Below are 57,022 nucleotides of genomic sequence, written 5' to 3'. Positions count from 1 at the left end.
GCAGGTCTGGACGCGCAGCTCCCCGCGCGCCGCGTAGTCGAAGAAGGGGGCGCCGTCCTCGTCGGGTACGGGCCGGAGCAGCTCCAGCGGTGGTTCGGTGGTCATGGGTCAACTCCTCAGCAGCAGGGCTGATGTGGGAACCCCTTCGCCCGCCGTGACCAGGCAGGTCCGGGCGTCGGGGACCTGGGCGGTGCTGGTTCCGCGCAGCTGTCTGACCCCCTCGGTGATGAGGTTGAAGCCGTGCACATACGCCTCGCTCAGCCCGCCGCCGCCCGTGTTGAGCGGCAGTCGCCCGCCGACCTCCAGTGCGCCGCCCTCCGTGAACGCGGCGCCCTCGCCGCGCCCGCAGAAGCCGTAGCCCTCCAGGGACAGCGGGATCAGCGGGGTGAACGCGTCGTAGATCTGCGCCACGTTCACGTCCTGCGGGCCGAAGTCGGCGGTTTTCCACAGGTGTCGGGCGGCGGTCCAGGCGGGCCCGGTCAGTGGGTCGTCGTTCCAGTAGTTGACCATCCCGTGGTGCTGGGCGGGCAGCCCCTGGGCGGCGGAGTGGACGTACACGGGCGGGCGGGCGCAGTCGCGGGCCCGCTCGGCGGAGACGACGACGCAGGCCAGCGCGCCGTCCGTCTCCAGGCAGTTGTCGAACAGGCACAGGGGTTCGCTGATCCAGCGGGCGGTCATGTACATCTCGCGGGTCAGCGGGCGTTCGTACATCATCGCGGCGGGGTTCTGGTTGGCGCGGTTGCGGCAGGCCAGCGCGACGTTGAAGAAGTGGTCGCGGGTGGCGCCGTACTCGTGCATATAGCGCCGCGCGAGCAGCCCGATCTCGTCGGCGGGCCGCAGCAGTCCGTACGGCCGGGTCCACTGGGCGGGGGTGGGCAGCTGGACGCGGGTGTTGGACCAGGGCCGGGGCCCGCTGCCGCGCTTACGGGAGCGCCAGGCCACCCCGACGCCCGCCTGCCCGGTGGCGATCGCGGCGGCCAGATGCGCGACGGTCGCGCAGGAACCGCCGCCTCCGTAGCCGACCTTGCTGAAGAACGTGACGTCGCCCGCGCCGATCGCCTTGGCGACCTCGACCTCGTCGGTCTCCTCCATGGTGTACGAGGCGAAGGCGTCCACCTCGGAGGGGGCGATTCCGGCGTCGTCGAGGGCGGCCAGGATCGCCCGGCAGGCGAGGGCCTTCTCGGATTCGGGGAGGCGTTTGGCGAACGGGGTCTGGCCGATACCGACGATCGCCGTCGCGTCCTTCAGGCCCATGGCCACCTCCGTACGTCGCGGTCACCGGTGCTGACAGCGGGGAAGGCTACCGCTAATCTGACGGACAGTCAGCTAGTGGGATCCGGGTGCGGAGGCGTCTCATGGCTCAGTGGCAGACCATCCCGGCGCTGATACGCGACGCGGCGCGGGCTTACGGCGAGGCGACGGAGGCCGTTGTCGAGGGCCGCGCGCGGATCTCGTACGCCGAACTCGGCGCCCGTATCGAACGCGCCGCGGCCGCCTGCGTCGCCTCCGGCGTCGAGCGCGGCGACCGGGTCGCGATCTGGGCGCCCAACACCACCGACTGGATCGTGGCGGCCCTCGGCGCGGTCACCGCGGGCGGCGTCCTCGTCCCGGTCAACACCCGCTTCAAGGGCGCCGAGGCGGCGTACGTCCTGCGGCGCACCCGGGCCACCCACCTGTTCATCACCGGCACCTTCCTGGGCGCCTCCTACGTGGCGGCGCTGCGGCGGGCGGCGGAGCAGGGGCCCGGCCAGGGGGTTCCGCTGCCGGGGCTGCCGTATCTGCGCGAGGTGATCGTCCTCGCCGGGGACGCGCCCGACGACTTCCGCACCTGGAAGGACTTCCTGGCGGCGGGCGAGTCCGTACCGCCGGACGCCGTACGGGCCCGGGCCGACTCCGTACGCCCGTCCGACCCCTCCGACATCACCTTCACCTCCGGCACCACGGGCGACCCCAAGGGCGTGGTCATCACGCATGGGCAGACGCTGCGGGTCTACGACACCTGGAGCGAGGTGACGGGGCTGGCGCACGGGGACCGCTATCTCATCGTCAACCCCTTCTTCCACACCTTCGGTTACAAGGCGGGCGTCCTCGCCTGTCTGACGCGCGGCGCGACGATGGTGCCGCAGCCGGTCTTCGACGCGGACACCGCGCTCGCCCGCATCGCCGCCGAGCGCGTCAGCGTGCTGCCCGGGCCGCCGACGCTGCACCAGGCGATCCTCGACCACCCGGCGCGCGACGCCCACGACCTGTCCACGCTGCGCCTGGTCGTCACCGGCGCCGCCGTCGTCCCGCTGGAGCTGGTGGAGCGGCTGCGCTCCGAACTGCGCGTCGCCACCGTGCTGACGGCGTACGGACTGACGGAGGCGTCCGGCACCGTCACCATGTGCCGCCGGGGCGATCCGCCGGAGACCATCGCCGCCACCTCCGGCCGCGCCATCCCGGACACCGAGGTCAAGGTGGTGAGCCCGCTGGGCGGCCCGCGCCCGCCGGGCACCCCCGGCGAGGTGCTGGTCCGTGGCTTCCATGTGATGCGCGGCTACTTCGAGGACCCGGTCGCCACCGCCCGCGCCATCACGCCGGACGGCTGGCTGCGGACAGGTGACATCGGTGTCCTCGACGCGGAGGGCAATCTGCGGATCACCGACCGGATCAAGGACATGTTCATCGTCGGGGGCTTCAACGCCTATCCCGCCGAGATCGAGCAACTCCTCGCCCGTCACCCGGACATCGCCGATGTCGCCGTCGTCGGCGTCCCGGACGCCCGCCTCGGCGAGGTCGCCAAGGCGTACGCGGTCCGCCGCCCGGACTCCGCCGTGACGGCCGACGGCCTGATCGCCTGGGCGCGCCGCGAGATGGCCAACTACAAGGTGCCGCGCCAGGTCGAGTTCCTGCCGGAACTGCCGCGCAACGCGAGCGGCAAGGTCCTCAAGCGCAGCCTGCGGGGGCGTGCGCGCTGAACACGGCGACGTGGGGCCGAGCCGCTATGGCTGGGCCCCACGTCGTGGTCCGTCCGGAACCGATCGTCAGCGACCGGCCTCGCTCGTCCCGAAGGCCGGAGCCAGCGGGGCGGGGCTGTCCGGGTGGTTCTCCTGAACGACCGGGTTCGCGCTGTCCGGGAAGTGGTCCTGAACGACCGTGCGCGCGTTGTCCGGGTGGTTCTCGGCCATCGCCGGGGCCGCCGTGCCCGCGGCGAGGGCGGCCGTAAAGGCTATGGCGAGGACAGCCTTGGTGGAGCGAGTCATGTCAGGACCTCCGTGACGAGCAAAAGGTGGTAATCGCTGGTTCATATCCCAGCCGGTGAAAAATGGTGCAATTGTTCGACGCTCTGTCTTGAAGCGATCGAAGATTGGCGCGACCAGAGGCATTGGCAGCTCGCTGATGCCGGAGACCGGCCGGCGGTGGCTTCCCCTCCGTGCCGCCGTGGCCGGTCCCCGTTCTCCCCGTTCTCCCCGTTCTCCCCGCGTCCCCCGTGGGGTTGTGACCGGGATGTGCTACGCGGTGGTGCTGTCCGGGTGGTTGTCCATGGTGGTCACCGGAGCCGGGCTGTCCGGGTGGTTGTCCGCCGTGACGGCCTTGGCCTTCTTGGTCGTGCTGTCCGGGTGGTTGTCCATGGTGGTCAGCGGCGACGGGCTGTCCGGATGGTTGTCCATCGTGGTGAGGGTCGCGCTGTCCGGATGGTTGTCGAGCGGCCGGAAGGCGTCAGACGTGGGCTTCTTGTCCTGGCTCAACAGGATCAACTCCATCGGGCTCGGTTCATTGGGGTGCACAACGCCCGTCCGGCGACTCCCCCGTGGGTCGCCGGACGGGCACGCAAGGCCGCTCACCCTAACGAGGCAAGAAGTGGCCTCTTCACCGACCCGTCTGCCCCCCGCGGGGACGGATCGACAGCAATAAGACTGCCGGTCCGTGATAAACGATTGATGAACGTCCTGAACCAGGACCGCTACGCCACCACCGAGGGCTTCAACAGCCCGCGCACCTCGTCCGCGTGGGTCGTGTCGCCCAGCTGTTCGTAGATGGTCAGGGCGTCCTGCCAGCAGGCCCGGGCCCGGTCCGTCTGGCCCATCAGGTCCAGGGCCTGGCCGAGGACCTTGAGCACCGTGCCGCGGCGGAACTCGCCGCCGACGAAGCGCAGCGCGAGGGCCTGTTCGGCGTGGAGGGCGGCTTCCCTCGGCCGGTGGGCGGACAGGTGGACCTCGGCGAGCCGTGCGTGGGTGGAGCCTTCCCACAGCCGCTGCCGGTTCTCGCGGAACAGTTCGAGGGCGCTGGTCAGCTGCTCCAGTGCCTCGGCGTGGCGGTCCGCGTGGTGGAGCGCGATGCCCAGGGCGAACTTGCCGTTCGCCACCCGCAGGGAGAGGCCCAGGCCGCTGTAGATCTCGATGCCCTGGGAGGCGAGGTCGATGGCGCTGTCGGTCAGGTCCATCGCGGCGTGCGCCCGGGAGACGTTGCACAGCGCCCCGGCGATCCCGGGGAGGTTGTCATCGGCCTGGAAGGCCGACAGCGCCCGGCGGAAGTGGTCCTCGGCGTCCTGGTAGCGACCCTGGTACAGCGCGATGATCCCGCGGTCGTTGGGCGCCTCACAGCCGGGGACGGGGTCGTCGTCGGCGAGGTCGATGGCCTGCCGTGCCTCCGCGTCGGCCCGGTCGAACTTGCTGGCCATCCGGTACATGTGGGTCAGCATCATGCGGGCACGGGCTTCCGCGTGGGTGTCCCGCGCGGCGACCGCGGCCTCGCACACGGTGCGGGCGGCGACTTCGTACTGGTACGAGTTGGCGCCCGACTCGCCGACATCCTTCGTGGCCAGCAGGAGATCGGCCGCGCGCCGCAGCGTGTCCCCCGTCGCCGACTGCTGGATGCAGGCCAGCAGGCAGTGCGCCTCGGTGAAGATCCAGTCGAGCGCGGCCGCCGGGTCCTGGAAGTCCAGCCCCGGGTAGCGTGTCGGCTCCAGGTGGTCGACCAGCCGGTCCCCGGGGCGGGCCAGGGCGAAGACGCGGGCCGCGGAGGCCAGGTAGAAGTCCAGCAGCCGGGACAGCGCCGCGTCGCGCTCGGCGGGCGGCATCTCGTCCCGTTCCGCGCAGGCGCGCGCGAAGAGCCGGACGAGGTCGTGGAAGCGGTAGCGGCCGGGGGAGGCGGACTCCAGGAGGCTGGTGTCGACCAGGCCCTCCAGCAGGTCCTCCGCGTCGTCGACGTCCATGTCGAGCACGGCCGTCGCCGCGGCGAGCGAGATGTCCGGCCCGTCGGCCAGGCCCAGCAGCCGGAACGCGCGGGCCTGCTGCGGCTCCAGCTGGCCGTAGCCGAGTTCGAACGTGGCCTTGACCGCGAGGTCACCCGCGCGCAGCTCGTCCAGCCGCCGCCGCTCGTCGCCGAGCTTGCCCGCCAGGGCGGAGACGGTCCAGGTGCGGCGGGAGGCCAGCCGGGAGGCGGCGATACGGATGGCCAGCGGCAGGAAGCCACAGGCCGCTACGACGTCCATGGCGGCGTCCCGCTCGGAGCCGACCCGCTCCTCGCCGACGATGCGGGTGAACAGGACGAGCGCCTCTTCGGGGCTCATCACGTCGAGGTCGACCAGGTGGGCGCTCTCCAGGTCGACCATCCGGTGGCGGCTGGTGATCAGTGCCGCGCAGCCCGGGGTGCCGGGCAGCAGGGGGCGCACCTGGGCGGCGTCGCGGGCGTTGTCCAGCAGCGTCAGGACGCGGCGGCCGTCCAGGAGGGAGCGGAAGAGCGCGGAGCGCTCCTCGACGCCGTCCGGGATGGCGTTGTCGGCGGTGCCCAGGGCGCGCAGGAAGGAGCCCAGCACCGCGCCGGGGTCGGCGACCAGGGGGCCGGAGCCCTGCAGGTCGACGTAGAGCTGGCCGTCCGGGAACTGGTGGCGCGCGGCGTGCGCGACGTGCACGGCCAGGGTGGTCTTGCCGACGCCGCCGATGCCCGCGACCGCTGACACGGCCATGACACGCCCTTCGGCGGTGGCGAGCTGGTCGCTCAGCTCCTTGATGAAGGGGGCCCGCCCGGTGAAGTCCGAGACCGTCGCGGGCAGCTGGGCGGGGCGTACGAAGCTCGCGGTGCCGCCGCTCGGCTCGTCGGCGGCGTGCGCGGCGACCGCCAGCTCCGCGTCGGCCTCCAGGATCCGCTGGTGCAGCGCGGACAGTTCGGGGCGCGGGTCCACGCCCAGCTCGTCGGCGAGCAGCCGCCGGGTGTCGGCGTAGACGGCCAGCGCCTCCGCCTGCCGCCCGCTGCGGTACAGCGCCAGCATCAGCAGCTCCCGCAGCCGCTCGCGCAGCGGGTACGAGGCGGTCAGCGCGGTCAGTTCGGAGACCGCCTCGGAGTGGTGGCCCAGCTCCAGGTCCAGGTCGAGCCGGGTCTCGATCAGGGAGCGGTGCCACTCGTCGAGGCGAGTGCGCTGGGTCTCCGCGTACGGGCCCGGCACTCCGGCCAGCGGTTCGCCGTCCCACAGGTCGAGGACCCGGTTGAACAGGTCGCGCGCCCGGGTGCGGTCCCCGGAGTGCTGCGCCTTCTCCGCCTCGGCCGTCAGCTGCTCGGCCACATCGGTGTCCAGGGCGGCCAGGCCGATCCGGATCGCGTAGCCCCCCGACTCGCTCACCAGGATCTCCGAGTCCGGCCCGAACGCCTTGCGCAGCCGCGAGGCGTACGTGCGCAGCGCGGCGATCGCGGCCTCCGGCGGCTCGGTGCCCCACAGGCCGTCGACCAGCTCGGGCGCGGTCGCGGTGCGCCCGCCGCGCAGCAGCAGCGCGGCGAGCAGGGCGCGCTGCTGCGGCGAACCGGTGCTGATCTGCTCGTCGCCCCGCCAGGCCCGGACAGGGCCCAGCACGGTGAAGTACAAGTGCTGTCCCGGCACTCGCTCCCTTTCGCCGTCCATGGTCTCCCCCTCGCCTGTCCTTCCCCGTCGCACGGGCCAGTTTGCCTTGTCAACGCCTTCCGCGTCAGTAGGGCCCCCGCGTCCTCCACAAGCCCGCCATAGTTGTCCGAAGTGCCCATGGTGTGTGGCGCGGTGTATGCGTTGCCACGGTGATCGCTGGGGCGCGGGAGAACGCGCGGCGACGATGCGGGGAAGCCGCGGCGAACCCGCTTCCGACAACAAGGCGAACCTGTCTCGCGATAACTGCCGTTCCCGATAACAGCCATCCCCGATAACAGCCCCGATAACTGACACTCCGTCAGATCGGCGCTACCGTGAACGGCATGGAGAGCTTCCCGAAGATCATCTCGGTGGACGACCACACGGTTGAGCCCCCTCACGTCTGGCGGGACCGCCTCCCGTCGAAGTACCACGACATCGGTCCGCGCATCGTCCGGGCGCCGGTGAAGGAGATGACCTTCATCGGCGGCAAGTTCGCCCCCAAGATGGGCGCGCCCGGCGACGACGGGCCGATCGCCGACTGGTGGGTGTACGAGGATCTGCACCGCCCGCTGACCCGGCTCGACACCGCCGTCGGCTACGCCCGCGACGAGGTCCGGCTGGAGGCCATCACGTACGAGCAGATGCGGCCCGGCTCCTACGCGGTGCCCGACCGGCTGGCCGACATGGACGTCAACCACGTCCAGTCCGCGCTCTGCTTCCCGACCTTCCCCCGCTTCTGCGGGCAGACCTTCACCGAGGCGTCCGACCGCGAGCTGGGGCTGCTCGGGGTGCGCGCGTACAACGACTGGATGGTGGAGGAGTGGTGCGGCCCCGAGGCGCGCGGCCGCCTCATACCGCTGATCATCATCCCGCTGTGGGACCCGGAGCTGGCCGCCGCCGAGGTGCGGCGCAACGCCGCGCGCGGGGTGCGCGCCGTCTGCTTCTCGGAGATCCCGCCGAACCTCGGGCTCCCCTCCATCCACACCGACGCCTGGGACCCCTTCTTCGCGGCGTGCGACGAGACCGGCACGGTCATCGCCATGCACATCGGCTCGTCGTCCAAGATGCCCTCGACCTCCGCCGACGCGCCCCCGGCGGTCGGTTCCACCATCACCTTCGCCAACTGCTGCTTCTCGATGGTCGACTGGCTGATGAGCGGCACGTTCGAGCGCTTCCCCAACCTCAAGATCATGTACGCGGAGGGCCAGATCGGCTGGATCCCGTACATCCTGGAGCGCGCCGACGTGGTCTGGGAGGAGAACCGGGGCTGGGGCGGCGTCGCGGACAAGGTGCTGCGCCCGCCGTCCGAGCTGTTCGCCGAGCACGTCTACGGCTGCTTCTTCGACGACGCGTTCGGGCTGCGGAACCTCGACGCGATCGGGGTGGGCAACGTCCTGTACGAGACGGACTACCCGCACTCCGACTCGACCTGGCCGAAGTCCCGCGAGGTCGGCGAGGCGCAGATGGGGCACCTGGCGCCGGACGTGGTGGAGCGGATCGTCCGGGGCAACGCGATCGAGCTGCTGGGGCTCACCGCCGAGGGGCTCTGGCCCGGACCGGGGGCCTGAGCCCCGGGTCGCCACACGGCGGGCGGTTCACTCAGGACCAAGGAAGAGGCCACTGTCGGTCAATGACACCCGTGCGGCACTACGGCACGCTGGAGGCACGGCGTCCCGCTCTGTCGGGGGGAGCGCGGGCCAGCTGCTGGCCTGCGGACGCTGTCCGTGTGTGCCGGACGTCACGGGGGTGCGTCCGGCACACACGGACCTAGGGGGTGTCATCGGATCAGGCCGGGAGCCCGGCCTGATCCGGAAGACACCCCCCGAGCGCCAGCTGCCGGTAGTCGCTCGGCGGCATGCCGTACGCGGCGCGGAAGGCGCGGCTGAAGACGGCGGCGTGGGCGAAGCCCTGGCGGGCGGCGATCTCGTGGAGCGGGGCGGTGGCCAGCCCGGGGTCGGCGAGGTCCCGCCGGGCGCGGTCCAGGCGCTGCTGCCGGATCCACCGGGAGACGGTGGTGTCCTGGGCGCGGAAGATCCGGTGCAGATAGCTGACGGAGATGTGGTGCGCGGCGGCGACATCGGCCGGGGTCAGCTCCGGGTCGTGCAGATTCCGCTGGATGAAGTTCTGCACCCGCAGGATCAGGGTGTGCCGGTGGGTTTCGGGCGCCAGGGCGCTCTCGGCCTCGATGGTGTGGGCGAGCAGGCTGGCCGCGAGGTCGATCAGCACGGTCCCCAGGCGCGGCCCGTCGGAGGGGCGGTACGTGCCGTTGTCCGAGGCCAGCCGGGTGAGGAAGCCGCCCAGCAGGGCGCCGATCCCCTCGTGTCCGGGGATGGGGCGGGCGAGCAGCGGGTCGATCCGGTCGCCGGGGAGGGGGATCAGCGCCTTCGGTATCTCCAGGCCCACCCCGATGGGGGCGTCGCCGTACGCCACGCATTCGTAGGGGCGTGAGGTGTCGACGACGTACAGGCCGTTCTGGCCGTACGCGGTCTCCTGGCGGGCCTGGGAGACCTGGAGGTTCCCCCGCTGGAGGAACGAGAAGTGGTACAGCTCGGGATCCGACTGCCGGATCAGCTTCGGCGTCCGCCGGAAGCGCATCGGGTGGAACTTCGTGGGCCACACATGGGCGGCGCCGAGTTCGAGGACGCGTGCCTCGCCCTGGAAGTCGCGGGTGTGGTCACTGCTCATTTCCATGGGCGCGATGAGGTTCGTCATCTGCTCGCGCCAGTAGTCGAACCGGTCCGCCTTGGGGAGGTCGTCGCACCGGAACACTGTCTCGATCATTTTTGCCCTCATGCGGGGAAGGACGCGCGCGGCCCTCGGCGGCCTTGGGGGGAGGCCTGGGGTTCGCGTCAGTCGTACGATAACACCGGCCTTGTCTGATGGACCGTCAGGTATGACGATGGCGGTCCACCGCGGTCCACCGACAAGGAGGCCCGGCATGCGCGTCCTGCCCCGGGGCCGGTTGAGCTACGGCATGCAGCTGCCCATCCAGTCACAGAGCACCCTCTACGCCGAACCGTGGGAGGAGGCCGCCGGTCCGGCCGACCTCGTGGCCATCGCCCGCGCCGCCGACCGGTACGGCTTCGCCTACGTCGCCGTCTGCGACCACGTCGCGATCCCGAGGCGGCTGGCCGATGCCATGGGCACCGTCTGGTACGACCCGGTCGCCACCCTCGGCTATCTGGCCGCCGCCACCGAGCGGGTGCGGCTGCTCAGCCATGTCGCCGTCGCCGCGCTCCGGCACCCCCTGCTCACCGCCAAGCAGTACGCGACGCTCGACCACCTCTCCGGCGGGCGGCTGATCCTCGGGGTCGGCGCCGGGCACGTACGCGAGGAGTTCGACGCGCTCGGCGTCGACTTCGACGCGCGCGGGCCGCTGCTCGACGAGACGGTCGACGCGCTGAAGGCGGCGCTGGGGCCGCAGGAGTACGCCGACTTCCACGGTGAGTACTTCGCGTATCGAGACCTCGGCCAGGCCCCGCGCCCCGCCCAGACGCCGCGCCCCCCGCTGTGGGTGGGCGGCTCGTCGCCCGCCGCGCTGCGCCGGGCGGCGGTGCGCGGCGACGGCTGGCTGCCGCAGGGCGATCCGCGCGACCGGCTCCCCGCCCAGATCGCCCGGCTGCGCGCGCTGCGCGAGGCGGCGGGTGTCGGGGAGCCCGCCGAGATCGGCGCCATCGCCGAGCCGCTGTACGTAGGCGACCCGTCCTGGCGCGTGGGGCGGCGCACGCTCACCGGGGAGCCGGAGCGACTGGCCGAGTCGCTGCGCGCGTACGCGGCCATGGGCGTGGACCAGATCCAGGTGCGGTTCCGCAGCCGCAGCCGCGCCGAACTGACCGATCAGATGGCCGCCTTCGCGGCCGGTGTCGCTCCCCATCTCAACCCTTGACCCGAACCGTTGACCCGAACCCTTGACTCCAACCCTTGAGGAGATCGCCATGGGCAAGCTGGACGGACGCGTCGTGATCGTCACGGGCGCGGCGCGCGGGCAGGGCGAGCAGGAGGCGCGGCTGTTCGCCGCCGAGGGCGCGAAGGTGGTGCTCGCGGACGTCCTCGACGAGCAGGGCGCGGCCGTCGCCAAGGAGCTGGGGGAGGAGTCCGCCGCGTACGTCCACCTGGATGTGAGCCGCGAGGACGACTGGGCGGCCGCCGTGGCGTTCGCGAAAGAGACCTTCGGCACGGTAAGCGGGCTGGTCAACAACGCGGGCATCCTCCGCTTCAACGAGCTGACCAGCACGCCGCTGGAGGAGTACCTGACCGTCGTCCAGGTCAACCAGGTCGGCGCGTTCCTCGGCATGCGCGCGGTCGCGCCCGAGCTGGCGGCGGCGGGCGGCGGCACGATCGTCAACACCGCCTCGTACGTCGCCCTCTCCGGTATGGCCCTGCTGACCTCGTACGCCGCCACCAAGGCGGCCATCGTCGGGATGACCCGGGTGGCCGCGATGGAGCTGGCGGGCAAGGGGATCCGGGTCAACGCGGTGTGCCCCGGCGCGGTCGACACCCCCATGAGCAACCCGGCCCGTCTCGACCCGGCGGCGGAGGCGACGGATGTCGCCGAGGCGTCGGACGCGGTGAACGGCCTCTACCGCAAGCTGATCCCGATGGGCCGCATCGGCCGCCCCGAGGAGGTCGCCCGGCTGGCGCTCTTCCTCACCTCGGACGACTCGTCGTACATCACCGGCCAGCCGATCGTCGCCGACGGCGGCTGGCTGAGCGGTGTCTCGGTCTTCTGAAAGCGTCTGTCTGAAGCGTCCTTCTGAGGCGTCGATCTGAAGCCTGGCCCTTGACGGTCCACCCTCCCGGTGCCATGGTTCGGAATCGAATCTGACGGTACGTCAGATTCTTGTGACTGGAGGCGGTGAACCCCTTGGAATTCGGACTGTTCGTACAGGGATACGTGCCGGAGCGCCGACGCCGCACCGACCCCGAGGCCGAGCACCACGCCCTCATCGAGGAGACCGAGTACGTCATCCAGGCCGACCGGTCCGGCTTCAAGTACGCGTGGGCCTCCGAGCACCACTTCCTGGAGGAGTACTCCCACCTCTCCGCGAACGACGTCTTCCTCGGCTACCTCGCCCACGCCACCGAGCGCATCCACCTCGGCTCCGGCATCTTCAACCCCCTCCCGCAGGTCAACCACCCCGTCAAGGTCGCCGAGAAGGTGGCCATGCTCGACCACCTCTCCGGCGGCCGGTTCGAGTTCGGGTCGGGGCGCGGGGCAGGCAGCCACGAGATCCTGGGGTTCATCCCGGGCGTCACCGACATGAACCACACCAAGGAGATCTGGGAAGAGACCATCGGCGAGTTCGCCAAGATGTGGCTCCAGGACGAGTACCCGGGCTTCCAGGGCAAGCACTGGTCGCTCCCGCCCCGCAAGGTGCTGCCCAAGCCGTACGGCACCGGCCACCCGGCCATGTGGTACGCGGCCGGGTCCCCGTCCTCGTACGCGATGGCGGGCCGCAAGGGCCTCGGTGTCCTCGGCTTCTCCGTCCAGAAGGTCTCCGACATGGAGTGGGTCCTCGACTCCTACAAGAACGCCGTCAAGGACGCCGAACCGGTCGGCGGCTTCGTCAACGACAACGTCATGGTGACCTCGACCGCGATCTGCGCCGAGACCCACGCCAAGGCGGTCGAGATCGCCCTCGGCGGCGGCCTCAACTACCTCCAGTCGCTCCTCTTCCGCTACCACGACACGTTCCCGCGCCCGGACGGCATCCCGGAGTGGCCCGAGCTCCTCCCCGACTACACCGAGGAGATCATCGAGCTGCTCATCGCCGAGGAGCTGATGATCTGCGGCGACCCGGACGAGGTCTTCCAGCAGTGCAAGCGGTGGGAACAGGCCGGGGCCGATCAGCTCTCCTTCGGGCTGCCGATCGGCATCGGCTACGAGGACACCCTGAACACCATCAAGCTCATCGGCGAGCACGTCATCCCGAAGATCGACACCGACCCGGTGCACCGCACGACCCGCTTCCGCCGGACAGCGAACAGCTGACGGATAGCAGCTGACAGATATCAGCTGACAGGTGACAGCGATCAGGTGACGGATAGCAGCTGACAGGTGGCAGCGAACAGCTGACAGATATCAGTTGTTGTCAGGCAGCTAACGGCAGGCGTCAGAAGGGACCCCACCCGTGCTCGACCACCTCATCAAGGGCGCGACCGTCGTGGACGGCACGGGCGCCCCCTCGTACACCGCCGACGTCGGCCTGCGGGACGGACGGATCGCGGCCATCGCCGAGCCGGGATCCGTCACCGAACCGGCCCGCACCAGCGAGGACGCGACCGGTCTCGTCCTGGCCCCCGGCTTCGTCGACCCGCACACCCACTACGACGCGCAGCTCTTCTGGGATCCGTACGCCACCCCCTCCATGAACCACGGCGTCACCACCATCGCGGGCGGCAACTGCGGCTTCACCCTCGCTCCGCTCAACCCCGAGCGCCCCGCCGACGCCGACTACACACGGCGCATGATGAGCCGGGTCGAGGGCATGTCGCTCGTCGCCCTGGAGGAGGGCGCGCCCTGGAACTGGCACAGCTTCGGCGAATACCTCGACGCCCTGGAGGGGCGCATCGCCGTCAACGCGGGCTTCATGGTGGGGCACTGCGCGCTGCGCCGCCACGTCATGGGCCCCGACGCGATCGGCGGCCGCCCCACCCCCGCCCAGCTGGAGCGGATGGTGCGGCTGCTGCGCGAGGCGATGGACGCGGGGGCGTGGGGGCTGTCCACCACCCAGTCCTCCACCCACGCCGACGGGGACGGGCAGCCGGTCGCCTCCCGGCACGCGGGGCCCGACGAACTCCTCGCCCTCTGCCGGGCCGTCGGCGAGCACGAGGGCACCCAGATCGAGGCCATCGTGGCGGGCTGCCTCGACCGGTTCGCGGACGAGGAGATCGACCTGCTGGTGGAGATGAGCGCCGCCGCCGGACGCCCCCTCAACTGGAACGTCCTGACCATCGACGCCGCCGTGCCGGAGCGCGTGCCGCGTCAGCTGGAGGCCAGCGAACGGGCCCGTAAGGCGGGCGCCCGCATCGTCGCCCTCACCATGCCGATCCTCACTCCCATGAACATGTCGCTCGGCACGTTCTGCGCGCTCAACCTCATCCCCGGCTGGGGCGACATCCTGGGCCTGCCCATCCCGGAGCGCATCGCCAAGCTCCGCGACGGCGCCGTACGTTCGGAGATGCTGCGCCGCGCGACCAGCCCCGAGGCCGGGGTCTTCCGCCGCCTCGCCGACTTCGAGCGGTACGTCATCGGCGATACGTACAGCGAGGCCAACGCCGGGCTCACCGGCCGCGTCGTCCGCGACATCGCCGCCGAGCGCGGACAGGACGCCTTCCACACCCTGGTGGAGATCTGCGCGGCCGACGAGATGCGTACGGTCCTGTGGCCGATGCCGACCGACAACGACCCGGCCAGCTGGGAGCTGCGGCGGCAGACCTGGGAGCACGAGGACGTCATGCTGGGCGGCTCCGACGCGGGCGCCCATCTGGACCGCATGTGCGGCGCCCCGTACACCACGCGCTTCCTCGGCGACTGTCTGCGCGGCCGGAAGCTGCTCCCCCTGGAGCGGGCCGTCCGGATGCTCACCGACGACCCGGCCCGGCTGTTCGGGCTGCGCGACCGGGGCCGTATCACCGAGAGCTACCACGCCGACCTCGTCCTCTTCGACCCCGAACGGATCGACGCGGGACAGGCGAAGCTCGTCCACGACCTCCCCGGCGACAGCCCCCGCCTGGACTCCCGGGCGACGGGCGTGGTGAGCGTCCGGGTCGGCGGCGTCGAGACGATCCGCGACGACGAGATCACCGGCGCGATCCCGGGCCGGGTGCTGCGCTCGGGCCGCGACACCCGCAGCGTGTCGACGCGTGGCTGAACCGGTGCGGCGCGCCGCCCTGGTCACGGGCGCCTCGCGCGGCATCGGCCTGGCCGTGGCGGCGGCGCTGGCGGCGGACGGGGTGGCGGTGTGCCTGACGGCACGGGACGCGGACGGCCTCACCGAGGCCGTCCGCGCCCTGGGCCCGCACGCGATCGCCTGCCAGGGGGACGTGGCGGACGCGTCGCACGTCGAGGCGGCCGTGGGGCGCACGGTCGCCGCCTTCGGCCGCCTCGACATCCTCGTCAACAACGCCGCCACCAACGCCCCGCTGGGGCCGCTGATCGACGCCGACCCGCTCGCCTGGCGCCGGGCCTTCACGGTCAACGTGGAGGCCCCGCTGCGGCTGACCCAGGCTGCCTGGCACGCCTGGATGCGTGACCACGGCGGTGCGGTGGTCAACATCTGCACCGAGGGCACCCATGGCGTGGGCCCGGGCGTCGGTGCCTACGGCGCCAGCAAGACCGCCCTGCTGCGCCTCACCCGCCAGCTCGCCGCCGAACTCGCCCCGTCCGTCCGCGTCAACGCGGTCTCCCCGGGGCTGACCCGTACCGAGATGGCCCGCTTCGTCTGGGAGCCCGACGAACCGTCGATCGCCGCCACCCTCCCGCTGGGCCGCATCGGCGAACCGGAGGACGTGGCCCGCGCGGTGCGCTGGCTCGTCTCCGACGAGGCGTCCTGGATCACCGGCACGGACCTGGTGGTGGACGGCGGTCGCCGCGTCCGGGCGGCCTACCGCCCGCCCGGTGCTACCAGATGATGGCGTCGTCCAGGTTCTGCTGCCAGTAGGTGACCTTGAGGGAGTCGTCGATCCAGACGCCCTTGGCGGGCAGCGCCGGGCGGGCGGCCGAGGGGACGTCCTCGTCGGCGGTGCGGCCCTGGAACCAGACGGTGAGGGACTTCTCGGTGTGGCCGTTCCCGCCGCTGCCGTCGGCGGCCGACAGGTTCACCGAGGCGTAGCCGGACTCCTTCGGCGCGAGCGTGACGACGGCCTGCGGCTTCGACTCCTCGATGACCGGCGGCACCGACTGGGCCTCGCCGAACTGGACGGCCGGGTACTGGTACAGGTTGCAGGGGACCTTGCCGGTGTTGGTGACCGTCAGCAGCATGTGGTTGATGGGGCGGTTCAGGAGCGTCGCGACCGTCTTGGTGTTGGACCCCTGGCAGGTGACGGTTGCCTTGGCCTTCGCCGCCCCCGCGGCCCGCGCGCCCTCGGCGTGGGCCATCGCTCCGCTGCCGAACGCGGCCAGGGAGAACGCGGCGACCGCGACGGACGCGGCGGCGGTCCGGACACGGGTGCGGGAGTTGCGGATGCTCGACATATGGGTGAGCCCTTTCGGCGGTGCGGTGCGTGTGGTGCTTGGATGACCGGAGCTTGTGGGGTGATCCGTCCCAGCCGCAACGAAATCCGGGCAGTTGGGGACAGTGGAACGCGAAAACGGGCTGTGACCAGGGGGAACGTCAGCGGCTTGGGACGCGGAAATGGGACGCGCCGGGCCGCACAGGGATGGGGAGGAACGGGTGTCAGGGGCAACAGGGGCCACCGGGGCGGACGCGGGGGCGTTCGCGGAGCTGCTGCGGGGGCTCAAGGAACGCTCGGGGCTGAGCTACGGGGCGCTCGCCAAGCGGTTACATATGAGCACGTCCACGCTGCATCGTTACTGCAACGGCAGCGCGGTTCCGCCCGATTACGCACCGGCCGAACGGATCGCCCGGGTGTGCCGGGCGACGCCGGACGAACTGGTCGAGCTGCACCGGCGGTGGATCCTGGCGGACGAGGCACGGAAGCGTAAGAGCGCGGGGCCCGAAGAACCGGCGCCCGCCGCCGCCCCGGATGACGGCCCGCCCGAGCCGCCGTCCGTGGACGCTGAACGGGCCGAACTCGCCGAACCCGGCGGGCGCGAACCGGCCAGCGAGGAACCGGCCAGCGAGGAACCCGTCGTCGGCGACACCGCTCCGCCCGCTCCCGCGCGGCGCCCCGAGCCCGTACGGCTCGGTCGGCGCCGTACCGCGCTCATCGCCTCCGTCGCGACGGCCGCCGTGCTGGGCGCCCTCGTGGTCGCCGTGAATCTGCCGTCCTCCGGGGACGACGGCGAGGACCGGAGGGCGGGCGATGTCACCGTCCCGACCACCGCACCCGAAACCACCGACCGGGCGGACGGCAAGCGCCGGTCCGCGTCGCCCTCTTCGTCCTCCTCCCCGTCCTCCTCCCGGAGCGCGAAGCCCGGCGAACCCTCCGCACCGGCGTCGAAGCCCGCCGCGCGCGACGGCGGGGGCGCCCGTGGCGGTGGGGGCGGGGGCGCCGCCAAGCGTCCCCGCGGCGTACCGCTCAACGTCGCCACCCGCCCGTACACCTACGAGAGCCCGTGCAGCCAGACCTTCCTCGTGAACGCCGAGCCCGAACAGGTCGGCCCGCCCGCCCCTGAGCAGGACGCCCCCCGCTGGGCGGCCGCCAACAACGCGGTCTCCTCGGACCAGCAGCGCGTCGCGCTCACCGTGCAGGGCACCGGCGAGGACACCGTCGTCCTGGAGGCGCTGCACATCCGCGTCGTCGCGAAGGGCGCCCCGCTCCCCTGGAACGACTACTCGATGGGCGTCGGCTGCGGCGGAGGCGTCGGCACCAAGTCGTTCGACGTCGACCTCGACAACGGCAGCCCCACCGTCACCGTCAAGAACGGACAGCGCGACTTCCCCTACAAGGTCAGCGAGTCCGACCCGGAGGTCTTCTACGTCACCGCCCGCACCAAGGCGCACGACGTCCGCTGGGACCTCGCCCTGAAATGGTCCAGCGGCGACCGCCACGGCACCGTGCACATCGACAACAACGGCACCCCCTTCCGCACCAGCGCCAACACCGGCCGCCCCGGCTACGACTACCCGCTGGGCGGCAGCGAGTGGATCGAACGCGCGCAGTAGCCGCTCACATCGGGGGACGGGTCGGCCGGTGCGCCCTTGAGTTCGTGGAAACCGGGGGCGCCCGCGACCAGCAAGGTGGCGTCCCAGAGCCGACCGGCGTCCTCGCCGCGCGGGACCTGGGACAGCACCGGCCCGAAGAAGGCGATCCGCGCGCCGTCGTCACCGCCCGGGGCCGGGACGGCGACGACCGGCGTGCCGACGTGTGGGCCGAGGAGCGCGATGCCCTCGGCGTGCGAGGCGCGCACCGCGTCGTCGTAGCCGCCGCGGAACCGGGCGGCCTCGGCAAGCTCCGGAGGCAGCCCGACATCGGCCAGCGCCACCGAGGGATCGTTCATCCACCGCTTGGCGCCGCCGCCGTCACCGTCGCCGCCGCGATCGGCCCAGAGGGCGGCGTAGAACGCGCCCAGCGCTTCCTGCCCGTACCGCCGCAGCACGGCGGCGCAGATACGTACGGGAATCCACAGGTAGCCCTCGGGGTCACCCTCAGGATCGTCATCGCGCCCCTCGTTGAGCACCGCCAAGCTCATGATCCGCCACCGCACCTCCAGGGGCCGGACCTTGGCCGCCTCCACCACCCACCGCGAGGTGAGCCAGCTGTAGGGGCAGGCGGGATCGAACCAGAAGTCCACGGTCACTGTCGCCGTCACGGCGTGCTCCTATCCGTTAAGATTCGCGGCGGAAACGTCGTCCGTCGCATCGCCTTCCGTCGCGCCTTCCATGACCTGATTCGCACCAGCGTCATACCCGCGCCCCGGACCGCACGCCCGACGACGTGGGTGCGCCGCATCCTCAGGAGGGGATTCATGAGCACGCCCCAGACCGACAACGCACCTGGCTGGTACGTAGACGGCCGCTGCCTGAACTGCAACCTCGCCCGCCAGTCCGCCCCCGGCCTCATCGGCTACACGCCCGGCGGCGACTACGGTGGCCTGTCGGTCGTTCTGCGCCAGCCCGAGAACGACGACGAGGTCCGCCAGCTCTACCTGGCCGCCCACGCCTGCCCGACCCGTTCCGTGCACCCGCCCGCCAACGACTGGGCGCCGGGCTCGGACCCGTACCCCCTGCCCCTGGACGAGGACGGCACCGTCCTGCTGTGCGGGCACGCCTCGCCGAAGACCTACGGCGCCGCCTCCTATCTGCTGCGCCGCCCCGACGCCACCGCGATGATGATCGACACCCCGCACTGGCGGCCCGCGCTCGCCCGCCGCTACGAGGAGAGGGCGGGGAAGATCACCGACGTGCTGCTCACCCACCTCGACCATGTGGCCCACGGCCGCCAGTATGCCGACGCGTTCGGCGCCCGGCTGTGGATCCACGAGGGCGACCTCCACTCCCGGCCCGACGCCGACTCGGTCATCCGCGGTCAGGACCCGGTAGAGATCGGCCCAGGAGTGATCGCGCACCCGTTTCCCGGCCACACGGCGGGCAGCACGGTCTTCGTCGCGGACGACACGTTCTGCTTCACCGGCGACGCCTTCTTCTGGTCGCACTCCCAACAGGACCTGGAGGTGGCCGACAGCGTCGTCTACGACTCGATCACGACCCTGGCCGCGTCCGTGGCGCGCGGCGCGGAGGAGCTGACCTTCGCATGGGTCCTCCCCGGCCACGGCAGCTACCACCACCTCCCCGCCGACGAGATGAGGGCCCGGATGCGAGCCCTCGCCCGCCGGGCCGCCACGTATCCCGAGCAGCCGGTCGACTACGGCAAGGTCCGCTACTGAAACGCCGCGTGGAGCGTGACGACCGGCCCGGCCAGCTGAACCGCCGCTCGTAGCCTGGTGCCGTGACCGATGCCGAGGCACTACGAACCCTCCTGCCCGCGGACCGTGGCGGGTGGGAGCCCGTCACCTCCGGCGAGTCCGGGGCCGCGGTCTTCCGCTCCGATGACGGCGCGCGGTACGCGAAATGCGTGCCCCCGCGCCAGGTGGCCGCGCTGGAGGCGGAGCGGGACCGTGTCGGATGGCTTCACGCCCAGGGCGCGCCCGGCGCCCGGGCACTCGACTGGCGCGCCACCGCTGCGGGCAGCTGCCTGGTGACGAGCGCCGTCCCGGGCGTCCCCGCGGACCGCGTCCCGGCCGCCACGCTCCACGCGGCGTGGGAGCCGATCGCCGACGCCGTACGACGGCTGCACGATCTCCCGCCCCAGCACTGCCCCTTCAGCCGCGACCTCCGCCAGATGTACGCCACCGCCCGCGAGGTCGTGGCGCGCGGCGCGGTCAACCCGGACTTCCTCCCCGTCGACCAACAGCACACCCCACCCGGCGAACTCCTCGCCCGCCTCGCCCCGCAGCTCGAAGCCCGCCTGGCCCAGGAAGCGGCCGAAATGGTCGTCTGCCACGGGGACTTGTGTCTGCCCAACATCGTCCTCGACCCGGTGACCCTGACCGTGACGGGCTTCATCGACGTGGGCCGCCTGGGCCGCGCCGACCCCTACGCCGACATCGCCCTCCTCCTGGCCACCGCCCGCGAAACCTGGCCCGACGCACACCAGGCGGCCACGGCGGAAGCCCGGTTCGCCACCCACTACGGCACTCCTCTGGACCGCACCCGGGAACGCTTCTACCTCCACCTCGACCCCCTCACCTGGGGATAACCCCCGCTGCCCTCAAGGGAAGGGCGGGTCAGGTGTCGAGGGCGGCGGCCATGCGGTCGAGGTCGGTGAGGAGGTCGGCCAGGCGGTGTTCGGGGATGGTGGCGATCATCCGTCGCTCGATGGCGTAGACGGCGGACCGGACCGCGTCGAGCCGGGCGCGGCCGTCGGGGGTGAGGTGGGTGGGCAGGGCGCGGCCGTGTTCGGTGGTGGCGGGGCGGGAGACGAGTCCCGCGTCCTGGAGGTTGCGCAGGACGACGTTCACGGACTGCCGGGTGACGAACGTGCTGCGGGCGAGTTCGGCGTTGGACAGGCCGGGCCGCTGGTCCAGGAGTTCGAGGCAGGCGTACTGCGGCACGGTCAGCTGGTGCTCGCGCAGCGCCGTGTCCATGGCGCCGCGCAAGGCCGCGGCGGCGCGTTTGAGGCGGTATCCCACGTGTTCCGTGACGTCATCGGCGGGGTGGGGCGGTGGGGTGGGCTTCTGGTCTTCCATGTCAGGAGTTTGACATAGGGGTGGGGCGAGTTTACGTTTCTGGATGTCAAAGTCCTGACATCCAAACCGCGTGACCGATCGCTGGAGGCACCAGCCATGAGCACCCCCACCACGACGATCTCCGTAGACTCCGACGTGATCACTATGGTCAACGTCTTCACCGTCGCCCCGGAACGGCAGATCGAACTCGCCGACGCTCTCGACCGGGCGACCAGCGAGGTGTTCCTGACCGTGCCCGGCTTCGTCTCCGCGAACCTGCACGTCAGCCTGGACGGCAACCGCGTCGTCAACTACGCGCAGTGGGCCAGTGAGCAGCAGTACAAGGAAGCGATGCGGCGCCCCGACGTCCGCGAGCACATCGCCGAGGCGGCGGCGATCGCGGAGGCGTACGACCCGACCTTCGCGCGGGTCCGTTCGATCCACCACCCCCGCGGGTAGCGGGCATACCCCCACGGTCACCGTCACGTTCCTCAGTCACCGAAAAGTGCGTTCTTCCAGGTCAGTGCGCACTCTCCTACAGTTTCCGAGTAACTACAGGAGAGCACGCCAGAAGGGCGATCACCCTTGACCACCATCGATGTCTTCAACCACAACGTGCCCGCCGAAAGCGACTTCGGCTACTCGCAGGCGATCAAGTCCGGCGAGCTGATCCACGTCTCCGGACAGCTCGCGCTCGACGAGGCGGGCGAGTTCGTCCACGCGGACGACTTCGCCGCCCAGCTCAAGCAGACCTACGCCAACCTGGACAAGGTCCTGGACCACTACGGTGTCACCCGGAGCCAGGTCGTCTCGCAGACCCTGTACGTGGTGAACCTGCTGCAGAACGCCTCGGCGGCGGCGGAGGGCAATCGGGCGTACTTCGGCGACCACCGCCCGGTCAGCACGGTCGTGGGCGTCACCGAACTGACCTTCCCCGGCCAGGTCGTCGAGATCAGCTGCGTCGTCGACGCGGACGGCGGCGCCTAGCGCGTGCCAGCGGGTGGGTCGGCGTAGGTGCCGTGCATCATGCCGGTGGCCTGCCCGACTTCGATGAGGTAGCCGTCCGGGTCGCGCAGGTAGCACCGCACCTCGGCCTTGCGGTCGATGGGTGGCGTGAGGAATTCGGCGCCCTTCGCGCTCCACTCCCGGTGGCATGCCTCGATGTCGGCGACGCGGAGGTTGAGGAAGCTGCTGACCGTGCTCGGGTCGGTGGGCGGGCGCAGGGTGATGTCCGGCTTGTCCGGGGTGGGGCCACCGCCCGGGTTCATGATGATCCACCCGTTCGCGAGCTTGATGGTGCAGGGGTTCTCCTCGAGCACCACCTCGCCGCCGAGGACGTCGGTGTAGAAGGCGCGCGATCGGGCCACGTCGGCCACCGTCAGAAAGTGGGTGAGGAGGAGTCCGGAATCCGGGGCAGGGAAACCGTCACGGTGCATGCGAGACCTCCAGGCAAAACGGATGTTTCCACTCATAGTGGCGGATGGATGTCCGTCGAGCCACGAAGGAACACGGCCGGGAACGATCTCGGTCCGAGGGGTTCCGGCCCGTATCTAGACTCCGGCCATGGAGACCCCTGACACCACCGCGCTCGCCCGCGACCTCGCCCCCGCCGGAGTGCTCCGCGCCTCCGTCAACCTCGGCAACCCCGTCCTCGCCCAGGGCACCCCGGACGCGCCCCGCGGCGTCACCGTCGATCTCGCCGGTGAGATCGCCCGACGGCTCGGCCTGCCTGTGGAGTTCCTCTGCTTCGACGCGGCCCGCAAGTCCTTTGAGGCGATGACCACCGGCCGTGCCGACCTCTGCTTCCTCGCCGTCGACCCGGCCCGTGCGGCGGAGGTCGCGTTCACCGCTCCGTACGTGCACATCGAGGGCGTGTACGCCGTTCCGGCCGAGTCCACGCTGCGGACGGCCGAAGACGTGGATCGCGCGGGCGTCCGTATCGGGGTGAAGCAGGGCTCCGCCTACGACCTGTACCTGACGCGCACCCTGCGCCACGCCACCGTGGTCCGGGGGCCGGAGGGGGTGGACGTGTTCCACGCCGAGGAACTGGAGGTCGCGGCGGGAATCCGGCAGCCGCTGACCGCGCATCTCGCCGAGCGGCCCGAACTGCGCTTGGTCGAGCCCGCGTTCATGACCATCCGGCAGGCCGTCGGGACGACGAAGGCGCGGCAGCCGGAGACGGTGCGGTTCCTGAGCGAGACGGTGGCTGACTTGGCGGCGTCCGGATTTGTCGCCGAGGCGCTGAGCCGGTCGGGGCAGGATCCGGCACTGGCCGCCTGCCGCTGATCTGCGCGTCCGGTCAGTGCTCCCGTCAGCGCTCGCGCTTGCCGAGCCAGATCGGGTTCGTCAGGGCGGCCATCGGGCCCGGTATGCCCGACGCTCCGCCGTCCGCCGTCGGGTGGCGGCCGCGGCCGTCCACCGCCCGATTCGCCCCGGTACCAGGCCCGGCCGCGTCCCCGCACCGCGTGCGGCCCGAATTCCCGCGCGGCAGGGGGAGAAGCTGGATGGCTCAGGGCACCTGTCGGTGACTGGTGGCATGCGGGCGGGGGGCGTGGGCGTAGGGGACGCGCGGGTCGGTGAAGGGCTGCGCGGCCGGCTCGGCGGCGGGGAAGACGGGGCGGCGTATGCGGATGGTGTCGTCCAGGCGCTCGGCGAACCGGATGCGCATCGTGTCCTCGAAGGAGGGGAAGGCCGGGGTCGGTGCCGGGACGGGGGGTGTCGCGGTCGGCTGCTGGGCGGTGCGGCGGCGCCAGGTGAGGGAGCGCGGGGTGCGCCAGCCATGGTGGAGGGCGAGGAGGCGGACCCCGATGGCGAGTACGGCCGCGCCGGCGGCGCTGGGGACGGTCAGCCACTTCGCCATGTGCAGTAGGGACGTGGCGCCCGCGCCCAGAAGGGCGGGCAGGGAGTACAGATCCTGGTCCCAGCGCAGCACCGGCGGGACCTCGCGAGCCACTAGGTGTGCCATGATGCCGCCGCCGATCGCTGTGGCCAGACCCAGGGCGGCGGCGGGGGCCGGGTCGAAGCCGTGGACGAGGCCCTTGGTCGTCCCGGTCACGCTGAGCAGGCCCAGGGCGATCGCGTCGAAGACGTCGACCGCCTTCTCGTGCTGCTGGAGCGTGGTGCTGAAGTACACGATGACCGCCGCCCCGACCGGGGTGAGGTAGTAGGCGGGGTCGGTGAAGGAGATCGGCTTGACGCCGATCACCAGGTCGCGGAACAGCCCGCCCCCCAGGGTGGCGACCTCGGCGAGGAGCACGGTCGCGATGAGGTCGAAATCCTTGCGTACGGCGAGGAACGCTCCGCAGATCGCGCAGGCGAAGACGGCGAAGAGGTCCATCGGGTACTGGATGGAACTGAGTAACTGGGAGAGCTGCATGGGCGGTTGACTCCACGAGGGGCTGTGCGAGTGGGGGTGGCGCGATGTCAGGGCAGGTACGCGCACTCATGGTTGCCCCCCAGAGACGTGTCATACGGGCCTTGCATGCACGGCGCCGCATCAGATCGCGCGGTACGTGCGATCACCCGGCGTGATCGCACAGCGTGATCATCAGGCGGGCACGGGCCTTGTCCTTCTCCGCGTCGCACAAGGCCCGCTGGGCGTTTCCCAGGCACTGTCGGGCCCGCCCCGTAACGAGGTGGTCAAGGTCAAACCGAGGATGGCTCCGGACCTGCGGTTCCAGCCAGGCCGGCGCCCCGAAGGTTCGCGCGATGGTGAAGGTGGTGCACTCACAGGCAACTCCCGTAAAGCTGCGAGTATGTGACGCTCGCATGTCACTGCCTCTACGGCTTGTCCGCCGGTTTGGTTCATCGGGAGCTGACACACATGCGGAAGGCGCCGCCATGAGCGATCTCGGATCAGCCTGTGCGGACCCGGGGCAGGGCCTCTGCCCCGTCGGTTCGCCGCCGTGCCCTCGGCTCCAGCGACAGCCCTGACAGCGGGGTCGAGTAGGAAGCATGCAGAGAGTGCAGTTTGGTGTCACATGATTTGACACTCCGCCCCTGTGCTGCCGCGGCGGTGATCGTCTGGACGCCCGTCGAATGACGGACGGGAGGCGGAATCGGTCGATTGCGCCCCCTCGCGCCGATCCAATGACCGGGACCTGGTATAGCGGGGCAAATCAGCATGTCGATCCAATCGGGGCTCGCTCCTTATTTGCGCCTCCCCATTTAGCCCCCTTACGGTCATGATCTGGCGCCCCGCCGGACGAGCGAAGAGTTCGTCACGATGCTCGCCGGGGCTCTGGAGTTCCAGCGCGACATGATCTCGGAGAACACCAAGGAAGGCGCCGCCGCCGAGGCCGCAGGCAAGACGTTGGGGCGTCCGGCCGGGCTCGCCGAGAGCAAGGCGGCCGACGTCGTCGGCGCGTATGCCAAGGGCGCCGCGGTGAAGGCGCTCGCCAGGCAGTATGGCGACGCGCCCAGAACCGTCCGCCGGGTTCTCGACGCGGCCGGCGCCCGCGGCGTCCCGGAGGAACTCGGCGGCGTGGCCTGCGAGGTCCAAGACCAGGAGCAGGCGCCCGAGCAGCCGCACACCATCGACGTGCCCGGCCTGCTCGCCGACCACCTTCAAGACACCCGGGACGCCACCGTCCACGAGGCGCTGCGCTGCGGCCGGACCATTCGCCGCGGGCAAGGGCTACTCGGTGCGCGTCACCGCTTCGCTCACGCTCCACCAGGCCGCGCTGGAGCAGTGCGGCGCTCTTGCCGACGACGACTCCACCCCGGCCGGACGCAAGGCGTACCGCGCGTATGCCGACCGGATCGCTGCGGCGATGAGGTAGAAGTGACGGCCGGTTTTGTCCGCGACCGGGATGTCAGGCCAGGATCGGGATCAGAAGCTGTTGTGCTTCCTCGGCTGATCGTGACCTGGCGTAAGCGGGGCTGTGGTTCCACGGATGCAGGTCCGTGGTGCTTGAACGGAAGGCGGCAATAGCCGTTGGTCTGGATCGTGGTCTCGTCGGCTTGTGAACCGTTCGGGCAGGCGACGCGTTTCTGTGGACAGAGAGTGTCGTCCTACCTGAGGAGATGGAACTCGTGCCGGAGACCGATGATGTCAGCCGTTTCCCGAGGAGGCTTGAGGAGCTTTCTGCCGTGCAGCGGATGGCGCTGGAAGAGGACTGTCCCTGGGGCGAGCTGATGCAGGAGACGCCGCCTACGCTTCGGGGGCATGATCAGCACCTGCAGTGGCTGTGGAGGGAGGCCATGGCGGCCAGAAATCGCGGTGGCGGGTTGTCGTCGGATAACGCCCGGATGGAACACGAGGCTTTTGAGCGTACGAGACTACGACACGCATGGCGGGTGGGTGTTGAGCGCTACGATGCTGATCGCAGGAGCGGACGCCCCTGGCTTAATCACGACGCGTATTACGAGAATCTTGGCATCGTGAAGGCGGTGTGTTCGAAAGCGGAAGACTTTGCCAGCCAGGTGCAGGAGCGGAACAACGATTCGAATGCTGTTTTGCAGGATCGACTGGGCGCTGCCCACATCATGGCCTCGATGTCCAGGCGGTACGTTCCTGGGGCGGCTGCGGAGCATCTGCCGTCAGGGACGGCTTCGCGGAGCGGCGGGGATTCTGTGACGTCGCCTTATCGGGGGCGTTCGGGTTCGCCGGACCTGAACTCGTCGTCTAGGCGTTCCTCCAGTCGTGGCGGCAAGTGAGAGCCGCGGCTGGGAGGTGACGCGGCATGAGCGGGTTCTCGCTACGCTACGCGGGCTGGTGACCGCCGTCAGCACCGAGCTGACCCGGTTCCGTCCCTGCCGATCAGGTGACTTCAGGTGAGCGCCGTCACAGCAAGAGGGGGCGGGACGGGTGGTGTTCCTGACCGACGAACAGCGCCGCAACTACGGAACGTTCACGCAGGTGCCGGACGACGGGCAGCTGGCCGGCTACTTCCTGCTGGACCGCGACGCGCGGCGCCGGGCGATGGCCTGCCGGGGCGCGAGATCGCAGCTCGGCTACGCCGTCCAGCTGGGCACCGTACGGTTCCTAGGCACCTTCCTGGACAGCCCCGAGGACGCGCCCGCCGAAGTCATCGCATACGTCGCCGAGCAGCTCGGCCACCCTGCGTCGGTGCTCGCCGGGTACGGGGCCGAGCGCACCCGCTGGGACCACAGAGATGCCATCAAGGACGCCTACGGCTACCGGGATCTGAAGGGCGACGCCTGGTGGAAGCTGGCCCGCTGGCTGTGGGACCGCTGCTGGTCGGGCAACGAGCGCCCCATCGCATTGTTCGACCTCGCCACGCTGCACCTGGTCGAGAACGAGGTGCTGCTGCCCGGCGCCACCGTCCTCGAACGCATGGTCACTTCCGTCCGCGAGCACACCAACCGCAAGACCTGGCGCACCCTGGCCACCCACCCGGACGGCGCCCAGCGCGCCGCCCTGACCGCGCTGCTGCCGGTCGAGGACTGCCGCCGCACCTCCAAACTCGACCGGCTGCGCCGCTCCCCGCGCGACATCACTGGCCCCGGCGCGGGCAAGGCCATCGATCGGGTCATCGAGCTCAACAAGCTCGGCGCTGCCGCCTGGGATCTGGCCGCCATCCCGGCCGGCCGCCTGCACGCGCTGTCCCGTTACGCCTCCTCGGTCCGCGCCCGCGCGGTCGCCGACCTCGCCGAGCCACGCAGGATGGCCACCCTGGTGGCGTTCGCCGCCGCGATGCACACCCGCTCCGCGGACGAAGCGATCGAGGTCTTCGACATGCTGATGTCCGACCTCGCCCGCACCTCCGCGAACCTGGCCGCCAAGCAGCGCATGCGCACCCTGTGCGACCTGGACTCCGCCGCCCTGATGCCGCGCGAGGCGTGGATCACCCTCAGCCACGCCGCCGCCGACCCCGAACAGGACGTCCGGTCCGGCCTCGACCTGCTCGACATCACCGCCATGCACCAGGCCGCCCGTACCGTCAGCCAACTGGCCCGGCCCGAGGCCGAGACCATCGCCGCAGAACTCACCGTCCGCTACCGCACCATCAACCAGCCGCTGCGGCGCCTGGCCAAGCACCTCGGCCTGGAGGGCGTCGAAGAGGCCGGCCCCCTGATGAAGGCGTTGACGTTCCTGCCGAAACTGGAGCGGACCCTGGCCAAGAGCCGCCAGAGCGAGCTGTTCCCCTCCGTCCCCGTCAAGCACCTCGGGCCTACCTGGCAGACGAAGGTTTTCCCCACCGAGGGCGAGCACGCCGGCGGCGTCCCAAGGCCGCCTCCAACTCACTCATCAACTTGGTCGCGTTGGCCCCAGCCAGATCGGGTTGGTCAGGGCGACCATCGGACCCGGTGTGCCCGCCGCGCCGCCGTCCGATGCCGGGTGGCGGACCTCGGCGCGGACGTAGGCGGCGTAGGAGGGGGTGGTTTTCCACTCCACGGTGGCCGAGCCGGAGACCGGCAGGGTGGTGGTGTAGAGGGGGCCCTGGTCGGTGATGAAGCGGACCTGGCGGCCGGGGCCCGCGCCGGAGACCTTGAGGCGGACCGTCACCTCGGCGTCGGGGGCGGCGGGGAGGCGGTCGGCGATGCCCGCGTGGCGGCCGCGGCCGTCCACCGCCTCGAAGGTGAGGTCGACCTCGGAGGACTCGGCGATCCAGCAGCGGCCGGAGCGGATGCCGTCCTGGAGGGCGGTGCGGGACAGGTCGTCGGCGAGGACGACGGTCTGGGGGAGGCCGACGGGCTGCGGCTCGCGGTGGGAGTCGCTGTTGCCGACGGCGGGGAGCCAGCGGCCGTCGCCTCGGGCGGCGGCGACCAGGGTGTTGTCCCACTCCAGGACGGTCGCCTCGTCGTCCGGGCCGAAGTCGGCGTTCCACACCTCGACCGCGTCGGCCTCGTTGAAGCCGAACTTCCAGTTGCAGCCGACGCAGGTGCCGTGCGGGTGGGCCGGGATGACCAGGCCGCCCGCCTGCCGGATCTTGCGGGCGAACTGGCCGAAGCGGTTGTCCCGGGCGCGGTAGCGCCAGTCGATGAAGGTGCCGGGGGCGATGCCGAGGGCGACCACATGGCCGTTCCGGGTGGTGACCTCCTCACCGGTGATGATCAGCAGGTCGTCGCCCCACAGGCCCTCGAACGCGCCGTGGGCGGAGGTGGTGTTGTGCTCGGTGGTGGTGATGAAGTCGAGCCCGGCGGCGCGGGCGGCGGCGACCAGTTCGGCCGGGGTGCGCTTGCCGTCGGAGTGCACGGTGTGCAGATGGGAGTCCCCCCGGTACCAGGCCCTGCCCCGCCCCTTGGCCCGCTGCGGCGGGTAAACGGCCCGAGGGGTGCTGCCGGGGGCGCCGAACCGCAGCGTGACGGTGACCTTGTAGTCCAGGCCCTGCGGGGCGACCGTGTAGGGGCCGAGGACGATATGCCAGGTGCCCGCCCGCACCGGGCCCGCCAGATAGCCGGGGGTCGCCTCCGCGGCGCTGATCGCGAACTCCGTACGGGCACCGCCCGACCAGCCGCGGAAGCCGCGCCCGCCCAGCTCCGTACCGCGCTCGTCGAAGATGCCGATGTCGCACGCGTTCCCCTGCGTGCCGGAGGGCACGGTCGGTTTGTCGTACGAGTACGAGACGGCGATCTCGCGGACCCCGGACGGGACCTCGACCGGTACGTAGACGAAGTCCGGGGAGCCGGTGGGGAGATGGCCGGTGATCGTACGGAACCGATCCTGGTCGGGGCCCGCCTCGTCGGCCTGCGCGAAGGACACCGGGTCGAGCGTGAGCACCCCCGCCGCGCCCGCGACCGCGGAGAGTCGGAGTACGTCCCGTCGCTGCATGCCTGCCCCCACCCGGTCGAGTCCGTGTCACCCGCGTCCCACTGTTGTACGCGTCGATGACATCCGCGGAAAGGCCTGTGGATAACTCCGTATCGGTGCGGAAACAGCGGGAAGATGGGCGAGTCACACCGGCCAACCCGGAGGAGCGGCCCCTTCATGCGCATCGCCACCACCGTGTTCCTCACCGACGAGACCCTCCGCCCCGCCTGGCTCGCGCGCGAGCTGGAGCAGCGCGGATTCGCCGGGCTGTATCTGCCCGAGCACACCCACATCCCGGTCAGCCGTGACACCCCCGCCCCCATGGGCGAGCCGCTGCCGCGCCCGTACGGCCGCACCCTCGACCCGTTCGTGGCGCTAGGCCAGGCGGCCGCCGTCACCGAGCGGCTGGCGCTGGGCACCGGCATCTGCCTGGTCGCCCAGCACGATCCGGTCGTCCTCGCGAAGAGCGTCGCCACCCTCGACTTCCTGTCCGGCGGGCGCTTCACCTTCGGCATCGGCTACGGCTGGAACGTCGAGGAGGCCGCCGACCACGGCACCGTCTGGGCGGACCGCCGCGAGCTGGTCCGCGACCGGATGGCGCTGATGCGCGCGCTGTGGGCGGAGGAGCCGACGGCCCATCAGGGCCCGTTCGCGTCAGTACGGGCGAGCCTCGCGTACCCCAAACCGGTGATCCGGGAGCGCCCGCCCGGCGATCCCCTCACCGCCCCCCTCACCGGGCCGCGCACCCTGATCGGTGGGGCGGCCGGGCCGCGGCTGTTCGCGCACATCGCCGCGTACGCGGACGGCTGGCTGCCGATCGGCGGCGGTGGGCTGACGGAAGCCATCCCGGAGCTGCGCCGCGTCTGGGCGGCGGCGGGGCGGGATCCGGCGGCGCTGGAGGTGGTGCCGTACGCGGTGCGCCCCTCGCCCGGCAAGCTCGCCCATTACGCCGGGCTCGGCGTCGAGGAGGTCGTCGTCCAGCTCCCCTCCGGAGACGAGACGGAGATCCTGCACAGCCTGGACGCTTACGCGCAGTACTTGTAGCGCGCATCCGTATTCCCGGCGTCCGCGCCGAATTGTCGTGATCAGACCCACAAAACCGCAGGCCCGGCCAGTCTGGCGGTGTCGGACACCACTCGTATCCTCGGAGGATGACCACGAGCGCGCAGGGAAATGAACCGAGTGCCCCCACCGCCAACGCGATGCGCCGTGCGCTCAAGCGGGCCCGCGAGGGCGTGGCGCTGGACACCGCCGAGGCGGCGGTGCTGCTCCAGGCGCGCGGGGACGACCTGAAGGACCTGGCCGCTTCCGCCGCGCGCGTGCGGGATGCCGGGCTGGAGGCCGCGGGCCGTCCCGGGATCATCACCTACTCGCGCAGCGTCTTCATCCCGCTCACCCGGCTGTGTCGCGACCGGTGTCACTACTGCACGTTCGCCACCGTGCCGGGCAAGCTGCGCCGCGAGGGCCACGGCATGTTCATGTCGCCGGACGAGGTGCTGGACATCGCCCGCCGCGGCGCCGAGATGGGCTGCAAGGAAGCGCTGATCACGCTCGGCGACCGCCCCGAGGACCGGTGGCCCGAGGCGCGCGAGTGGCTGGAGGCCGAGGGGTACGACGACACCATCGCGTACGTACGGGCCATGGCGATCCGCATCCTTGAGGAGACGGGGCTGCTGCCGCACCTCAACCCCGGCGTCATGAGCTGGACGGACTTCCAGCGGCTGAAGCCCGTCGCGCCCTCCATGGGGATGATGCTGGAGACCACGTCGGAGCGGCTGTGGAGCGAGCCCGGCGGCCCGCACTACGGCTCGCCGGACAAGGAACCGGCCGTCCGGCTGCGCGTCCTGGAGGACGCGGGCCGCAGCTCCGTCCCGTTCACCAGCGGGCTGCTGATCGGCATCGGGGAGACGTACGAGGAGCGCGCCGATTCGCTGTTCGCGCTGCGCCGCGTATCCCGCTCGTACCACGGCGTCCAGGAAGTCATCGTGCAGAACTTCCGCGCCAAGCCGGACACGGCGATGCGCGGGATGCCGGACGCGGAGCTGGAGGACCTGCTCGCCACCGTCGCCGTCGCGCGGCACATCCTGGGCCCCTCCGGCTGCATCCAGGCGCCGCCGAACCTGGTCGACGCGGAGTACGAGCGGCTCATCGGTGCTGGGATCGACGACTGGGGCGGCGTCTCCCCGCTCACCCCGGACCACGTCAACCCCGAGCGCCCCTGGCCCCAGGTGGACGAGCTGGCCGAGCGGTCCGCCGCCGCCGGGTTCGAACTGCGCGAACGGCTCGCGGTCTACCCCGAGTTCGTGACGCGCGGCGAGCCGTGGCTGGACCCGCGGCTGCTGCCGCACGTGCGTGCGCTGGCCGACCCGGAGACGGGCCTCGCCCGCCCGGATGCCCGGCCCGCCGGGCTGCCCTGGCAGGAGCCGGACGAGGCGTTCAGCGGCTCCGGCCGCACCGATCTGCACCATACGATCGACACCGAGGGCCGCAGCGGCGACCGGCGCGACGACTTCGACGAGGTGTACGGCGACTGGGAGGCGCTGCGCGAGGCCGCGGCGCCCGGCATGGTGCCCTCCCGGATCGACGCGGACGTGAAGGCCGCCCTGTCGCAGGCCGCCGAGGACCCCACCCGGCTCACCGACCCCGAGGCGCTGGCCCTCCTGCACGCCGACGGGCCCGCGCTGGACGCCCTCACCCGCATCGCCGACGACCTGCGGCGGTCGGCGGTCGGCGACGACGTCACGTACATCGTCACCCGCAACATCAACTTCACCAACGTCTGCTACACCGGCTGCCGCTTCTGCGCCTTCGCGCAGCGCCGCACCGACGCCGACGCCTACACCCTCTCCATGAACCAGGTCGCCGACCGCGCCCAGCAGGCGTGGGACGTGGGCGCGGTGGAGGTGTGCATGCAGGGCGGCATCCATCCGGACCTGCCCGGTACGGCGTACTTCGACGTCGCCCGGACGGTGAAGGAGCGCGTCCCCGGGATGCACGTCCACGCGTTCTCCCCGATGGAGGTCGTCAACGGCGCCAGCCGCACCGGGATGTCCATCCGCGAATGGCTGACCGCGGCGCGCGAGGCGGGCCTCGACACCATCCCCGGCACCGCCGCCGAGATCCTGGACGACGAGGTGCGCTGGATCCTCACCAAGGGCAAGCTGCCGACGGCGACCTGGGTGGAGGTCGTCAAGACCGCGCACGAGCTGGGCATCCGCTCGTCCTCGACGATGATGTACGGCCATGTCGACCAGCCGCGCCACTGGCTGGGCCATCTGCGGCTGCTGGCGGAGATCCAGCAGGAGACGGGCGGCTTCACCGAGTTCGTCACCCTCCCCTTCATCCACACCAACGCCCCCGTCTACCTCGCCGGTATCGCCCGCCCCGGGCCCACCACCCGCGACAACCGCGCGGTGACGGCCATGGCGCGGATCCTCCTCCACCCCCACATCCCCAACATCCAGACCAGCTGGGTCAAGCTCGGCACCGAGGGCGCGGCCGAGATGCTGCGCTCCGGCGCCAACGACCTGGGCGGCACCCTCATGGAGGAGACCATCTCCCGCATGGCGGGCTCCTCGTACGGTTCGTACCGCTCCATCCAGGACCTCATCGGCATCGCCGACCTGGCGGGCCGCCCCGCCCGTCCCCGGACGACGACGTACGGGGACGTATCGGAGGAGCGGCAGAAGGCGGCCCTCGCCTCGGACGGCCACCTTCCGGAGCTGCTACCGGTGCTCGGCGACTGAACCCTTTCGCGCGCTCGTCCAGGCGGATTCGCGCAGCAGCCGCAGCCCGTTGAGGCCGACGAGGACGGTGGAGCCCTCGTGCCCGGCGACGCCGAGCGGCAGCGGCAGCTGCCCGGCCAGGTCCCAGACGACCAGCGCGGTGATGCAGACACCGGCGATGGCCAGGTTCTGGACGACCAGCCGCCGGGCGGTGCGGGAGAGCCGTACGACGGCGGGGAGGGCGGCGAGTTCGTCCCGTACGACGACCGCGTCGGCCGTCTCCAGCGCCAGGTCGGAGCCCGCCCGGCCCATGGCGACGCCGGTGTGGGCGGCCGCCAGGGCGGGGGCGTCGTTGACGCCGTCCCCGACAACCATGACGTGGCGCCCCGCCTCGGCCCACTCCCGTACGGCGGCCACCTTGTCCTGCGGCAGCAGTCCGGCGCGTACGTCGTCGATGCCGGTCTCTGCGGCGAGGCGGTCGGCCGCGCGCCGGTTGTCGCCGGTGAGCAGCACCGGCGCGGTGCCGGTCAGCGCGGTGAGGCCGCCGACCGCCTCCGCCGCGCCGGGGCGGAGCCGGTCGGCGAGGCCGAGCACCCCGGCCGGGCTGCCGTCCGCGAGGACGGCGACGGCGGTACGGCCCTCCGCCTCCACCTCTTCGTACGCCGCCGAGTCGTCCCCCAGGAGCCGGGCGGGCGCCCCCACCCGCACCTCGCGCCCCTCCACCGTCGCGGTGACGCCGAGCCCCGGCGCGGAGGAGAACCCCTCGGCGTCCGGCAGCGACAGCCCCCGGGCGCGCGCGGCGTCCACGACGGCGCGGGCCAGGGGGTGTTCGCTCGGCCGCTCCGCCGCGGCCGCGAGCCGCAGCAGCGCGTCCTCGTCCAGCCCCGAACCGGGCAGCGGACGCACCTCGGTCACCCGGGGCGTGCCCTCGGTGAGGGTGCCGGTCTTGTCCAGCGCGACGGCGTCCACCTGCCCCAGCCGCTCCATCACGACGGCCGACTTCACCAGCACGCCGTGGCGTCCGGCGTTCGCGATCGCCGACAGCAGCGGCGGCATGGTGGCCAGCACGACCGCGCACGGGGACGCGACGATCATGAAGGTCATCGCGCGCAGCAGCGTCGGCTGGAGCGCCGCACCGAACGCGAGCGGGACCGCGAACAGGGCGAGCGTGGCGGCCACCATCACCAGCGAGTACCGCTGTTCGACCCGCTCGATGAACAACTGCGTGGGCGCCTTGGTCTCCGACGCCTCCTCGACCATCCGCACGATGCGGGCGATCACCGAGTCCGAGGGATCGCGCTCGACCCGTACCCGCAGCGACCCGGTGCCGTTGACGGTCCCGGCGAACACCTCGTCCCCGGGCGCCTTGGCGGCGGGCAGCGGCTCGCCCGTGATGGTGGCCTGATCGACCTCGCTCGCCCCGTCCAGCACCCGCCCGTCGGCCCCGACCCGCTCCCCGGGCCGGACCAGCACCGTGTCCCCGACCGCCAGCGCGTCGGCGGCCACCGTCTCCTCGCCCCCGCCGGGCAGCAGCCGGGTCGCGGTCGCGGGCGCCAGGTCCAGCAGCCCGCGCACCGAGTCGGCGGTCCGCGCGGTGGCGACCGCCTCCAGGGCGCCGGAGGTCGCGAAGATGACGATCAGCAGCGCGCCGTCCAGCACCTGCCCGATGGCCGCCGCGCCGACCGCCGCGACCACCATCAGCAGATCCACGTCCAGCGTCTTGTCCTTGAGGGCCTTCAACCCCTCCAGCCCCGGCTCCCACCCCCCGGTGACGTACACGGCGATGTACAGCGGCTCCCACACCCAGTCGGGCGCGCCGAGCAGCTGCCCCGCGAGCGCGACCAGGAACAGCACCAGCGCCGACAGCGCCCAGCGGGCCTCCGGCAGGGCGAGCACCCGGGTGCGGCGACGGGGCACGGCGGAGGGCCGGGCCGTGGGCGGCGCGGAGCGGTCGATGAGCGTGGAGGTCATGGCCGCAGACGGTACCACCAACACATGAACAAGTATTCATTCATCTGTCGATCCGTAGGATGACCCCATGGGCCATGGAGCACAACCCCCCGCCGGTGACGCCACCGCCCCGCGCGCCCGCCTCACCCCCGAGAACGCCCCGACGGTCGCCGCCACTCTCCAGGCCCTCGCCACCCCGTCCCGCCTGCTGATCCTGGCCCGCCTCCGCGAGGGCCCCTGCCCCGCCACCGAACTCGCCGAAGCCGTAGGAATGCAGCAGTCCGCCTGCTCCCACCAGCTACGCCTGCTCCGCAACCTCGGCCTGGTCACCGGCACCCGCCAGGGCCGCTCGGTCGTCTACTCCCTCCACGACAACCACGTCGCGGAACTCCTCGACCAGGCCCTCCACCACGTAGAACACCTCCGCCTGGGCGTCACGGACTGACCCGGCCGTCTGTCGGCCGCACGCGGCGCAGTGCATCGATCTCGGCGAGCGGGTCCGGCGGTGCCGGAAAGCTGGAAGCGTGCGCAGGGCAGGCGTAGACGGTATGCCCGCCCCCACTTGCGCCGTGGCCCTCCGCGACGGCGACCGGCTCGACGGTCGGCCGCTGGCAGCGATAGCAGACCTGAATCACCGCCGGGCCACCCCGCCCGTCCCGCATTCCGCACCGGCGGCCCGCACCAGCGCGCCCCGCAGCAGCGCGGCATCGGTGAGGTAGCGGCCGGGCCCGACCGGTACGCGCCAGTACGTACCGGCCCGGGAGGTCCGGTGCACGGGCGGCACCCCGATGAAGCTCGCCGCACCCGCGCCCGTACCGAGCACCCGCACGTCCCGCACATCCCACCCCTCCGCCGTCCCCGGCCGCACCAGCCAGTACAACGGACCGTGCCGGTCCTGGATGACGGCACCGGACTCGGGCCCTAGCAGCCGTAAGGCGTGCTCCCCGACGGCTGCCGATGCGCGGACGGCGTCCCACCATCTGCCGGTCGGGAGGACGGTGATGTCGCTGCCGTTCGGCGGTGTCCACGGCCTGCTGGTCGTCGTCATGTGAGTCCTTGGTCTCTCGGTCTCAACGGCGAGTACTTCGCCGGTCATGACGTTATGAATCAGCGCAATGGGCACAAAGGGACTGCGAGTACGGGATGATGATGGCAGGACGACCCGGCTAGGGGGACTCATGGAGAAGACTGCCCCACTTTCCCTGACCCGTGGTCAGGGAAGGACTGATCGATCGCGCGGGGGCATCGTTTCCGGGTACGTCTTCCGGCTGATAAGGGAGCAACTGAACCTCACCCAGGACGCTCTCGCGGAACGGTTCATGGTCTCGCTCGACACCATCGCGGGATGGGAGTGCGGGCGGCGCCCTCTCACGGCGGTGCCCGTCGGGCAGATGCTCAGCCACCGCCACCGGCTGATGCAGATGGGTGCCGCGCCACAGCTTCTCCATGCCTTCGAGCGGGCCATGCAGGCAGACGTCTTGCTGGCCGCTGTGCTTGACGGTGAGATCTCCGTTCACGAGAACCCGCTCGGTGCCTGGGTCATGCAGCGCGACTTGGTGGAAGTGCTGGCTTGGCCGCTCACTGGGCAGGCACCGACCTTCGTCCGAGAACTCCCCGCCCCTTCCCGCCAGCGCAGGGGGCCCGTTCCCTCAGGGCCGGAGCTGTCCGCGGATGAGCGTGAGCGATTCTTCGCGCAGGTGCGACGCATGGCTGAAGAGGCCCGCGGCGAGGACAACTTCCTCCTTCGGCGCCAGTCCCTCTACCTCTCCGGATACGACGACTGTGCGACCACTGGTGACTGGCTTGTGCACCAGCAGCGCAATGAGCGCCCCTCCGATTGGCTGAGCCACTGGCTCAACGAGCGTTCGGTGGCGGCTGTTGCGGCGCGCCAAGGGGACCGGGAGCGCATGCGGTACTTCATCAGCAGCACATTGGGTGAGGACGACACCAGTGAGCTGGCCAACCTGAACTACTGGGCGTACTGGATCGGTGAAACGCAGCACGTAGAACTCTCTGACGGTTTCATCGCCTCCCGCAGCCTCGGTACCTGGGCGGGGACGCGGCTCCTGAAGCACCTCGCGCAGGGACTCGCGCCGCACCATGGATACGTCGACCTGAACGTCCACACGCTGTGGGCGCTGCTCGCTGCGAAGCCCATGCTGGTGCGCTCGGGAAGTGCCGCGATCGCCCTCCAGGAACGGCTGCCGGTGATGTTGGATAGCCAGGAGATTTCCGTAACCGCGCGCCGCGAACTCGAGAGCATCCGGTACGCGATCCGCCTCACCGAGGCGTGAGAGGAGACGCAGGTGGCTGAAGATCTGCAGGCGGTGGCCCGCTTGCTGTTCGAGGCTGGGACGCTGAAGCAGGCCCGGCGGACCGGCTGGTGGATGGCCGGGGTGCGGGACCCCGAAAGCGTCGCCGAGCATGCCTGGCGCACCTCGCTGATGGCTTCGGTCATCGCACAGCTGGAGGGCGCCGACCCCGCGCGGGCCGCGCTCATGGCGGTCTGGCACGACTCGCAGGAGACGCGTACCGGAGACGTCAACTACCTCGGCAAGAAGTACACGCCCAGCGCGGACCCGGAGGCGGTGACCGCCGACCAGACCGCTGGCATGCCGGACGTCCTCGCCTCCGCCGTGCGCGGATGGGTGGCCGAGTACGAGGCCAAGGAGTCACCCGAAGCGGTCTGCGCCCGGGACGCGGACAAGCTCGAATGCCTCCTCCAGGGGATCGAATACCTGTCCCAGGGGTACGAGAACGCCCAGCGCTGGATCGACAACAGCCGCGCCCGGCTGGTGACCGAGACCGGGCGGCGCCTCGCCGACGAACTTCTCGGGCAAGGCTCCCTCGACTGGCTGCGTGCCGCCTTGGGCGAGGAGTCCTAGGCCAGGTCGACGGACAGGAAAACGCGTGGTGTGGGGCATGGCGGAGTGCCATGCTGCACGCCATGACGACTGACGACGACGCCGGTCCCACTCTGACCACTGGCGATGGTGACACCGAGTTGGACAAGCGGCTGGGTGAGGAGCTGGACGCCTTCAACGCGGCCGCTACCGGCGCGGCCGACCAGGGCGCGTTCTCGGTCAAGGTCAGTGATGAGGCAGGGTTGGTCGGTGGGCTCTCCGCGTGGACGTGGGGCGGTCTGTGCGGTATCGAGCTGCTGTGGGTGCGCGATGACAGCCGTCGTGGCGGGTGGGGCAGCAGAATCTTGCGGGCGGCCGAGGCGGAGGCGCGTCGGCGCGGCTGCGATCGCGTCGCGGTGTCCTCGTTCACGTTCCAAGCCCCCGGTTTTTGCGAGCGCCATGGCTATGCCGAGACCGGCAGGACTCTCGGTATCCCCGGAGGCCACGCGGATGTGCACCTGTTCAAGTCGCTGACCGGCGCATGAGGGAGACGACGTTCAATTCCCGATCCCGGGTCTCGGGGTGCGGGATTCGGGGGTCGGTATCCGGGACCCTTCCTATGGATCGGGCGGTGGGTTCAACCCACCCACCCTCCCTGTACCGGGCACGAGATGACTTTTCGTGACCAAGTCGCCACACAGCGCCGCAAGCGTGTAGCGTGCGCAACAAGAAACGACCCCCGACAGGTGTTAGCGCACCTCCGGGGGTCTGACCAACAAGATCGTGCGAGGCGATCCAGTGGCTACGTCCGACCTTAGCGTTTCCGCGCGTCCCAGCGCGCCCGTCATGGCCCGCCCCGGCTTCGGAAAACGGTCCGTGCCCGGCCAAGGCCCCCGTCGCAGGGGTGACTTCGCTCATCTGCCCGAGCGTGAGTCGGCCATCGCCGCGTACATCGACCGGCTGCCGGACGGGGCTTGCATTGCCATCAAGGCGCTGGCCGCGCAACTTCCGTATGGCCAGTGCGCGTTGGGTACGGCGCTGCGGCGGCTTGCCGAGGCGGGACATCTGCGCCTGTTCAAGGAGCATGTCGAGGGCGGCATGTGGATCACCCGTACGCACTTCTCGCGCGTTCCTCGCGGCGACGCGTGGTGGGCGGCCTATCACGCCGGACGGGACATGGACCGCTGGCAGGCGGGCGAAGGCGCCGACACCGCCGTCACCGCCGATGCCCCAGGCGTCCCGAACGGTCCCGAAGCGGCCGACGTGCCGAACGCCGCGGAACCGGGCCCGCGAACCGGCCAGGCGTACCGGGTCCTCGCGCGGCTCGGCGAGGCCGACTCCCGGCTGACCCTGTCCGCCGCCGATTGCGCCGCGCTGCAAGGCGTCGCCGAGGAGTGGCTACGGCGCGGCGCGAGCGAGCAGGGCCTCACGTCAGCCCTGACCGCCGGGTTGCCGGAACCGGTTTACCATCCGCGCCGCTTCGTCGAGAAGAGACTCACCGCGAAGATGCCGCCCGTGCGGGAAGCCCCGGAGCGGCGGACGGTGCCCCTGTTGATGGAGTGCGTGGTCTGCCGCGCGCCGGGACGGCCCGAGGCGCTGCCCGGCGGTGTGTGTCACGAGTGCGGCGGGCGTCGCCGGACGGAGAACCGGCTTCCGGCTGTCGACGCTGAGCGTCACGCGGCCGGTATCCGCGTGGCCCTACGGGGGCTGCGTGTCGCCACCGCGAGATCGGCGCCGGCGCCCACGGTCGGCTGAACCGCCCCGGCGGCGCCTCAGATGTCGTAGCCGGTCAGGCCCTCGGCGGCGTCCTCGTTGTGCCGCTGAAGGTCCACGTCGCCGAGGAACGACAGCAGGGCGCCGCAGTCGAGGCAGGCGCGGGCGAAGTCGACATCGAACGCCGGGCGGAGCTTGTGGACGGGAATTGGGCCCCCTGCCGGAAGTCCGCGCGGGCTGTGAGACTGGTCGTCCACCGAGGCTCCCCGGGGGCGGAGAGGCGGCGCGCCGTGATCGATCGCAGCATCCTGACCGAGAAGGAATACCGGGACGACCGCCACCTCGCCGCACGGCAGGCGCTGTACGCGTACCAGGAGCCACGGCACGACCTGCCGGGCCTCGCCGCCGCCCAACTGCGCGGCGTACGCGGCCCGGTGGCGGACGTCGGGTGTGGGAACGGGGCGTACGGGGCGCGGCTGCGGGCGGAGCGGCCGGAGCTGGCGGTGCTCTCGCTCGACCTGTCGCCCGGGATGCTGGCCCCGGCCGCCGGGCGGGCGGCGGTGGCGGACGCGCAGGCGCTGCCGCTGGCGGACGGCAGCTGTGGGGCGGTGCTGGCGATGCACATGCTGTACCACGTGCCGGACATCCCGCGCGCGATCCGCGAGCTGCGGCGGGTGCTGGCGCCCGGCGGCGTCGCGCTGGTGTCCACGAACGGCGTCCGGGACAAGGCCGAGATCACCGAGGTGTGGCGGCGCGCGGCGGGCGAGGAGCGGCCGGCGTTCGGCGGGCGGTTCACCCTGGAGGAGGCGCCCGCGCTGCTGGGGGCGGCCTTCGCCGAGGTACGGGTCGTCGAGCTGACGGGGACGATCACGGTCCGCGAGCCGGGGCCCGTCATGGCGCACATGGGGTCGTACGAGACCTGGGCGGACGGCCGGGGCGGGGACGCGGGGGAGGTGCTGCGGCGCGCGGAACGGCTGGTGCGGCACGAGATCGACGCCACGGGCGCCTTCGAGGTGACGAGCCGCTGCGGGCTCCTCGTCTGCTCGGGCTGAGGCGGCCGATACGGCTGATACGGCCGATACGGCCGATGCGACTGATACGGGCTGATACGCCGAAGCCGCGATGCGCAATGCGGGGCGGTAGGCGTGCGGTAAGCGCATTGCCGCGCCGGGCATTCACGATCTCGAATTTATCCGCAGTCCACTGTCCGTTATCCGGTGCACCATTTCGGAACGAGTTCGGAATGAGGTGGTCCGCCGCAGCATTCGTGACGACGCCTTCACAATGGGCCGCGCCATGGACGGCATCCGGAAGCGATCAAAGAGTGTCCATTACAGTTCAAAGGCACTCCAGGGCCATACACGTATCGAAGAAAAGGGGAAAGGTCGTGACCGCAACCGCCAGCGCAGCGACCGGCATATGGGGCCGCGCCGAACAGCAGGACTTCCGCAGCCGGGTACGCGGCTGTCTGCTCGGCGGAGCGATCGGGGACGCCCTGGGGGCGGCCGTGGAGTTCTCCTCGCTGGCCGACATCCGGGCCAACCACGGCCCGCAGGGCGTGACGGACTTCCTGCCCGCGTACGGGCGGCGCGGCGCGGTCACCGACGACACCCAGATGACGCTGTTCACCGTGGACGGCCTGATACGCGCCCAGGTGCGCCGCGACACCGGCGCCTGGCATCCGCCCACCGACATCCACTCCGCGCACCGCCGCTGGTACGCCACCCAGCGCGACTGGGGCCCCGATGAGCGCCGCGAGGACGACGGCTGGCTGGCCCGCGAGGAGTGGCTGTACGCCCAGCGTGCCCCGGGGCGGGCCTGCCTGACCGGGCTCGGGGACGCGACCATGGGCACCCTGGAGGCGCCCAAGAACCCCGACTCCAAGGGCTGCGGCGCCGTGATGCGCTCCGCGCCGTTCGGGCTGCTGGTGGGCTGGGAGCCGCAGCTGGTGTTCCAGCTGGCCATCGAGTGCGCGGCCCAGACCCACGGCCACCCCACGGGATACCTGGCGGCGGGCGCGTTCGCCCTCATCGTCCACGGGCTGGCCCGCGGGGAGGCGCTGGACGGCGCCGTCCAGCGCGCCCTGGCCCAGCTGTCCGGCCGCCCCGGGCACGAGGAGACCACGGACGCGCTGCGGCGCGCGCTCGGCGCCGTACGCCAGGGGCTGCCGACGCCCGAGCGCGTCGAATCGCTCGGCGAGGGCTGGACCGGCGAGGAGGCGCTGGCCATGGGCCTGTACTGCGCCCTGGTCGCCGAGGACGTACGGCACGGTCTGCTGCTCGCCGTCAACCACGGCGGGGACAGCGACTCCACGGCGGCGGTCTGCGGCAATCTGCTGGGCGTGCTGCACGGCGAGACGGCGCTGCCGCCCGCGTGGCTCGCCGAGGTGGAGGGCCGCGGCACGATCCTGGAGCTGGCAGACGACTTCGCGATGGAGATGACCCAGGGCCCCGCCCTGCACAGCCCCGAGAACTCGGCCCCCGCCTGGCTCAGCCGCTACCCGCGCGCGTAGGGCCGGTTCTCCTGGGGCGGCTCCGGCAGTGGGAACCCGCCCGCATCGTCCGCATCACGGCTAACCTGTCCCGTGAGGAGCACGCACCCGGGAAGGCCAGGACATGACCACCCAGCCCACGGAGTACGACGGGCCGCTCATCCCCATGCCCGAGCTGACTCTCCCCGCGCTGCGCCAGGCTGTGGCGGCCGTCGCCCCGTCCCGTCTTCCGGAGCTGTTCGAGGACATGCAGAAGGCATTCGTCCAGGCCGGTGAGGAAGGCAGCGTCGTCCCCATCCAGATGTTCTACCGCCAGTGGGGGGTCGTCGTGGCCATCGAGCGGCACCCCGAGGTGGCCAGGCGGCTCCATGCGGCGGAGCGGGCCATGGCGAGCGAGGATCCCCAGGTGCGGGCACGGGCCATCCGCGAAGCCGGGGAAATCGTCCGCGCCGCCCATCGTGAGGTCGAGGGTGGCTGAGTGGACGTGGGAGCACGATCCGGACGACCTTCTCGACGGCCTGCCACCTGAGGCACATGCGGAACTCGACCGGCTCGCCCGGGAGATCGCGGTACGTGACTCGATGGTCTTCCTGGACGGGGCCTCCTATACCGGTGCTTCACCGGGAGTGCGCACCGAGCGCCGGGGCAGGCTGTTGCTGACGTACCTCACGGATGTGCGCGGCGAGCGCATCGTTGTCCTTCAGGTGGCCTGGTTCGCCTGAGCCCCTGCCGCCGTCGCCGTCGCGCAGGGCGCGGAAGGTGACGCAGGCCGCGACCGCCAGGAAGGCGGTGCCGAGGAGCGGGTAGACGGCGGTCATCAGCATCTGGGGCGGCGTCTGGTGCAGCTCGACGCGCGCTTTCACGCTGTGCGGCGCGTACCAGATCATGAACGAGCAGAAGAGCAGCCCGGTCAGCGCCGTGCAGCCCGCCCAGGCCCGGGACGCCCGGCGGACCGTCTCGACGGCGAGCAGCAGCACCATCGGGACCGCCCACACCCAGTGGTGGGACCAGGAGACCGGGCTGACCAGGAGCGCGGTGACGGCGCAGCTGACGGCGGCCCAGGCGCGGGCGTGCGGGAGGGCGCGGTCGTCGGCGAGCTGGGCGGCGACGGCGGTCGCCAGCCCGGCGCAGCCGACCAGCGCCGCCGCGGCGAGCCACCACAGGCCGGGGTCGGGGGTGTGGAGGAGGCGGGCGAGGGCGCCGCGCAGGTTCTGGTTGCCCGCGCCCTCGACGTCGCCGGGCCGGTCGGTGGCGAACAGCACCTGGGTCCAGAAGCGGTGCGAGTCGTACGGCAGCGCCACCACCGACAGGACGACCGTCCAGACGAAGGCGCCGGTGGCGACGAACGCCCGCCGCAGATCGTCGCTCCGCAAGCTCCCCAAGATCCGCAAGCCCCGCACCCCCTGCCCGGCCCGCTGCCGCCGGATGGCGTCGATCAGTCCGGCGGCCGCGAGGAAGACCACGAAGAGCCCGGGGGTCAGCTTGATCCCGGCCGCGACGCCGGTGCCGAACCCGGCCCAGCGGTGGCCCTCCCGGCGGGTCAGGTCCCACAGCACCAGGACGGCGACAGCCAAGTTGATCTGGCCGTAGCGCAGGGTCGTCCACACCGGTTCGCACCACACCGCGACCCCGGCCAGGGCCAGCACGGCGGCGGCGCGCGGCACCCGGCGCGGGCGGCCCACGAGCCGCAGCGACAGATGGGCCACGCCGACCATCAGGGCCAGGTTGGCGGCGGTGCCGAAGGTGCGCAGGACGCCCGTGCCCATGAGGGTCAGCGGGGTGAACAGCATGGCCGCGAACGGCGGATAGGTATTGGGCAGATGGTGCGCGGTCGCCCGCATGTCGTACAGGTCCGCCGCGTTCCGTACGGTCCACCCCTCGGCCTGGTAGACCAGCAGATCGACCATGGACACCTGGGCGGCGCGCTGGGCGATCCAGAAGCCCGTGAAGGACAGCAGACAGAACACCGCCGCGCAGAGCGTGGGCCGCCGAGTGATCATCTGTGTCGCGGTCACGGGGGTCGCTCCAGAGGTGCGTGAGGCGGCGGACGGCACAGGCAGCCGACGATAGTTCATTCCGGATGATGGCCCCACCTGGGGGAATGGTTGCCTGCACGGATCACATACATGGGCCCCGGCCACCCCCTGGAGCGAGGGTGACCGGGGCCCGGGTCGTACCCGAAGGCGTCAGTCGGAGGCGCCCGCCGCCGTCTTACGACCCTTCGCGCTCGGCGCCGGAACGGCCCGCGCGGCACCCGCCGAGCCCGGCCCGTCGTCATCCGAGTTGAGCGAGTCGAGGATGGCGTCGCGCTCGGGGGTGTCCTCCGGCTTCAGGTAGCCGATGGCGATGAAGAGCACGAGCGAGACCGCGAGCGGGACGGCGACCTGGTACTCCAGGTTGACGCCGCCCTCGACCGCGTCGTTGATCGGGTAGTTGACCAGGTAGAAGGCGATCAGGCCCAGCGCCCAGCTGGTGAGCGCCGCAGTCGGCCCGGACTTGCGGAAGGCCCGCAGCATGCCGAGCATCAGCGGGATCGCGATCGGCCCCATCAGACCGGCGACCCATTTGATGACCACGGTGATGATGTCGCCGAAGAAGGGCGAGTTCACCTGGGTGGCGATGGCCATCGACAGGGCGAGGAAGAGCAGCGTGGTGTAGCGGGCGGCGAGCAGCCCGGTGCGGGTGCTCCACTGCCGTACGGACTTGAAGATGGCGGGCATGATGTCGCGGGTCACCACGGCGGCGATCGCGTTGGCGTCCGAGGAGCACATCGCCATGGTGTGCGAGAAGAAGCCGACGATGACCAGCCCCAGCAGACCGTGCGGCAGCAGGTGTTCGGCCATCTGCGCGTACGAGTCGGCGGGCTTGTCCGTCTTGATGATCAGCGGCGCGACCCACATCGGGAAGAACAGCACCAGCGGCCAGACGAACCACAGGACGGCCGACAGCCGGGCCGAGCGCTTGGCGGAGTGGGCGCTGTCGGTGGCCATGTAGCGCTGCGCCTGGTTCCACATGCCGCCGTTGTACTCGAACGTCTTGATGAAGAGGTAGGAGAGCAGGAAGATCAGCGTGTACGGGCCGACGGTCGGCTCGGCGTGGCTCTCGGGCAGGTCGTCCCAGACGGTCCAGAACGTGCTGAAGCCGTCGAGTTCGTTCAGCACGGCGATCAGCATCGCGATGCCCGCCACGAACTGGATGACGAACTGGCCGAGTTCGGTGAGCGCGTCGGCCCACAGCCCGCCCACGGTGCAGTAGACGGCGGTGACCGCGCCCGTGATCAGGATGCCCTGGTTGAGCGAGACTCCGGTGAAGATGGAGAGCAGGGTGGCGATGGCCGCCCACTTGGCGCCCACGTCCACGATCTTCAGCAGCACCCCGGACCAGGCCAGCGCCTGCTGAGTGGGCAGGTTGTAGCGGTTCTTGAGGTATTCGAGGGGCGAGGCGACACGCAGTTTGCTGCGCACCCGGTTCAGGCGCGGCGCGAAGAGGTTCGCGCCGATCGCGATGCCGATGGCGATGGGGAAGGACCAGGTGACATAGGAGGTGATGCCGTATTGGTAGGCGATGGCCGCGTAACCGGTGAACATCACGGCGCTGTAGCCGGACATGTGGTGCGAGATGCCCGACAGCCACCAGGGCATTTTGCCGCCTGCGGTGAAGAAGTCGCTGACGTTGTCCACGCGTTTGTGGGACCAGACGCCGATGGCGACCATGACGCCGAAGTATGCGATGAGTACAGCCCAGTCGAGACTGTTCATGTCCCCTCCCAGGGGTCCGCCTTGTGAACGGGAGCGCACTTCGCCGCGACGTTCCTTGGGGCGGTTCCCCCGAGCGGGAGCGGGGTACTTCCGGGATTGAACCGCTTGTCCGGGCGGCCGGTCAAGGGTTCGAGAGGTCACGAGTGTGAACACAAATCAGAAAGAAGAACGATTTTACGCTTTCTTGACCTGACGGGGCGTTGTCGTGCACGCGTCCGCGAACCCACCATGAGCGGGCACTTCGCCAGACGCACGCCCACGCATCGATGGGCCGGTACGGGAGCGGGATCCCGAAAGGCCGGACAGGAGTCGCGCTACCGCATCACTTCACCGGCGTTCACCAGCAGCGACTGCCCGGTGATCGCCCGGGCCCGGTCGGAGGCCAGGAACACCGCGGCCTCCGCCACATCGCCGTCCGTCGCCAGCTCGGGCAGCGCCATCCGGCCCGCCAGCCGCTGCCCGATCTCGGCCTCGGGTACGCCCTCCGTGTGCGCGGCGAACTGGACGTACGCCTGTACCGGCGGCCCCCACATCCAGCCGGGCTGCACGGTGTTGACCCGGATCCGGTGCGGGCCCAGCTCGCGCGCGAGCGAGTACATGGCCGAGGTGAGCGCCCCCTTGGACGCCGCGTACGCCGCCTGCCGCACCTCGGAGGGGGCGGCGACCGACGACTGCGTGCCGATGAGCACCACCGCGCCGCCGTTCCGCTTGAGGGCGGGGAGGCAGGCCCGGGTCATCCGCAGCGTCCCGAACAGGTTGACGTCCACCACGCGGCCCCAGGACGCGAAGTCGGCGTCCTCCAGGCCGCCGAAGTGGCTGTCCAGCGCGGCCACATGGACGACGGCGTCGATCCGGCCGAAGCGGTCCAGGGCGAGCGCGGCCAGCGCCTCGCACTGGGCCTCGTCGGCGATGTCGGTGGCCCGGTGGGCGGTGCGCGTGCCGTCCGGGTCCAGCTCCTTCGCGGTCTCGGCCAGCCGCTCCCCGGTGCGCGCGCCGAGGACCACATGGGCGCCCTCGCGCAGGCAGGCGGTGGCGATGCGGTGGCCGAGGCCGGGGCCGACACCGGAGACGATGACCGTTCTGCCGCGCAGCATGATGGCCCTCCCTCACCGTGGTCTGACGCTGCGTCAGGCTAGGCTTGCCGGCGATGAAACGCCATACGTGGTGGGGCCGCGATGCGCCGAACGCCTTCGTCAGGGGCTGATGCGAAGTCAGCCGCGCCTGATGGAGGCGCCGGTCGTGGTGGACGGATCCAGGTGTAAGACCTGTCCGATGGTGACCCTCATCGGCGCCCCCCGGGACTGGGAGTGCCCTTGGGTGACGCCGACCGATCTTGTCGCGCAGGCTGATACTGACTAGCCCTCGGGTCCGACTGCTGAGCCGAACGCTGGTTACCGGTCTGGCCTGGCTGTAATGCCTGACTCGCGGCATCAAGTGGACCGTACATGCGCTCGCTCCTTTCCAGTGCCTCTCGGTATGCCTTTTGCACAGCCGGGCTCTTACGATGCATAAGTCCCCCGGTGTGATTGGGGTATGTTATGTTATACCAAAGTGCCTCGGGCACGCCGCGGAAATCTTGGCATACTCGCGCACGATACTCCCAATAGAGTTTCTTATCTTTCGGCCCCTGGTACCTTCTGCGCGGGTCCTGCTGATCCCAATACAGGGCTATCGCATCATGCTCAGCTTGCGTTGCCCCCCTGGGCGTATGTCGAGACGCAGGGATCTCTGATGCCGGCGGCGCCGCGGGCAGTATGGGCCGAAGTGCGTTGGCGATTTGCTGGTTCAGTTGGGCAGAAGCCCGGCTTTCCTTTGGGGCGGTTGGGGCGGTTGGGGCGGTCGGAGTGGTTGGGGCGGTTGGAGTGGTTGGGGGGACGGGGATCGGTGGGATTCCCATGTCTTCCCGCCAAATGTTCCGCAATAGGGCCATGCCGTGCGGTGTCCCCTTGAGGTCATCAACATTGGGTACGCCGATATCTTCGGCATGAGTCAAGGCTGCGGACAACTCGGCTTCGTACTCGATTTGTGGGGCTCTTTCGCGGCGCGGTTCGTGCGGCTCCGCAGGGCGAATTCCGGCGTACGCCGCGGCGGGATTGCCGTACGAGTGCGAGGCCACACGCTCCTGTGGCGACGGGGAGGAACCCGGCGACGGCTCCCTCTCTCGGTCGAACACATCATTGAACCTCTTCTGGACAGCCTCGAACCTGAGCACCGCAGCCCCCATGTAACGTCGCTGCTCGTCGGTGCCTAGGTCGTTCGCGATATCCCTGGCCGCCTTCAGGTGCATCAGCACAGCACCTTGGCTTCCCTTTTCGGCATTACTGTGCGCCAGGTAGTTATTGTCCCTATTTACGTCGGCGTACCGGTGGCCCGGCCGCGTTTGGTCCAAATATTTGAGAATACCCCAGCGGGCATCCAAATCTTTGATCAATGACTGGCCCGGCTGAGGGTTCCCGGCGATCGGGGGCGTCGCTTCCAGTATCCTCATGGCGTTTCTGATGTCCGGCTCCAGGCCCAGCCGCTGTCCCGCCAAACCTCGCAGATGCTCATAAACTTGTTCAGGGGTCAGTGGCTCATTCTGGTCGGGCATGATCAATCCTTTCTGTCCCACAGCACGTCATGCCAGTGCACAAGGCGCCACGGGCTCACTTGACAAACAGTTCACCCACCCGCTTGCCGCCGCCGTCCTCACTGACCACTTACTTCCTCGGACTCCGCACTCGTGTGTCCTCGCCCCTAGGCTGGTACGTGCTGGGTGCTGTCTGGGTTGCGGACCGTTGTTGGGCGTATGGGGCGCCGGATGGTGGGCCATACGTTCCGGCCCCCGCGAATGGCGGTGCCGCGGCCTGGGGCGGCGCGGACGGAGCGCTGCTTCCGGGCTGTAGGGCGGCAAACGCCGTCGCCCCCAGCGGGTTCTGCTGCTGCGGCGCGGGGCCGTGCGCTGACGGCCATGCGTCAGGCGGTAGCTGTCTTAGGTTCTCGATGATCTTGTAGCTGGGGTATGTCTCGTGTTCTTGAGAAATTCGGAAGCTCTTACTGCCCTCCTTAGTGGGTACTAGGGTGAGTCCGCCGGAGTTTTCTAGCACAGCGATTTCCTGCGACGATGAAGTGGCGCTGGCGGAACCCTTCTTTGCGAGTCGGTGTACTCTGTTTAGGGCGCGCTGTGCCCGCTCCGGTATCGAAGCCGTGGTTTGACTCATATCGGCTGGCACGCACCCTTCGGGTATTATCCTCAATTCGTATAGGGCGCGAATGTCGGGCGCATTTTTGTCGCCTCTTTCGCGCACCGCTCTCTTGCTATCCTTGGGTGTGTTCTGACGAATTTGTAAGAAGTTATTCCCTCGGTAGATGGGGATTTCGTTATCGATGAGGGCCCATGTCGCCGCAGGGCTGAGACGAACATTGCCATCTAGATTGCTACGCAGGTGGTGCCTGCGGCGTACTGACCAGCCGGGCTCTCGATTTGCCCGTTTTTTATTTTCTGCCGCATGCACAACGGCCGGCATGTGTCCCGTCCTTACCCCGCCTTTCGTGAAGAGTTGATGGATATCATCGGCCTCAGCCAAATCGTCGGGAGTCGCCCAGTTGGCTAATTGGGTAAAGTTGAGCGCGCCTGGATGGATGTGCCATCCCAGTCCGTCCAGGTCCTGTATGAAGACGTTTGAATCGCGCAGTGCCCGTACTGTCTCTTCTTCTGCCCCGGGGTTGGCGGGGTCGAGGAAACTGTGCAGTACTTGTCCGAGTGGCACGACGCGCTCCGGGGAGGAGGGTGTGGCGAGTACGGTCACCACCACGTCGTCGTCCGGTATCGTTCCCATGCGGCCTGGGTGGCTTGAGCGCCAGGTGAGGTACGCGGCCGCGACCGCGGCGTCACTAGTGTCGAATTCCCTGGATTCGGGATCGGGCACGCCGTTCCTCCATGTGGACCGGAGCGGGAAGTTGCCTGCTCGTGTTCATCTCCTGCAACGGGGCCAGGATTCGGATGGTTCACCTCGTGGTGGAGGTGGTGTGGCGTTGGTCGTGGTGTGTGTGGGTGGTGATGTGGTGAGGGGTCTGGTGGGTGGGGGTTTGCGGTGGGGGTTCGTTCCCGGGGGGTGGCCGTGGTTGGGATGTGGTGTGGTCAGAGGCCTCCTCAGCTGACGCTGCGTCAGCTATACCTGGTGGGCATGACGAGTGACGCGAGCCAGGGCGCGGATGTTGAGCGGTACGGGGAGCTGGCCTCTGTCGGGCCCTATGGGGTGCGGCCGGGGCATGCGCTGATCACGATGGTCGAGCCGCGTCCGGGGCAGGAGTACGCGTACAACCGCTGGTACGAGGATGACCACTTCATCGCGGGCGCCATGGCCATGCCCTGGATCTACGCGGGCCGCCGCTGGGTCGCCACCCGCGACCTCCAACTGCTGCGCTACCCGGAGAAGTCGGCGGTCGCCCAGCCGGTCACCGAAGGCTGCTACCTCACCGTCTACTGGCTCACCGAGGACCGTTACGCGGAGCACATGCGGTGGACGGTCGGCATCAACAAGCGGCTCAACCGGGACGGCCGGGTCTTCCAGGAGCGTACGCACGTCCTGACGGCCTTCCACGACCGGGAGGCGACCGTCTACCGGGACGGCGCGGCCGGACCGCGCGACCACCACGCCCTGGATCACCCCTACGCCGGGCTGGTCCTGGAGGTCGTCGAGAGCGAGAGCCCCGAGCGGCGCGACGAGTTGCTGGAGTGGCTACGGGCCCGCCACCTGCCCCGCCGACTGGCCGGGTCGCCCGCCGCGATGGTGACGGTCTTCCGCCCGACCCCGCTGCCGTCGGACCGGATGGCGTACGTCAAGCAGGTGGAGGGCGTCGACACCAGGCTGACCCTGCTCTGGTTCCTCCAGTGCGATCCACGCGAATGCTGGGAGGAATTCTTCACGGGTCTCGACACGGATGTGGAGCGGTCCGGGCTGGGCCGGGTGGAATTCGTCGCGCCGTTCATTCCGACGATTCCCGGTACGGACCAATACGTCGCGGAGCTTCGATGAAGGCGACGGAAACCGAAATGCGGCGAGCCCTCTCGGCAGGGACGGCGGCCGGTCGAGAGGGCTCAGTGGCTGTGGTGCGAAACTGCGGTTCTACGGGGCCGGACCGCACGGTCGCGGCCGGTCGAACAGCGGGATCAGCCGAGGTCGAAGGCTCCGCCGTGGACGTCGGCGACAAAGGCCGACCAGGAGGCGGGGGCGAAGCTGAGCGTCGGTCCCTGTGGGTCCTTGGAGTCACGCACGGCGATCTCATCGACGACCGGGGAGGCGACCTCTACGCACGCGCCGTTTCCTGCGGAGTACGAGGATTTCACCCAGGTACTCGTCTTTCCCTGCTGAATGGACACAATTGCTCCGATGCGTTTTGTTGACGAGATGCACCCCCGTTTGGAGGTGAAGCCGACGTTACTCGTCAACATCGTCACGAAAGGTGGCCATTCACTCGATCGGGTGGCATATTCCATCGCCCCCTTCCGGGGCGGGGGGCGGAGGTGTACGCTCCGCCCTCGCTCTCGACCGGCGCCGTCAGCCCTCCCCGTGCCGACGCGCGTGGTCCTGTGCCACCTCGGTGATGAACTGGCGGCTCTGGTCCACGTTCAGCGCCTGGGCCCGCAGATGTTCGTACATCATGCTGTAGCTCTGCACATCGGTGAGCTTCTCCAGATAGAGGTCGCTCGTCACGCCCTCCAGATAGACGACGCTCGTATCCGACTCGTCCGAGAACTCCAGGATGGTGAACTGCCCGCTCATGCCCGGGTGCGAGCCCATGCCGAACGGCAGCGCCTGCACCGTCACATGCGGCTCGTGGCTCATGCGGACCAGATACTCCAGCTGATCGCTCATGATCTTGTGGTTGCCGACCACGCGCCGCATCGCGGCCTCGTCCACCACGGCCCACAGCCGCAGCGGGCCCAGCGGATCGGTGATCCGCTCCTGCCGCCGCAGCCGCACCTGCACCCGCTGGCCGATCTGGTCCGGGGCGACCTCGGGCAGCGCCCCGCTGATGACCGCCTCGGCGTACTCCGGGGTCTGCAACAGCCCGGGCATCACCTGGGGTTCGTAGACCCGCAGCGACGCCGCGTCCGTCTCGAAGCCGATGTAGACGCTGTAGGGGACGTCACCGAAGGCGTTCCACCAGCCCTGCTGGCGGGACTCCTTTGCCATTTGCATCAGCGAATCTACCAGCGCTTTGTCTTCTACCTTGTAGGTCCGGCAGAGGTCGCGCACATCGCGCTGGCTGATGCTTCGACGGCCGTTCTCCAGTCTGCTGATCTTCGACTGGGAGACCATCAGCTCCTCCGCCACCTCCTCCGCCGTCATGCCCTTCTCCTGGCGGAGCCTGCGCAGTTCCTGGCCCAACCGGCGTCGCCGGACAGTGGGGCCGACGTTCGATGTCACGGGACGTGCACCTCCGGCTTCGTACTGCTGATACCTGCTGTTCAGCAGCCTCCCACTACCGGACCCGGCCGCGCTGGGAAATGGCCCGACAAAGACCGTACAAAGGGCGATCGAACGCATGCGCGGGGCGGCGGGACGGCCGGTCGTCCGGAACGGCCGTCCCACCACCCCGCGCTTCAGCGGCTCCCGTACCGGGTCGGTGGGGACTGCGGTGCGGTTGGTGGTGCTGTATCGGTTCTGCGGGCTCTGGCGAGCCCGTTTGGTGCCCTGTGAATGCCCTGTGGTGCCCTGTGATGCTTTTCGGTTCGCTGGGTGGGGGCCGGAGTCGTCACGGCGCTTCGCGGCCTCCTGAGGCGCCCTGGGGGCCTCCTGGTGACGGGTCAGCGCGCTCCGACGCGGGCCATGCTCCCGTGGCGGGACGGCTGCGCCGGAACCCCGGCCGCGGGCTCCGCGGCGCGTGCTCCCGGCTGTCGGCCCGGGGCCGGTGCGCGCCGTGGCTGCGCCGCGACACCGTTCTGCACGTCCATCACGGCGTGCGCCACCAGACCGCCCATCGGGTCGTGCCTGATCAGATCCCGGAGCCTGGAGCGCGACGAGCGCCCCTCGTTCCCGGGATACAAGTGCTTGCCGAGCCCGACCGCGTGGGCCAGGGCGGCGAGCGCGGCGGTCCGCGGGTCCGGCGGTACGCCGGTACGGATCGCACTGTCCAGCCGGGCCCTGATCTCCCGGCTGATCGCCGTCTCCGTCGCCTGGTAGCGAGTCGTCGGCAGCACCCCGCACATCTGGCCCGCCACGGCATGCACCATGCCGCACCGCTCCAGGTGCGTGAGATACGTCTGGCGCAGCCCCAGCCGGGGCCCGCCGATCCAGTGGACAGCCCGAACCGGACTGCCGCGACGGCGCAGCAGTTCCAGTGCGGAGTCCAGAGTTGGATCTCCTGTCGGCCGTGGCAGCACCACGGCGATACGATCCCCGTCAGGGGCTATCCGTCCGGCCAAGGCCAGCTCTACTAGCTGTGCCCCGGCAAGACCGAGGTCGAGCGACTGCGGCTGCGCCGTGGTACCCGTGGTCGGGTCCAGGGCGAGCAACAGAAGCTCCTCCGGAATTGTTCTGCGGCTCCTGCCCATCCATGCCTCCCCGCGTGGATGAATGACAGGGTGACCCCTGCCACATTGGTCTGTCGAGAGTGCCTGGGGGATTTGGGTGGGAACCGGTAGGTATGTCTTTCTCGTCTAGCGGGTGAGTGATCACCCTGAGGCGCTCTCCGGCGGTGGCGTTGCGCGTCCGCACGCCGGGCACACAGGACACTGGTTGATGGTTGGAATGCGGGACGCGGCGCCAGGAGGCGCCCGGCGTCCCGTGTGACGTATCGAGGAGGCATCGGTGGCGGGCGAGTCCCCCGGCAAGTCGGATCAGCAGAAGTCGTCGGGGGAGACGGCTAGGGGAGCGCGTGATCCGCGGCTCACGGCCTCCCGTGAGGAGGAGGCCGACGACGGTCGCTCGGCGATCGCCGTCGCCGAGGACGCGGCTTCCGGTGGGTCCGGTGCGGCGTCGACGGAACCGGAATCGGAATCAGAGCGTCCGGAGTCTGGCGTTCGCGAAAGCGAATCCGGTGAACCGGGCGCTACGGAGACGGAGTCGGGGCTCCCGGTCCGCCCCGGGGCGTCGGCCGAGGGTGATTCGTCTTCGCCGGACGCGACGGACGAGTCCGGCGAGACGGCCAAGCCGGAGGGAAGCGATACCCGGCTGCGGGAAGCGGTAGCCGCCTGGGTGGCGTCGGACGAACCGGATGCGGAGGCGGATTCGGAGGCCGAGGCTGAGGGCGAGTCGTCGGCCGCGCCGGGCGGCACCGAGGGCGGCGCGACCGACGCAGCTGCCGAGGACGACTCGGACGCGTCCGACAGCGAGGCTTCGGGTACGTCGCGTCCCGCGAAGGCGGGCGCCGACGCCGAGGGTGACGCGGGCACGTCGGGTGCCAAGGGCAACGCAGCCGCCGAGGGTGGTGCGGGCGAGGGCGAGACGTCGGACGGGCCGTCCGAGCGCGCCGGTGACGACGGCGTCGCGAGGGCCGCGTCCGGCGCCGACAAGGGCGCGTCGGGCGATGCCGAGGGTTCGGGCGCGTCCCGCCCCGCGAAGGCGGGTGCCGACGCCGAGAGCGACGACGACGCTTCGGGCGCCGAGGGCGAGGCCGCGTCCAAGGGCGGCGCGGACGACTCAGCCGCTGAGGGCCGTGCGGGCGGCGGTAAGTTGTCGGACGTGCCGTCCGAGCGTGCCGACACCGATGGTGACGACGATGCCGCGAAGGCCGCGTCCGGCGATGAGAGCGAGTCGGGCGACGCGGGTGCGTCGGGCGCCGAGGGTGACGCTGACGGCTCAGCCGCCAAGGGGGGCGCGGACGCGTCGAGCGGGTCGAGCGACGAGGGCTCGGGCGCCAAGGGACGCGCGGGCGCGTCCAGTGGTGAGGGCTCGGGGACGTCGCGTTCCGCGAAGGCGGGCGCCGATGCCAAGGGTGACGCTGACGCCGACGCCGAGGACGGCGACGGCGCCGCGTCGGAGGCGCGGGGCGACCAGAAGACCGCGGTGTTCCGTGCGCCGAAGGTGCCGTCCGGCGGCGAAGGCGCCGACTCCGACGCGGGCGAGGCTTCTGTAAAGGCGGCCTCCGGCTCCAAGGGCGCCAAGGCTGACGCGGACGCGTCCGGCGGCGAGGGTTCGGGGGCGTCTCGTACGGCGAAGGCCAACTCCGGCGCGGGTGCGGCGGACGACGCGGGCGAGGCCGACTCCAAGGGTTCCGACGCCGACGACAGCGGCAAGGCCGCCGCGTCCGGCGACGGGAAGCGGCGGCCCGCCTGGGCGGGGGCCGATGACGACGGGGACGGTGACGGCAAGCCGTCGCGGCCGTCCGTCGACCAGAAGACCGCCGTCTTCCGCGCACCCAAGGTGGAGGACAAGGAGGAGAAGGACGGCAAGGGCGGCAAGCCCGTCGACCGGCCCACCGCCGCGTTCGGCGTGCTCCCGGAGAAGAAGAAGGGCGTCGACCAGCCCACCACCGCCATCAAGGCGCTCCCCAGCGACGCGGAGAAGGGCGGCAAGGGCACCAAGGACGGCAAGGACGGCGCCAAGCCGTCCGAGCGCGAGAACGAGCGCACCAGCAAGTTCGTACCGCTGCGCTCCTCCGACGCCCCCGCCCCGGCGAAGGCCCCGGCGAAGGCGTCCGCGAAGGCACCGGCCAAGCCGGACGACGTACCGGAGACCGAGCGCACCCGGCAGCAGCCGCTGCCGCCGCAGACGCCGGACGGGAAGCAGCCCGCGCCGCTCGATCTGCTGGCGGAACTGACGAACCGGCCGCCCAAGCCCGAGACGCCGATCCGGACGGCGGTGCGGCGGGTCAAGATCTGGACGCCGCTGGCCATCCTGCTCGTGGTGCTCCTGGGGGTCGCCCAGGCGGTGCGGCCGCTGCCGGAGCCGGAGCTGAAGCTGACGGCCGACGCGTCGTACACGTTCAAGGGCGCGAAGCTGACCATGCCGTGGTCCGGTGAGGGCCAGTCCGCGGCCGAGGTCCAGGGCGTGGGCAGCCTGGGCACGTCGGGGGCGCAGAAGGCGGTGCCGATCGCGAGTGTCACCAAGGTGATGACGGCCTACGTGGTGCTCAAGGACCACCCGCTGAAGGCCGGTGCCGAGGGACCGCGCATCAAGATCGACAAGACGGCGGCCGACGAGTCGAGTTCCGCCGACGAGTCGCGGGCGTCGGTCAAGGAGGGGCAGAGCTTCACCCAGCACCAGCTGCTCCAGCTGCTCCTGATCAACTCCAGCAACAACATCGCCCGGCTGCTGGCCCGCTGGGACGCGGGTTCGCTGGACGCGTTCACGAAGAAGATGAACGACGCGGCCAAGAGCCTGGGCATGAAGAACACCACCTACACGGACCCCAGTGGGCTCAAGGAGTCCACCAAGTCCACCGCGGCCGACCAGCTCAAGCTGGCGGCGGCGGCGATGGAGTCCGAGGCGTTCCGGGAGGTCGTGGCGACGCCCAACACCGAGATCCCCGGTCTCGACGGCAAGATCTACAACAACAACAATCTGCTGGTGAAGCCCGGTGTGATCGGCATCAAGACCGGTTCGTCCACCCCGGCGGGCGGCGCGCTGATGTGGGGCGCGGTGCGGACGATCGACGGCAAGAAGCAGCGGATCCTCGGCGTCGTGCTGGAGCAGCGCGCGCCCACCACGCTGGACGCCAGCCTCCAGCTGGCGCAGACGGAGAGCTACAAGCTGATCACCGCCGTGCAGGATGCGCTGACCTCGGCGACCGTCATCAAGAAGGGCGATGTCGTCGGTCAGGTGGACGACGGTCTCGGCGGTACGACGCCGGTCGTCGCCACCAAGGACCTGAAGGCGGTCGGCTGGGCGGGGCTGAACGTCGACATCAAGATCGGCGACGGTGGCAAAACCATTCCGCACACCGCCAAGGCGGGCACGGTCGTCGGCGAGGTGACCGTGGGTACCGGGCCCGGTCAGGTCAAGGCGCCGGTGGCGCTGGAAAATGACTTGTCCGAGCCGTCGTTCGGGTCGAAGCTGACCCGTATCTCCTGACGCGTTAGGGGGTGTCTTGTCGATCAGGCCGGATCAGCGAGCGGCGTCTGGTGCGGTGCCTCGCAACCCGCGTGAGGAGAGCGCAGCGGCGCTGCGTGCGACGAGCGCGGGGCCGCGA

The 57,022-nt window shown here is 70.7% G+C and carries 48 protein-coding genes and 1 pseudogene (1 of these 49 cut by a window edge); 28 read left to right on the top strand and 21 right to left on the bottom strand.

Annotated elements, in window-relative coordinates; translation table 11 throughout:
• Positions 1 to 105, bottom strand: partial view of a Zn-ribbon domain-containing OB-fold protein gene (locus tag ACFV9T_RS23865; RefSeq protein WP_385443639.1) — the beginning only. It extends 348 nt beyond the left edge of the window; only the first 105 of its 453 coding nucleotides appear in the window; it begins with the start codon at positions 103 to 105; the stop codon falls past the left edge of the window.
• 3 nt (positions 106 to 108) lie between these two features.
• The gene (locus ACFV9T_RS23860; protein ID WP_385443637.1) at positions 109 to 1,254 is read right to left on the bottom strand and encodes a lipid-transfer protein; all 1,146 of its coding nucleotides are present in this window, start codon (positions 1,252 to 1,254) and stop codon (positions 109 to 111) included.
• Positions 1,255 to 1,355: 101 nt separating this feature from the next.
• Between ACFV9T_RS23860 and ACFV9T_RS23855 the strand changes: the two genes are divergently transcribed.
• Positions 1,356 to 2,957, top strand: coding sequence for a FadD3 family acyl-CoA ligase (locus ACFV9T_RS23855; RefSeq protein ID WP_385443636.1), 1,602 nt, complete (start codon positions 1,356 to 1,358; stop codon positions 2,955 to 2,957).
• A 66-nt stretch (positions 2,958 to 3,023) separates the two neighbouring features.
• Here the strand turns inward: ACFV9T_RS23855 and ACFV9T_RS23850 are convergent, their stop codons facing one another.
• The 3 genes from ACFV9T_RS23850 to ACFV9T_RS23840 form a co-directional block, all read right to left on the bottom strand.
• A complete protein-coding gene (locus ACFV9T_RS23850; RefSeq protein WP_385443634.1) occupies positions 3,024 to 3,242 on the bottom strand; it encodes a hypothetical protein in 219 nt (72 codons plus the stop codon).
• A 249-nt stretch (positions 3,243 to 3,491) separates the two neighbouring features.
• A complete protein-coding gene (locus ACFV9T_RS23845; RefSeq protein WP_385443633.1) occupies positions 3,492 to 3,743 on the bottom strand; it encodes a hypothetical protein in 252 nt (83 codons plus the stop codon).
• A 200-nt stretch (positions 3,744 to 3,943) separates the two neighbouring features.
• Positions 3,944 to 6,874, bottom strand: a complete 2,931-nt coding sequence (locus ACFV9T_RS23840; protein ID WP_385443631.1) for a BTAD domain-containing putative transcriptional regulator — start codon at positions 6,872 to 6,874, stop codon at positions 3,944 to 3,946.
• Positions 6,875 to 7,197: 323 nt separating this feature from the next.
• Here ACFV9T_RS23840 and ACFV9T_RS23835 point away from each other — a divergent pair, with 323 nt between their 5' ends.
• A complete protein-coding gene (locus ACFV9T_RS23835) occupies positions 7,198 to 8,424 on the top strand; it encodes an amidohydrolase family protein (protein WP_385443629.1) in 1,227 nt (408 codons plus the stop codon).
• Between the two features lie 217 nt (positions 8,425 to 8,641).
• On the opposite strand, the gene ACFV9T_RS23830 is transcribed toward ACFV9T_RS23835, so the two are convergent.
• Complete coding sequence (locus ACFV9T_RS23830) at positions 8,642 to 9,637, bottom strand: AraC family transcriptional regulator (protein WP_385443628.1); 996 nt, start codon at positions 9,635 to 9,637, stop codon at positions 8,642 to 8,644.
• A 157-nt stretch (positions 9,638 to 9,794) separates the two neighbouring features.
• Here ACFV9T_RS23830 and ACFV9T_RS23825 point away from each other — a divergent pair, with 157 nt between their 5' ends.
• The 5 genes from ACFV9T_RS23825 (at position 9,795) to ACFV9T_RS23805 (ending at position 15,490) form a co-directional block, all read left to right on the top strand.
• Entirely contained in the window at positions 9,795 to 10,742 is a 948-nt protein-coding gene (locus ACFV9T_RS23825) for an LLM class F420-dependent oxidoreductase (protein WP_385443626.1), read from the top strand.
• A gap of 49 nt (positions 10,743 to 10,791) precedes the next feature.
• Positions 10,792 to 11,586, top strand: coding sequence for an SDR family NAD(P)-dependent oxidoreductase (locus ACFV9T_RS23820; RefSeq protein WP_385443625.1), 795 nt, complete (start codon positions 10,792 to 10,794; stop codon positions 11,584 to 11,586).
• A 134-nt stretch (positions 11,587 to 11,720) separates the two neighbouring features.
• Positions 11,721 to 12,848, top strand: coding sequence for an LLM class flavin-dependent oxidoreductase (locus ACFV9T_RS23815; protein WP_385443623.1), 1,128 nt, complete (start codon positions 11,721 to 11,723; stop codon positions 12,846 to 12,848).
• 139 nt (positions 12,849 to 12,987) lie between these two features.
• Positions 12,988 to 14,730 carry an amidohydrolase family protein gene (locus ACFV9T_RS23810; protein ID WP_385443621.1) on the top strand — a complete coding sequence of 581 codons (1,743 nt, stop codon included), beginning with the start codon at positions 12,988 to 12,990 and terminating at the stop codon, positions 14,728 to 14,730.
• The gene (locus ACFV9T_RS23805; protein WP_385443620.1) at positions 14,723 to 15,490 is read left to right on the top strand and encodes an SDR family oxidoreductase; all 768 of its coding nucleotides are present in this window, start codon (positions 14,723 to 14,725) and stop codon (positions 15,488 to 15,490) included. The genes ACFV9T_RS23810 and ACFV9T_RS23805 overlap by 8 nt, the downstream gene beginning before the upstream one ends.
• Here the strand turns inward: ACFV9T_RS23805 and ACFV9T_RS23800 are convergent.
• Positions 15,480 to 16,052 carry a DUF4232 domain-containing protein gene (locus ACFV9T_RS23800; RefSeq protein ID WP_385443619.1) on the bottom strand — a complete coding sequence of 191 codons (573 nt, stop codon included), beginning with the start codon at positions 16,050 to 16,052 and terminating at the stop codon, positions 15,480 to 15,482. The genes ACFV9T_RS23805 and ACFV9T_RS23800 overlap by 11 nt on opposite strands.
• Positions 16,053 to 16,251: 199 nt before the next feature.
• Here ACFV9T_RS23800 and ACFV9T_RS23795 point away from each other — a divergent pair, with 199 nt between their 5' ends.
• Positions 16,252 to 17,646, top strand: coding sequence for a helix-turn-helix domain-containing protein (locus tag ACFV9T_RS23795; protein WP_385443617.1), 1,395 nt, complete (start codon positions 16,252 to 16,254; stop codon positions 17,644 to 17,646).
• Here ACFV9T_RS23795 and ACFV9T_RS23790 read toward each other — a convergent pair.
• Positions 17,604 to 18,293: a disulfide bond formation protein DsbA gene (locus ACFV9T_RS23790; RefSeq protein ID WP_385443615.1), complete on the bottom strand. Its 690-nt coding sequence runs from the start codon at positions 18,291 to 18,293 to the stop codon at positions 17,604 to 17,606. The genes ACFV9T_RS23795 and ACFV9T_RS23790 overlap by 43 nt on opposite strands.
• Before the next feature lie 156 nt (positions 18,294 to 18,449).
• Here ACFV9T_RS23790 and ACFV9T_RS23785 point away from each other — a divergent pair, with 156 nt between their 5' ends.
• The gene (locus tag ACFV9T_RS23785) at positions 18,450 to 19,367 is read left to right on the top strand and encodes a 4Fe-4S domain-containing protein (protein ID WP_385443614.1); all 918 of its coding nucleotides are present in this window, start codon (positions 18,450 to 18,452) and stop codon (positions 19,365 to 19,367) included.
• 62 nt (positions 19,368 to 19,429) lie between these two features.
• Positions 19,430 to 20,239, top strand: a complete 810-nt coding sequence (locus ACFV9T_RS23780) for an APH(3'') family aminoglycoside O-phosphotransferase (protein ID WP_385443611.1) — start codon at positions 19,430 to 19,432, stop codon at positions 20,237 to 20,239.
• Positions 20,240 to 20,267: 28 nt separating this feature from the next.
• Here the strand turns inward: ACFV9T_RS23780 and ACFV9T_RS23775 are convergent, their stop codons facing one another.
• The gene (locus tag ACFV9T_RS23775; RefSeq protein WP_385443608.1) at positions 20,268 to 20,729 is read right to left on the bottom strand and encodes a MarR family winged helix-turn-helix transcriptional regulator; all 462 of its coding nucleotides are present in this window, start codon (positions 20,727 to 20,729) and stop codon (positions 20,268 to 20,270) included.
• Positions 20,730 to 20,825: 96 nt separating this feature from the next.
• Between ACFV9T_RS23775 and ACFV9T_RS23770 the strand changes: the two genes are divergently transcribed.
• Together ACFV9T_RS23770 and ACFV9T_RS23765 are read left to right on the top strand one after the other, a co-directional pair.
• Complete coding sequence (locus ACFV9T_RS23770; protein ID WP_385443606.1) at positions 20,826 to 21,167, top strand: antibiotic biosynthesis monooxygenase family protein; 342 nt, start codon at positions 20,826 to 20,828, stop codon at positions 21,165 to 21,167.
• A gap of 126 nt (positions 21,168 to 21,293) precedes the next feature.
• Positions 21,294 to 21,695, top strand: a complete 402-nt coding sequence (locus ACFV9T_RS23765) for a RidA family protein (protein ID WP_385443604.1) — start codon at positions 21,294 to 21,296, stop codon at positions 21,693 to 21,695.
• Here ACFV9T_RS23765 and ACFV9T_RS23760 read toward each other — a convergent pair.
• Entirely contained in the window at positions 21,692 to 22,144 is a 453-nt protein-coding gene (locus ACFV9T_RS23760) for a VOC family protein (protein WP_385443602.1), read from the bottom strand. The genes ACFV9T_RS23765 and ACFV9T_RS23760 overlap by 4 nt on opposite strands.
• 127 nt (positions 22,145 to 22,271) lie before the next feature.
• Between ACFV9T_RS23760 and ACFV9T_RS23755 the strand changes: the two genes are divergently transcribed.
• Entirely contained in the window at positions 22,272 to 22,994 is a 723-nt protein-coding gene (locus ACFV9T_RS23755) for a transporter substrate-binding domain-containing protein (protein ID WP_385443599.1), read from the top strand.
• Between the two features lie 223 nt (positions 22,995 to 23,217).
• Here ACFV9T_RS23755 and ACFV9T_RS23750 read toward each other — a convergent pair whose 3' ends face one another.
• The gene (locus ACFV9T_RS23750) at positions 23,218 to 24,084 is read right to left on the bottom strand and encodes a trimeric intracellular cation channel family protein (RefSeq protein ID WP_385443597.1); all 867 of its coding nucleotides are present in this window, start codon (positions 24,082 to 24,084) and stop codon (positions 23,218 to 23,220) included.
• A gap of 849 nt (positions 24,085 to 24,933) precedes the next feature.
• Between ACFV9T_RS23750 and ACFV9T_RS23745 the strand changes: the two genes are divergently transcribed.
• From ACFV9T_RS23745 to ACFV9T_RS23735, 3 genes and pseudogenes are all read left to right on the top strand, one after another.
• On the top strand, positions 24,934 to 25,641 hold the full coding sequence (locus ACFV9T_RS23745; protein WP_385443594.1) for a hypothetical protein: 708 nt from the start codon (positions 24,934 to 24,936) through the stop codon (positions 25,639 to 25,641).
• A gap of 101 nt (positions 25,642 to 25,742) precedes the next feature.
• Entirely contained in the window at positions 25,743 to 26,366 is a 624-nt protein-coding gene (locus ACFV9T_RS23740) for a hypothetical protein (protein ID WP_385443592.1), read from the top strand.
• Positions 26,367 to 26,517: 151 nt separating this feature from the next.
• Positions 26,518 to 26,961, top strand: a pseudogene (locus ACFV9T_RS23735) (DUF4158 domain-containing protein); the annotation flags it as partial.
• 960 nt (positions 26,962 to 27,921) lie between these two features.
• Here the strand turns inward: ACFV9T_RS23735 and ACFV9T_RS23730 are convergent.
• Positions 27,922 to 29,445, bottom strand: a complete 1,524-nt coding sequence (locus ACFV9T_RS23730; protein ID WP_385443590.1) for a CehA/McbA family metallohydrolase — start codon at positions 29,443 to 29,445, stop codon at positions 27,922 to 27,924.
• Positions 29,446 to 29,601: 156 nt separating this feature from the next.
• Here ACFV9T_RS23730 and ACFV9T_RS23725 point away from each other — a divergent pair, with 156 nt between their 5' ends.
• Together ACFV9T_RS23725 and ACFV9T_RS23720 are read left to right on the top strand one after the other, a co-directional pair.
• A complete protein-coding gene (locus ACFV9T_RS23725; protein WP_385443589.1) occupies positions 29,602 to 30,468 on the top strand; it encodes a TIGR03619 family F420-dependent LLM class oxidoreductase in 867 nt (288 codons plus the stop codon).
• Between the two features lie 107 nt (positions 30,469 to 30,575).
• A complete protein-coding gene (locus ACFV9T_RS23720) occupies positions 30,576 to 33,170 on the top strand; it encodes a bifunctional FO biosynthesis protein CofGH (RefSeq protein WP_385443587.1) in 2,595 nt (864 codons plus the stop codon).
• Here the strand turns inward: ACFV9T_RS23720 and ACFV9T_RS23715 are convergent.
• A complete protein-coding gene (locus tag ACFV9T_RS23715) occupies positions 33,150 to 35,120 on the bottom strand; it encodes a heavy metal translocating P-type ATPase (protein ID WP_385443585.1) in 1,971 nt (656 codons plus the stop codon). The genes ACFV9T_RS23720 and ACFV9T_RS23715 overlap by 21 nt on opposite strands.
• A gap of 67 nt (positions 35,121 to 35,187) precedes the next feature.
• On the opposite strand from ACFV9T_RS23715, the gene ACFV9T_RS23710 reads away from it, so the two are divergent.
• Positions 35,188 to 35,544, top strand: a complete 357-nt coding sequence (locus ACFV9T_RS23710) for a helix-turn-helix transcriptional regulator (RefSeq protein WP_009715718.1) — start codon at positions 35,188 to 35,190, stop codon at positions 35,542 to 35,544.
• 186 nt (positions 35,545 to 35,730) lie between these two features.
• Here ACFV9T_RS23710 and ACFV9T_RS23705 read toward each other — a convergent pair whose 3' ends face one another.
• Positions 35,731 to 36,147: a hypothetical protein gene (locus ACFV9T_RS23705; protein WP_385443583.1), complete on the bottom strand. Its 417-nt coding sequence runs from the start codon at positions 36,145 to 36,147 to the stop codon at positions 35,731 to 35,733.
• A gap of 130 nt (positions 36,148 to 36,277) precedes the next feature.
• Between ACFV9T_RS23705 and ACFV9T_RS23700 the strand changes: the two genes are divergently transcribed.
• The 4 genes from ACFV9T_RS23700 (at position 36,278) to ACFV9T_RS23685 (ending at position 39,697) form a co-directional block, all read left to right on the top strand.
• Positions 36,278 to 37,393, top strand: coding sequence for a helix-turn-helix domain-containing protein (locus ACFV9T_RS23700; RefSeq protein ID WP_385443582.1), 1,116 nt, complete (start codon positions 36,278 to 36,280; stop codon positions 37,391 to 37,393).
• A gap of 12 nt (positions 37,394 to 37,405) precedes the next feature.
• Positions 37,406 to 37,984 (top strand): HD family hydrolase, encoded by a 579-nt coding sequence (locus ACFV9T_RS23695; RefSeq protein ID WP_385443579.1) that lies wholly within the window; start codon positions 37,406 to 37,408, stop codon positions 37,982 to 37,984.
• A gap of 62 nt (positions 37,985 to 38,046) precedes the next feature.
• Positions 38,047 to 38,487, top strand: coding sequence for a GNAT family N-acetyltransferase (locus tag ACFV9T_RS23690; RefSeq protein ID WP_385443577.1), 441 nt, complete (start codon positions 38,047 to 38,049; stop codon positions 38,485 to 38,487).
• A gap of 301 nt (positions 38,488 to 38,788) precedes the next feature.
• Complete coding sequence (locus ACFV9T_RS23685; protein WP_385443576.1) at positions 38,789 to 39,697, top strand: hypothetical protein; 909 nt, start codon at positions 38,789 to 38,791, stop codon at positions 39,695 to 39,697.
• A gap of 17 nt (positions 39,698 to 39,714) precedes the next feature.
• Here the strand turns inward: ACFV9T_RS23685 and ACFV9T_RS23680 are convergent, their stop codons facing one another.
• The gene (locus ACFV9T_RS23680) at positions 39,715 to 39,912 is read right to left on the bottom strand and encodes a hypothetical protein (RefSeq protein ID WP_385443574.1); all 198 of its coding nucleotides are present in this window, start codon (positions 39,910 to 39,912) and stop codon (positions 39,715 to 39,717) included.
• A gap of 33 nt (positions 39,913 to 39,945) precedes the next feature.
• On the opposite strand from ACFV9T_RS23680, the gene ACFV9T_RS23675 reads away from it, so the two are divergent.
• From ACFV9T_RS23675 to ACFV9T_RS23665, 3 genes are all read left to right on the top strand, one after another.
• Complete coding sequence (locus ACFV9T_RS23675; protein WP_385443571.1) at positions 39,946 to 40,707, top strand: class I SAM-dependent methyltransferase; 762 nt, start codon at positions 39,946 to 39,948, stop codon at positions 40,705 to 40,707.
• A gap of 335 nt (positions 40,708 to 41,042) precedes the next feature.
• Complete coding sequence (locus tag ACFV9T_RS23670; protein ID WP_385443568.1) at positions 41,043 to 42,167, top strand: ADP-ribosylglycohydrolase family protein; 1,125 nt, start codon at positions 41,043 to 41,045, stop codon at positions 42,165 to 42,167.
• Between the two features lie 103 nt (positions 42,168 to 42,270).
• On the top strand, positions 42,271 to 42,624 hold the full coding sequence (locus ACFV9T_RS23665) for a hypothetical protein (RefSeq protein WP_385443567.1): 354 nt from the start codon (positions 42,271 to 42,273) through the stop codon (positions 42,622 to 42,624).
• A gap of 139 nt (positions 42,625 to 42,763) precedes the next feature.
• Here ACFV9T_RS23665 and ACFV9T_RS23660 read toward each other — a convergent pair whose 3' ends face one another.
• The 3 genes from ACFV9T_RS23660 to ACFV9T_RS23650 form a co-directional block, all read right to left on the bottom strand.
• Positions 42,764 to 44,161, bottom strand: a complete 1,398-nt coding sequence (locus ACFV9T_RS23660; protein ID WP_385443565.1) for a glycosyltransferase 87 family protein — start codon at positions 44,159 to 44,161, stop codon at positions 42,764 to 42,766.
• A 171-nt stretch (positions 44,162 to 44,332) separates the two neighbouring features.
• Entirely contained in the window at positions 44,333 to 45,904 is a 1,572-nt protein-coding gene (locus tag ACFV9T_RS23655; RefSeq protein WP_385443563.1) for a sodium:solute symporter family protein, read from the bottom strand.
• Between the two features lie 314 nt (positions 45,905 to 46,218).
• Positions 46,219 to 47,001, bottom strand: a complete 783-nt coding sequence (locus ACFV9T_RS23650; protein ID WP_385443712.1) for an SDR family oxidoreductase — start codon at positions 46,999 to 47,001, stop codon at positions 46,219 to 46,221.
• Between the two features lie 3,069 nt (positions 47,002 to 50,070).
• Here ACFV9T_RS23650 and ACFV9T_RS23645 point away from each other — a divergent pair.
• Positions 50,071 to 50,922 carry a hypothetical protein gene (locus tag ACFV9T_RS23645; protein ID WP_385443561.1) on the top strand — a complete coding sequence of 284 codons (852 nt, stop codon included), beginning with the start codon at positions 50,071 to 50,073 and terminating at the stop codon, positions 50,920 to 50,922.
• A gap of 134 nt (positions 50,923 to 51,056) precedes the next feature.
• On the opposite strand, the gene ACFV9T_RS23640 is transcribed toward ACFV9T_RS23645, so the two are convergent.
• The 3 genes from ACFV9T_RS23640 to ACFV9T_RS23630 form a co-directional block, all read right to left on the bottom strand.
• On the bottom strand, positions 51,057 to 51,266 hold the full coding sequence (locus ACFV9T_RS23640; protein WP_009715701.1) for a DUF397 domain-containing protein: 210 nt from the start codon (positions 51,264 to 51,266) through the stop codon (positions 51,057 to 51,059).
• Between the two features lie 178 nt (positions 51,267 to 51,444).
• Positions 51,445 to 52,317 carry a helix-turn-helix domain-containing protein gene (locus ACFV9T_RS23635; RefSeq protein ID WP_385443559.1) on the bottom strand — a complete coding sequence of 291 codons (873 nt, stop codon included), beginning with the start codon at positions 52,315 to 52,317 and terminating at the stop codon, positions 51,445 to 51,447.
• Positions 52,318 to 52,697: 380 nt separating this feature from the next.
• Positions 52,698 to 53,444: a GPP34 family phosphoprotein gene (locus tag ACFV9T_RS23630; protein WP_385443556.1), complete on the bottom strand. Its 747-nt coding sequence runs from the start codon at positions 53,442 to 53,444 to the stop codon at positions 52,698 to 52,700.
• Positions 53,445 to 53,700: 256 nt separating this feature from the next.
• Between ACFV9T_RS23630 and ACFV9T_RS23625 the strand changes: the two genes are divergently transcribed.
• Positions 53,701 to 56,904 (top strand): D-alanyl-D-alanine carboxypeptidase, encoded by a 3,204-nt coding sequence (locus ACFV9T_RS23625; RefSeq protein ID WP_385443553.1) that lies wholly within the window; start codon positions 53,701 to 53,703, stop codon positions 56,902 to 56,904.
• Positions 56,905 to 57,022: the final 118 nt, after the last annotated feature.

Source organism: Streptomyces sp. NPDC059850 (assembly GCF_042731515.1).
Classification (GTDB): Bacteria; Actinomycetota; Actinomycetes; order Streptomycetales; family Streptomycetaceae; genus Streptomyces.
Note: the sequence above shows the minus strand (reverse complement) of the source record. Positions and strands in the feature narration are given on the sequence as shown.

Bases quoted from the DNA above. Each gene is read 5' to 3' on its own strand.
- ACFV9T_RS23855 (WP_385443636.1), top strand. From the start codon at position 1,356: ATGGCTCAGTGGCAGACCATCCCGGCGCTGATACGCGACGCGGCGCGG.
- ACFV9T_RS23770 (WP_385443606.1), top strand. From the start codon at position 20,826: ATGAGCACCCCCACCACGACGATCTCCGTAGACTCCGACGTGATCACT.
- ACFV9T_RS23685 (WP_385443576.1), top strand. From the start codon at position 38,789: ATGGCCCGCCCCGGCTTCGGAAAACGGTCCGTGCCCGGCCAAGGCCCC.
- ACFV9T_RS23645 (WP_385443561.1), top strand. From the start codon at position 50,071: ATGACGAGTGACGCGAGCCAGGGCGCGGATGTTGAGCGGTACGGGGAG.
- ACFV9T_RS23785 (WP_385443614.1), top strand. From the start codon at position 18,450: ATGAGCACGCCCCAGACCGACAACGCACCTGGCTGGTACGTAGACGGC.
- ACFV9T_RS23730 (WP_385443590.1), bottom strand. From the start codon at position 29,445: ATGCAGCGACGGGACGTACTCCGACTCTCCGCGGTCGCGGGCGCGGCG.
- ACFV9T_RS23835 (WP_385443629.1), top strand. From the start codon at position 7,198: ATGGAGAGCTTCCCGAAGATCATCTCGGTGGACGACCACACGGTTGAG.
- ACFV9T_RS23860 (WP_385443637.1), bottom strand. From the start codon at position 1,254: ATGGGCCTGAAGGACGCGACGGCGATCGTCGGTATCGGCCAGACCCCG.
- ACFV9T_RS23710 (WP_009715718.1), top strand. From the start codon at position 35,188: ATGGGCCATGGAGCACAACCCCCCGCCGGTGACGCCACCGCCCCGCGC.
- ACFV9T_RS23720 (WP_385443587.1), top strand. From the start codon at position 30,576: ATGACCACGAGCGCGCAGGGAAATGAACCGAGTGCCCCCACCGCCAAC.
- ACFV9T_RS23655 (WP_385443563.1), bottom strand. From the start codon at position 45,904: ATGAACAGTCTCGACTGGGCTGTACTCATCGCATACTTCGGCGTCATG.
- ACFV9T_RS23705 (WP_385443583.1), bottom strand. From the start codon at position 36,147: ATGACGACGACCAGCAGGCCGTGGACACCGCCGAACGGCAGCGACATC.
- ACFV9T_RS23755 (WP_385443599.1), top strand. From the start codon at position 22,272: ATGGAGACCCCTGACACCACCGCGCTCGCCCGCGACCTCGCCCCCGCC.
- ACFV9T_RS23715 (WP_385443585.1), bottom strand. From the start codon at position 35,120: ATGACCTCCACGCTCATCGACCGCTCCGCGCCGCCCACGGCCCGGCCC.
- ACFV9T_RS23700 (WP_385443582.1), top strand. From the start codon at position 36,278: ATGGAGAAGACTGCCCCACTTTCCCTGACCCGTGGTCAGGGAAGGACT.
- ACFV9T_RS23830 (WP_385443628.1), bottom strand. From the start codon at position 9,637: ATGATCGAGACAGTGTTCCGGTGCGACGACCTCCCCAAGGCGGACCGG.
- ACFV9T_RS23690 (WP_385443577.1), top strand. From the start codon at position 38,047: ATGACGACTGACGACGACGCCGGTCCCACTCTGACCACTGGCGATGGT.
- ACFV9T_RS23630 (WP_385443556.1), bottom strand. From the start codon at position 53,444: ATGGGCAGGAGCCGCAGAACAATTCCGGAGGAGCTTCTGTTGCTCGCC.
- ACFV9T_RS23820 (WP_385443625.1), top strand. From the start codon at position 10,792: ATGGGCAAGCTGGACGGACGCGTCGTGATCGTCACGGGCGCGGCGCGC.
- ACFV9T_RS23725 (WP_385443589.1), top strand. From the start codon at position 29,602: ATGCGCATCGCCACCACCGTGTTCCTCACCGACGAGACCCTCCGCCCC.
- ACFV9T_RS23845 (WP_385443633.1), bottom strand. From the start codon at position 3,743: ATGGAGTTGATCCTGTTGAGCCAGGACAAGAAGCCCACGTCTGACGCC.
- ACFV9T_RS23665 (WP_385443567.1), top strand. From the start codon at position 42,271: ATGACCACCCAGCCCACGGAGTACGACGGGCCGCTCATCCCCATGCCC.
- ACFV9T_RS23840 (WP_385443631.1), bottom strand. From the start codon at position 6,874: ATGGACGGCGAAAGGGAGCGAGTGCCGGGACAGCACTTGTACTTCACC.
- ACFV9T_RS23850 (WP_385443634.1), bottom strand. From the start codon at position 3,242: ATGACTCGCTCCACCAAGGCTGTCCTCGCCATAGCCTTTACGGCCGCC.
- ACFV9T_RS23800 (WP_385443619.1), bottom strand. From the start codon at position 16,052: ATGTCGAGCATCCGCAACTCCCGCACCCGTGTCCGGACCGCCGCCGCG.
- ACFV9T_RS23750 (WP_385443597.1), bottom strand. From the start codon at position 24,084: ATGCAGCTCTCCCAGTTACTCAGTTCCATCCAGTACCCGATGGACCTC.
- ACFV9T_RS23760 (WP_385443602.1), bottom strand. From the start codon at position 22,144: ATGCACCGTGACGGTTTCCCTGCCCCGGATTCCGGACTCCTCCTCACC.
- ACFV9T_RS23825 (WP_385443626.1), top strand. From the start codon at position 9,795: ATGCGCGTCCTGCCCCGGGGCCGGTTGAGCTACGGCATGCAGCTGCCC.
- ACFV9T_RS23745 (WP_385443594.1), top strand. From the start codon at position 24,934: ATGCTCGCCGGGGCTCTGGAGTTCCAGCGCGACATGATCTCGGAGAAC.
- ACFV9T_RS23775 (WP_385443608.1), bottom strand. From the start codon at position 20,729: ATGGAAGACCAGAAGCCCACCCCACCGCCCCACCCCGCCGATGACGTC.